The 57,671-nt window shown below is 40.5% G+C and carries 47 protein-coding genes and 1 pseudogene (2 of these 48 cut by a window edge); 29 read left to right on the top strand and 19 right to left on the bottom strand.

Annotated elements, in window-relative coordinates:
* Positions 1–328: the end of an exodeoxyribonuclease VII large subunit gene (gene xseA / locus ACPEH5_RS17755; RefSeq protein ID WP_048607330.1), read on the top strand. The gene continues 1,040 nt to the left of window position 1, outside the view; the window shows 328 of its 1,368 coding nt (coding positions 1,041–1,368); the start codon falls outside the window, past its left edge; its stop codon occupies positions 326–328.
* Positions 329–390: 62 nt separating this feature from the next.
* Here xseA and ACPEH5_RS17750 read toward each other — a convergent pair whose 3' ends face one another.
* The 5 genes from ACPEH5_RS17750 to maeB all read right to left on the bottom strand — a co-directional run bounded on the left by ACPEH5_RS17750 (position 391) and on the right by maeB (position 9,167).
* On the bottom strand, positions 391–2,649 hold the full coding sequence (locus ACPEH5_RS17750; RefSeq protein ID WP_166687280.1) for a TonB-dependent receptor domain-containing protein: 2,259 nt from the start codon (positions 2,647–2,649) through the stop codon (positions 391–393).
* A 141-nt stretch (positions 2,650–2,790) separates the two neighbouring features.
* The gene (locus tag ACPEH5_RS17745; protein WP_129465977.1) at positions 2,791–4,950 is read right to left on the bottom strand and encodes a S9 family peptidase; all 2,160 of its coding nucleotides are present in this window, start codon (positions 4,948–4,950) and stop codon (positions 2,791–2,793) included.
* Between the two features lie 12 nt (positions 4,951–4,962).
* Positions 4,963–5,757, bottom strand: coding sequence for an energy transducer TonB (locus ACPEH5_RS17740; protein WP_129466348.1), 795 nt, complete (start codon positions 5,755–5,757; stop codon positions 4,963–4,965).
* A gap of 129 nt (positions 5,758–5,886) precedes the next feature.
* The gene (locus ACPEH5_RS17735; protein ID WP_129465978.1) at positions 5,887–6,759 is read right to left on the bottom strand and encodes a ChaN family lipoprotein; all 873 of its coding nucleotides are present in this window, start codon (positions 6,757–6,759) and stop codon (positions 5,887–5,889) included.
* Between the two features lie 128 nt (positions 6,760–6,887).
* The gene (maeB, locus tag ACPEH5_RS17730; protein ID WP_042843562.1) at positions 6,888–9,167 is read right to left on the bottom strand and encodes an NADP-dependent oxaloacetate-decarboxylating malate dehydrogenase; all 2,280 of its coding nucleotides are present in this window, start codon (positions 9,165–9,167) and stop codon (positions 6,888–6,890) included.
* A 615-nt stretch (positions 9,168–9,782) separates the two neighbouring features.
* Between maeB and ACPEH5_RS17725 the strand changes: the two genes are divergently transcribed.
* The 4 genes from ACPEH5_RS17725 to ACPEH5_RS17710 all read left to right on the top strand — a co-directional run bounded on the left by ACPEH5_RS17725 (position 9,783) and on the right by ACPEH5_RS17710 (position 12,770).
* Positions 9,783–10,403 (top strand): LuxR C-terminal-related transcriptional regulator, encoded by a 621-nt coding sequence (locus tag ACPEH5_RS17725; RefSeq protein ID WP_042843561.1) that lies wholly within the window; start codon positions 9,783–9,785, stop codon positions 10,401–10,403.
* A 168-nt stretch (positions 10,404–10,571) separates the two neighbouring features.
* Positions 10,572–10,946, top strand: a complete 375-nt coding sequence (locus tag ACPEH5_RS17720; protein WP_042843560.1) for an ArsC family reductase — start codon at positions 10,572–10,574, stop codon at positions 10,944–10,946.
* 13 nt (positions 10,947–10,959) lie between these two features.
* Entirely contained in the window at positions 10,960–12,090 is a 1,131-nt protein-coding gene (gene dapE / locus ACPEH5_RS17715) for a succinyl-diaminopimelate desuccinylase (protein ID WP_042844316.1), read from the top strand.
* Positions 12,091–12,101: 11 nt separating this feature from the next.
* Positions 12,102–12,770: a M15 family metallopeptidase gene (locus ACPEH5_RS17710; protein ID WP_042844315.1), complete on the top strand. Its 669-nt coding sequence runs from the start codon at positions 12,102–12,104 to the stop codon at positions 12,768–12,770.
* A gap of 57 nt (positions 12,771–12,827) precedes the next feature.
* Here the strand turns inward: ACPEH5_RS17710 and ACPEH5_RS17705 are convergent, their stop codons facing one another.
* Positions 12,828–13,220: a DUF454 family protein gene (locus tag ACPEH5_RS17705; protein ID WP_094301207.1), complete on the bottom strand. Its 393-nt coding sequence runs from the start codon at positions 13,218–13,220 to the stop codon at positions 12,828–12,830.
* Positions 13,221–13,691: 471 nt separating this feature from the next.
* Between ACPEH5_RS17705 and ACPEH5_RS17700 the strand changes: the two genes are divergently transcribed.
* Complete coding sequence (locus ACPEH5_RS17700; protein WP_042843559.1) at positions 13,692–13,883, top strand: YpfN family protein; 192 nt, start codon at positions 13,692–13,694, stop codon at positions 13,881–13,883.
* Here ACPEH5_RS17700 and ACPEH5_RS17695 read toward each other — a convergent pair.
* Complete coding sequence (locus tag ACPEH5_RS17695; RefSeq protein ID WP_042843557.1) at positions 13,864–15,885, bottom strand: tRNA(Met) cytidine acetyltransferase TmcA; 2,022 nt, start codon at positions 15,883–15,885, stop codon at positions 13,864–13,866. The genes ACPEH5_RS17700 and ACPEH5_RS17695 overlap by 20 nt on opposite strands.
* A gap of 7 nt (positions 15,886–15,892) precedes the next feature.
* The gene (locus tag ACPEH5_RS17690; protein ID WP_281111196.1) at positions 15,893–16,345 is read right to left on the bottom strand and encodes a DUF441 domain-containing protein; all 453 of its coding nucleotides are present in this window, start codon (positions 16,343–16,345) and stop codon (positions 15,893–15,895) included.
* A 716-nt stretch (positions 16,346–17,061) separates the two neighbouring features.
* Here ACPEH5_RS17690 and ACPEH5_RS17685 point away from each other — a divergent pair.
* The 5 genes from ACPEH5_RS17685 to ACPEH5_RS17665 are packed head-to-tail and all read left to right on the top strand — an operon-like array spanning position 17,062 to position 20,542.
* Positions 17,062–17,487 carry a PPC domain-containing DNA-binding protein gene (locus ACPEH5_RS17685; RefSeq protein WP_166686886.1) on the top strand — a complete coding sequence of 142 codons (426 nt, stop codon included), beginning with the start codon at positions 17,062–17,064 and terminating at the stop codon, positions 17,485–17,487.
* Between the two features lie 34 nt (positions 17,488–17,521).
* Positions 17,522–18,103: a membrane protein gene (locus tag ACPEH5_RS17680; RefSeq protein WP_042843553.1), complete on the top strand. Its 582-nt coding sequence runs from the start codon at positions 17,522–17,524 to the stop codon at positions 18,101–18,103.
* Positions 18,104–18,808, top strand: coding sequence for an energy-coupling factor transporter transmembrane component T (locus ACPEH5_RS17675; protein ID WP_129465979.1), 705 nt, complete (start codon positions 18,104–18,106; stop codon positions 18,806–18,808). It begins immediately after the preceding gene.
* A gap of 11 nt (positions 18,809–18,819) precedes the next feature.
* Positions 18,820–19,665, top strand: a complete 846-nt coding sequence (locus ACPEH5_RS17670; RefSeq protein ID WP_208292469.1) for an energy-coupling factor ABC transporter ATP-binding protein — start codon at positions 18,820–18,822, stop codon at positions 19,663–19,665.
* The gene (locus ACPEH5_RS17665) at positions 19,649–20,542 is read left to right on the top strand and encodes an energy-coupling factor ABC transporter ATP-binding protein (protein WP_423727103.1); all 894 of its coding nucleotides are present in this window, start codon (positions 19,649–19,651) and stop codon (positions 20,540–20,542) included. The genes ACPEH5_RS17670 and ACPEH5_RS17665 overlap by 17 nt, the downstream gene beginning before the upstream one ends.
* Positions 20,543–20,608: 66 nt before the next feature.
* Here ACPEH5_RS17665 and purC read toward each other — a convergent pair whose 3' ends face one another.
* The 3 genes from purC to dapA form a co-directional block, all read right to left on the bottom strand.
* Positions 20,609–21,322 carry a phosphoribosylaminoimidazolesuccinocarboxamide synthase gene (purC, locus tag ACPEH5_RS17660; protein WP_042843549.1) on the bottom strand — a complete coding sequence of 238 codons (714 nt, stop codon included), beginning with the start codon at positions 21,320–21,322 and terminating at the stop codon, positions 20,609–20,611.
* A gap of 476 nt (positions 21,323–21,798) precedes the next feature.
* Positions 21,799–22,851 carry an outer membrane protein assembly factor BamC gene (gene bamC / locus ACPEH5_RS17655; protein WP_042843547.1) on the bottom strand — a complete coding sequence of 351 codons (1,053 nt, stop codon included), beginning with the start codon at positions 22,849–22,851 and terminating at the stop codon, positions 21,799–21,801.
* 16 nt (positions 22,852–22,867) lie between these two features.
* The gene (gene dapA / locus ACPEH5_RS17650; RefSeq protein ID WP_042844313.1) at positions 22,868–23,740 is read right to left on the bottom strand and encodes a 4-hydroxy-tetrahydrodipicolinate synthase; all 873 of its coding nucleotides are present in this window, start codon (positions 23,738–23,740) and stop codon (positions 22,868–22,870) included.
* A 324-nt stretch (positions 23,741–24,064) separates the two neighbouring features.
* Between dapA and ACPEH5_RS17645 the strand changes: the two genes are divergently transcribed.
* Both ACPEH5_RS17645 and bcp read left to right on the top strand, forming a co-directional pair.
* On the top strand, positions 24,065–24,622 hold the full coding sequence (locus tag ACPEH5_RS17645; protein ID WP_042843546.1) for a glycine cleavage system transcriptional repressor: 558 nt from the start codon (positions 24,065–24,067) through the stop codon (positions 24,620–24,622).
* A gap of 14 nt (positions 24,623–24,636) precedes the next feature.
* Entirely contained in the window at positions 24,637–25,107 is a 471-nt protein-coding gene (gene bcp / locus ACPEH5_RS17640) for a thioredoxin-dependent thiol peroxidase (RefSeq protein WP_042843545.1), read from the top strand.
* Between the two features lie 52 nt (positions 25,108–25,159).
* Here the strand turns inward: bcp and ACPEH5_RS17635 are convergent, their stop codons facing one another.
* Positions 25,160–26,224 (bottom strand): AI-2E family transporter, encoded by a 1,065-nt coding sequence (locus ACPEH5_RS17635; RefSeq protein ID WP_042843543.1) that lies wholly within the window; start codon positions 26,222–26,224, stop codon positions 25,160–25,162.
* A 197-nt stretch (positions 26,225–26,421) separates the two neighbouring features.
* Here ACPEH5_RS17635 and ACPEH5_RS17630 point away from each other — a divergent pair, with 197 nt between their 5' ends.
* Positions 26,422–27,885, top strand: coding sequence for a tetratricopeptide repeat protein (locus ACPEH5_RS17630; RefSeq protein WP_042843542.1), 1,464 nt, complete (start codon positions 26,422–26,424; stop codon positions 27,883–27,885).
* A gap of 12 nt (positions 27,886–27,897) precedes the next feature.
* Positions 27,898–28,254, top strand: a complete 357-nt coding sequence (gene arsC, locus ACPEH5_RS17625; RefSeq protein WP_048607347.1) for an arsenate reductase (glutaredoxin) — start codon at positions 27,898–27,900, stop codon at positions 28,252–28,254.
* A gap of 144 nt (positions 28,255–28,398) precedes the next feature.
* Here arsC and hda read toward each other — a convergent pair whose 3' ends face one another.
* From hda to upp, 3 genes are all read right to left on the bottom strand, one after another.
* A complete protein-coding gene (gene hda, locus ACPEH5_RS17620; protein WP_042843540.1) occupies positions 28,399–29,100 on the bottom strand; it encodes a DnaA inactivator Hda in 702 nt (233 codons plus the stop codon).
* 126 nt (positions 29,101–29,226) lie between these two features.
* On the bottom strand, positions 29,227–30,522 hold the full coding sequence (uraA, locus tag ACPEH5_RS17615) for a uracil permease (protein ID WP_042843539.1): 1,296 nt from the start codon (positions 30,520–30,522) through the stop codon (positions 29,227–29,229).
* 110 nt (positions 30,523–30,632) lie between these two features.
* Complete coding sequence (upp, locus tag ACPEH5_RS17610; protein ID WP_042843538.1) at positions 30,633–31,259, bottom strand: uracil phosphoribosyltransferase; 627 nt, start codon at positions 31,257–31,259, stop codon at positions 30,633–30,635.
* A 354-nt stretch (positions 31,260–31,613) separates the two neighbouring features.
* Between upp and purM the strand changes: the two genes are divergently transcribed.
* The 7 genes and pseudogenes from purM to ACPEH5_RS17575 all read left to right on the top strand — a co-directional run bounded on the left by purM (position 31,614) and on the right by ACPEH5_RS17575 (position 41,339).
* Positions 31,614–32,654, top strand: a complete 1,041-nt coding sequence (purM, locus tag ACPEH5_RS17605; RefSeq protein ID WP_042843537.1) for a phosphoribosylformylglycinamidine cyclo-ligase — start codon at positions 31,614–31,616, stop codon at positions 32,652–32,654.
* Positions 32,654–33,304, top strand: coding sequence for a phosphoribosylglycinamide formyltransferase (purN, locus tag ACPEH5_RS17600; protein WP_042843536.1), 651 nt, complete (start codon positions 32,654–32,656; stop codon positions 33,302–33,304). The genes purM and purN overlap by 1 nt, the downstream gene beginning before the upstream one ends.
* 204 nt (positions 33,305–33,508) lie before the next feature.
* Positions 33,509–34,096, top strand: a complete 588-nt coding sequence (gene speG / locus ACPEH5_RS17595; protein ID WP_042843535.1) for a spermidine N1-acetyltransferase — start codon at positions 33,509–33,511, stop codon at positions 34,094–34,096.
* A 56-nt stretch (positions 34,097–34,152) separates the two neighbouring features.
* On the top strand, positions 34,153–36,222 hold the full coding sequence (gene ppk1, locus ACPEH5_RS17590; RefSeq protein ID WP_042843534.1) for a polyphosphate kinase 1: 2,070 nt from the start codon (positions 34,153–34,155) through the stop codon (positions 36,220–36,222).
* A 4-nt stretch (positions 36,223–36,226) separates the two neighbouring features.
* Positions 36,227–37,756 carry an exopolyphosphatase gene (gene ppx / locus ACPEH5_RS17585; RefSeq protein WP_042843533.1) on the top strand — a complete coding sequence of 510 codons (1,530 nt, stop codon included), beginning with the start codon at positions 36,227–36,229 and terminating at the stop codon, positions 37,754–37,756.
* 363 nt (positions 37,757–38,119) lie between these two features.
* Positions 38,120–39,400: pseudogene (gene mgtE / locus ACPEH5_RS17580) on the top strand (magnesium transporter); the annotation flags it as partial.
* Positions 39,401–39,983: 583 nt separating this feature from the next.
* Positions 39,984–41,339, top strand: a complete 1,356-nt coding sequence (locus ACPEH5_RS17575) for an MFS transporter (RefSeq protein WP_166686890.1) — start codon at positions 39,984–39,986, stop codon at positions 41,337–41,339.
* A 72-nt stretch (positions 41,340–41,411) separates the two neighbouring features.
* Here ACPEH5_RS17575 and ACPEH5_RS17570 read toward each other — a convergent pair whose 3' ends face one another.
* Both ACPEH5_RS17570 and ACPEH5_RS17565 read right to left on the bottom strand, forming a co-directional pair.
* Positions 41,412–42,596 (bottom strand): hypothetical protein, encoded by a 1,185-nt coding sequence (locus ACPEH5_RS17570; protein ID WP_166685075.1) that lies wholly within the window; start codon positions 42,594–42,596, stop codon positions 41,412–41,414.
* A gap of 81 nt (positions 42,597–42,677) precedes the next feature.
* Entirely contained in the window at positions 42,678–43,091 is a 414-nt protein-coding gene (locus ACPEH5_RS17565; RefSeq protein WP_166686893.1) for a hypothetical protein, read from the bottom strand.
* Positions 43,092–43,491: 400 nt separating this feature from the next.
* Here ACPEH5_RS17565 and ACPEH5_RS17560 point away from each other — a divergent pair, with 400 nt between their 5' ends.
* From ACPEH5_RS17560 to yegS, 7 genes are all read left to right on the top strand, one after another.
* Entirely contained in the window at positions 43,492–44,742 is a 1,251-nt protein-coding gene (locus tag ACPEH5_RS17560) for an MdtA/MuxA family multidrug efflux RND transporter periplasmic adaptor subunit (RefSeq protein WP_281111194.1), read from the top strand.
* Positions 44,742–47,864 (top strand): MdtB/MuxB family multidrug efflux RND transporter permease subunit, encoded by a 3,123-nt coding sequence (locus ACPEH5_RS17555; protein WP_129465989.1) that lies wholly within the window; start codon positions 44,742–44,744, stop codon positions 47,862–47,864. Before ACPEH5_RS17560 ends, ACPEH5_RS17555 begins: the two co-directional genes overlap by 1 nt.
* Positions 47,864–50,953 (top strand): multidrug efflux RND transporter permease subunit MdtC, encoded by a 3,090-nt coding sequence (gene mdtC, locus ACPEH5_RS17550; RefSeq protein ID WP_048607365.1) that lies wholly within the window; start codon positions 47,864–47,866, stop codon positions 50,951–50,953. The genes ACPEH5_RS17555 and mdtC overlap by 1 nt, the downstream gene beginning before the upstream one ends.
* Before the next feature lie 2 nt (positions 50,954–50,955).
* Positions 50,956–52,359, top strand: coding sequence for a two-component system sensor histidine kinase BaeS (baeS, locus tag ACPEH5_RS17545; protein WP_042843523.1), 1,404 nt, complete (start codon positions 50,956–50,958; stop codon positions 52,357–52,359).
* The gene (baeR, locus tag ACPEH5_RS17540) at positions 52,346–53,035 is read left to right on the top strand and encodes a two-component system response regulator BaeR (protein ID WP_042843521.1); all 690 of its coding nucleotides are present in this window, start codon (positions 52,346–52,348) and stop codon (positions 53,033–53,035) included. The genes baeS and baeR overlap by 14 nt, the downstream gene beginning before the upstream one ends.
* A 124-nt stretch (positions 53,036–53,159) precedes the next feature.
* Positions 53,160–54,545: a tRNA 5-hydroxyuridine modification protein YegQ gene (gene yegQ, locus ACPEH5_RS17535; RefSeq protein ID WP_042843520.1), complete on the top strand. Its 1,386-nt coding sequence runs from the start codon at positions 53,160–53,162 to the stop codon at positions 54,543–54,545.
* A 437-nt stretch (positions 54,546–54,982) separates the two neighbouring features.
* On the top strand, positions 54,983–55,882 hold the full coding sequence (gene yegS / locus ACPEH5_RS17530; protein WP_210814382.1) for a lipid kinase YegS: 900 nt from the start codon (positions 54,983–54,985) through the stop codon (positions 55,880–55,882).
* 35 nt (positions 55,883–55,917) lie between these two features.
* Here yegS and thiD read toward each other — a convergent pair whose 3' ends face one another.
* Together thiD and ACPEH5_RS17520 are read right to left on the bottom strand one after the other, a co-directional pair.
* Positions 55,918–56,715 carry a bifunctional hydroxymethylpyrimidine kinase/phosphomethylpyrimidine kinase gene (gene thiD, locus ACPEH5_RS17525; RefSeq protein WP_071548152.1) on the bottom strand — a complete coding sequence of 266 codons (798 nt, stop codon included), beginning with the start codon at positions 56,713–56,715 and terminating at the stop codon, positions 55,918–55,920.
* 218 nt (positions 56,716–56,933) lie between these two features.
* On the bottom strand, positions 56,934–57,671 hold the 3' portion of the coding sequence (locus tag ACPEH5_RS17520) for a YjjW family glycine radical enzyme activase (protein WP_210814381.1). It continues 129 nt past the right edge of the window; 738 of the gene's 867 nt are visible here — the last part of the coding sequence; its start codon lies beyond the right edge, outside the window; its stop codon occupies positions 56,934–56,936.

Below are 57,671 nucleotides of genomic sequence, written 5' to 3'. Positions count from 1 at the left end.
TTTACTGCAAAATGATTTGCGCCCTCAATTGCAAAAACAGCAGCGACAGTTGCAGCAGACACAGTATCATTTGCAGAATATGGTCACGAGTTTGGTTAATAGTTACCGCCAACGTTTCGCAGTAGCTTGTTCAAAAATGGAAGCGGTTAGCCCATTAGCTACCTTAGCTCGCGGGTTTAGTATCAGTGAAACCGCTAAAGGTACAGTGTTGAAAAAAACCAGCCAAGTGAAAATCGGCCAACCACTGAAAACTCGCCTTAATGATGGCTGGGTTGAAAGCCAAGTTACCCATATTGAAAAGGTTAAAGCCAAAAGAGTATCGAAATGATTATTATAACCACTTATCTCGATAAAAATAACGGGATAAGTGGTTTTAAATTTATACGTTGATTAAAAACGCACCTGCCCGCCAATCATATAAGTACGCCCTCTAGCTGTTGCATTGTTTTTACCGCGTTCTTCCATAATAGCGGTAGAATTTGCACGATTTAGTGCATCCGAATAATTTTTATTGGTTACATTATTAACCGTCATCATCAATTTAACGTTTTTATTAACTTCATAGTCTGCATATAAATCAATAATTGTAGGTTGTTTTTCATAGTTATCTTTTAGCGCATTTCCATCATGATCAACGATAGACTGTACACCAATTCGTTTTGAGGGGCCTGTCCATGTAATGGTTGTACCTACGGTTAATTTCTCATCCAATAAACGTACACCAGAATCTAACGTCAAATAATAATCGGGAAGCTCTGTGAAGTCCCCCGCACTGAAATCAGCAACTTTAGCTATAGAGTTAGGTTGATCCCCAGTTTCTTTGGTATAGGATAATGTTGAATAAACTATACCTGCATCATAATTAGCCTGTAATTCATAGCCACGTAGATTAACATCATGAGGCTCATTGACATACATATAGCTTTTACGCATAAAATCTGGGAGTTCTTTGTCCCATACATCACCATTCATTAAGCACCAAGCCAGCTCAGCATTTGAACTAGGACGACAGAGCAAGTAGGGTTTACTTGTAATATAGTCTTTAATTTTTGTATGGAACCATAATGCCTTCATATTAAATTGGTCACCTTCAAAAATTAAATCAGGTTTAAAGCTATTAAAACCAACTTGCCATGTTTGCGATTTCTCTTCTTTTAAAAATGGGTTCATTGAATTACCACCTTCTTGAGAATAAAAAACCTCTTGCGTATTCGGTGCTCTCATTGAATGCGCATAACTAACAAATGGCTGGAATTCAGGAATAATTTCTGCTGATAATAAAACTCCGGGGTTAAAACCATTACCCCGTAAATTTAAAGTCGCGGCTTCTTGTGGAAAACAAAAATCTTGATCACCACATTCAGGTTTGAAACCTTTTAAGTGGTAATTCATATAGTTCAAATCAAAAATTGCTGTATAGATACCATACTTTGCTTCTAGTTGTGTATAGGCGCTCGCAAGATCTAACGACCCACTTGGCGAGAATGGGTTATAGTTCAACGTATCTTGGTCAATAACAGAACTAACCTCGCGCTCATATTTCGTTTTAGATAACTTAGAACCTACTTTCCATTGAAAATCAACATCACCATATGAAAACCGACTTGTATTAGAAAGATTAAGTCCATCGCCAATATTTTTAGACTTACCTTGCCTTAATGCCCAACCTAATGAGTCACCTTCAAATTGTTGGTCGTTTTTACCATGGCTAGCTAAAACCTCAACATCAATTAACTCATTCAGCGGCGTATATTTATATTTAATATAATAATCTTCACTATTAATCTTTCTTCTCGTGAGCTTATTTTGTAAGAAACGACCACTGAATTCTAATTCATGGCTGTCATTAGGTTTATATTTCAATTTGGCTAATTGCGATTGGGGCTTTTGTTTGAAAGTGGAATCAGTGGCAAAGTCGTCACTATCAAACCCATCACCATTTTTATAACTACCAGGAATATTATGGCCACTAACCGCAATTAATCCGCCAAAATAACCATCATCTTGTAATAATGTTTTCCCTGCAACCGCCACCATTCCATTATAACCGAGACCATTATCTCCCCAACTAGCTTTACTACGGAGCCCATATAAATTATCTTTAAAAATCACATCATCAATACCGATAGTGCGGAAATTTGCGCTCCCTACTAAAGCGTTAACACTATTTCCTCCATTTAATTGCCCTTTTTCTACTTCAATTTCAACAATAAAATTTGGATCAATTAAAGCGCCAAAATCATTATTTGGTTGTTGTCCATGTGTATATTGACTCGGGGAAATTCCATAATAACTCTGCGTGATACCATCAACCATCATATTCACGCGCCCAAAACCACTCAGACCACGGAGATTAACATTCACTGTTCCTTGGCTGCCATCCATTTGGGTATAAGTACCGGGCATCGTGCGGATAATTTTGTCCATCGACTGTAATTTATTTTCCGTACCAACCGCATTGTAAGCACCGGGTTTTTCTAATGCTTTGACGAGCGGGGTTTGTTTCTGCGCACCCGAAACTTTTAACTGGCTAAAATTAACCACATTATTTTTCTGTTTATTTTTCTGCTGCGTATTTTCAGCTAAAGCAACCCCTTGGTAGCTAGTGGCAATAATACCAACTACCATAATTATTGTTTTATTATTCATTAAACCATTCCTGTAAACGTACTGAGTGTCATACGCTCACATTGCTAACACAGAACAAAATAGTGCCTGTGAAAAGGCCCAGCAACAATGCCATTAATATTGTTGCTGCCCTAAGAACACCTAATTTTTATAGGTTAATTATTATTTTAAATATGGAAAATATTTGGGTTTATCTTCAAGCATTAAGATAAAGCTATATTCACGAGCTATGTCGTCTAGCGCATTAAAACGCCCTGACTTACCACCATGCCCCGCACTCATATTGGTTTCTAATAATAATAATGAATCACCTTGTTTAATATCTCGCAATTTAGCTACCCATTTAGCAGGCTCCCAGTATTGAACTTGAGAGTCATGTAACCCTGTCGTCACTAGAATATGTGGGTAATGTTGTGCTTTGATATTGTCATATGGACTATAAGCTTTTATTCTCCAGTAATCCTCTTCGTTTTCTGGATTCCCCCACTCATCATATTCCCCTGTCGTCAGAGGAATTGACGGGTCTAACATGGTAGTCACCACATCAACAAATGGGACAGCGGAAACCACACCCTCATATAAATTAGGCGCCATGTTCACAACCGCCCCCATCAACAAGCCACCAGCACTTCCCCCCATGGCATAAACATGCCCTGCTTTACCGTAACCTTCTGATAATAACCCTTTGGTTGCATCAATAAAGTCAGTAAAGGTATTCATCTTGTGGATTGTTTTACCTTGTATGTACCAATTTTTACCTAAGTCACCACCACCACGAATGTGAGCAATCGCGTAAACAAAGCCACGATCAAGCAAAGACAAGCGGGATGAACTAAATGATGGATCAATTCCGTAACCATAAGCGCCATAACCATAGACTAACAATGGGTTTTGCCCCTGTTTGAAAAGATCTTTACGGTAAACCAAGGAAACAGGGACTTTTACACCATCTCGTGCAGTAACCCAAATACGCTTACTTTGGTAATTTTGTTTATTAAAATCTTTAACTTCTTCTTGTTTTAGAAGCTGCTTTTCTTGAGTCAGCATATTAATTTCATATACTGAAGATGGCGTGGTCATTGATGAATAACCGTAGCGTAGTGTATCCGTATCAGGCTCAGGGTTATTCCCGATCCACGCCATGTAAGTTGGGTCATCAAAGCTTACTTGGTTTTCTTTATGTGTTAACCAACTGATTTGGCGGATATTCACCAAACCATTTTGACGTTCTTCCACAACTAACCAATTATTAAATAAAGCAAAATCTTCCAGATCTACCCCATCACGAGGGGCTATAAAGCTTAACCACGGCGCTGAAATATTGTCTGCAATGTATAAACCAAATAATGGGTGTTGGTGATTAGAGCGAATATAGAATTTACCGTTGAAATGATCAGGATAATACTCAACCCCTGTTTGACGTGGTTGTAGAATTTTAACTTCATTTTGTGGCTGGTTAGCATCAATTAACCGGTATTCAGACGTTTCAGTACTCGTGATACCAATTAAAATGAAATCTTTTGACGTCGATTTCGCTAAGCTAACGTAAAAAGTGTCATCCTTTTCTTCATACACCAGTTTATCTTGGGTTTGTTGTGTACCATATTGGTGTTTAACCACTTGGTAAGGCAACAATGTTTGCTTGTCCTTATTCACATAAAATAGTGTTTGGTTATCATTGGCCCAAACAATATTACCTGATGTATTGGTTAATATATTTTCTTGCCATTCGCCCCCCTTAATTTTGCGAAATGACACAGCAAATTCATTACGCCCTTGGCGATCTTCAGCAATAGCTAGCGTGGTGTTATCCGGCGAGATGGCTAATGCCCCCATGCGATAATATTCGGTGCCCTTAGCGCGTTCATTACCATCAACTAAGACAACCCATTCACCATCACTATTAATAGGGCGTCTTTCATATATCGGATAGTTTTTACCCGCAACGACTCGTGAACGGTATGTATAACCATTATAATTATAGGGAACTGACTCATCATCTTGTTTTACTCGAGAAAACAACTCATCATAAATTTCTTTTTTTAACGAACTTCCAGATTGAAGTTGTTGCTGTGTATAGTTGTTTTCTTGTGTTAAGTATTCAATAACTTCTGGTGACTTTCTTGCATCATCCCGCAGCCAATAGTAATCATCGATACGCGTATCACCATGAATAGTCATCGTATGAGGCTGTTTTTGTGCCTTTGGTGCAATCATTCTTTCCTCCGCAAAACTTGCGTTTGTCTGTAGTCCCAATAATATAATGAGACAAAATTTAACGGCTTGAGAGAAGCCTGACAATAGATTTAAATGTGTTAGCATTTCTTACCCTGATTAATCATTGATGATATTAAAATCAATAGGTAACTTCACCGTTACCTTTCCATTAACTAACATATCAATTGGTGGTGGTGGCAATGGTTCAGCTCTCAAAAGGACACGTTGTGCTTCTCTATCTAATGATTGCGTCCCGGAGTTTTTAATTAATACACTGTCTAATACATAACCTTGTGCATCAACCTCAAATTTTATGATAGGACGCCCTATTCTATTACGCCTTTTCGCATCATCAGGGTAGCGCTTAAACTTGTTCAACTGCCCCAGTACCATTGCTTCCCATTGACGTTTGCTATCATCAGCTTGAGAACTGCTATCAACTTGTGCAGCAACGCGCTGTGTTTGTTGTTTAGCCACCGCCTCACTAGTCACCGGTGCAGAACTCGCTTTTGAATTATCGCTTTCAATTTCACTTATTCGTTTGTTACTAATTTCCTTATGTGCTTTTTTGACCTCTGGTTGTGTTTTCTTTTTTTTAATTTTCGCCACTAATAATTCAGCATCTTCATTAACTGGGACAACCGGTTCAAGAAACTCATCGTCAGGAGTTAGCTTTGCTTCGCTTGCTATCGAGAGTTCTTGTGTTTTCCCAATATTAGTTTCAGTTAATTGTTTTGCTTCTGACTCAAAAGAGAGTTCCATTACCACTGAAGGTGATGGTAAGTAATCATCCCATGTATCTTCTATAGTACGAATAAAGAAACCAATAACCATTATGTGTAAAAGAACCGCTAATACAACAGAGCTACTGGTTTTTGTTGCTTGTTCATAACCTAAAGTCATCGCCACCATTTTCATCTTTCTTATCATAAAAAAAAGCATGCAAATGATAATCAATAACAAATGCAAATGAAAAGCATTTATTGCCTTTAATGTTAAATCATTCGCATAATTAATGAATATTACTTATCTTATGCGAAATTAATTATTCTTTGGCGTATACCAAACATAATCAGCATGTAAGTTTTCAATTTGATTACCCTCTTCGGAGATAATCAAAACTTTAAATTCTATTTCAGGAGCTAAATCTTGTAAGTGTAAAGGAACCCCGATTGCACGGGTTGCGTGGTACCCACCGGCATACAGCAACGCAGGTTTTGGCGCATTGATTAACGCTTGTGCCATTGCCCGATCACGCATCTGCTGAATAACAGTCATTTTTTCTACTTGTTCAACGGTAAGTTCCCCACCATGTGAGCTTTTAATCGTTTTCCGAATTGTATCTTGTACTACTGACTGCGTTGAATACTGGCCTTTTAGTACAGGTGGATTAGCATAAGCCTCTGTAATAACCTGTTTATCTAAATTAGCGCTCAACAAAGGATATGGCTGACTAAGTAAATGCCTTACCAGATTACCGTATAAGCCCCAAGGCCAGCCAGTATTCCACTTAATAGCCGCCTGTAGCTTTTCATCACGTATATAAAGGTTACTTTGCATCTGAGCTTGCACCTTGGTGATATTGTTTTGCTGTGAAGGCGTAATCATTTCAAGTAACACAGAGCCTTGAGGGCGAACCTGTTGCATTTCCTGAGCAACCCACTGCTCTATTTGGTGATGATACAGATTGTCATGCTTTTCCCCCACAATCACATGAGTGGATTGTGCGAGTCGCTGGATAAGTTGTTGAGGCGTAATTGGTTTTCCTGTAGACAAATCAACCAATTGATTTGGCCCAGTAAGCTGATTATCTAGTTGTACTATGGACGGTGTAACTTTTTGCACACAACCGCTAATAATGAATAACCCGACGATAAAAATGGATACTTTTGATATTAATCTAATTGAAATCATTATACTTTCCGTATGCTGTAGTCTACACTACAAAATACAGATAATGAGAATCATTTTCAATTAAAAAAGACTTCTATTTTATAAAAACAGAAGTCTTTACAGATAATGTTAAGTTATTAACACAAAACCTATAGCGGGTTAGTTTGTGCTTCTACAACGGCTAATGCCACCATATTCACAATGCGACGTACTGAAGCAATTGGCGTTAAAATATGCACAGGCTTCGCTACTCCCATCAATACTGGCCCTACAGTAACACCATCAGAGCTAGTCACTCGCAGTAAATTATAACTAATACGAGCTGCTTCCATATTAGGCATAATCAATAAGTTAGCTGAACCTTTTAATGGGCTATCAGGCATCACATCTTTGCGAATTGATTCGATTAAGGCCGCATCGGCATGCATTTCACCGTCAATTTCAAGGTGCGGATCACGTGCTTTAACCATCGCAAGTGTATCGCGCATTTTTTGTGCTGATGCGCAATCCGAAGAACCAAAACTAGAACGAGAAAGCAGAGCAACTTTTGGTTCAATACCAAAGCGACGTACGGTATCTGCCGCCATTAAAGTAATTTCTGTTAGCTCTTCAGGTGTAGGGTCTTCATTAACGTAAGTATCGGCGATAAACGTGTTACCGGTTGGTAGTAGCAAGGCATTCATCGCACCTGCGGTATGAACACCTTCACGGAAACCAAATAGTTCTTTGACGACTTCGTAATGTTCACCATAACTTCCGACAGTACCGCAAATCATCCCATCTGCTTCGCCACGCAATACCATGATCCCACCAATTAAGGTTGGGTTATTGATTACAGCACGACGTGCCATTTCTTGTGAGACGCCTCGGCGTTTCATAATCTGGTAGTATTCTTGCCAGTACTCTTTATACCGTGGGTCATTTTCATTGTTTACTACTTCAAAATCTTTACCTAGTTCAATATGTAGGCCAAGCTTTTGAATGCGCATTTCAATCACACTAGGACGCCCAACTAAAACAGGGAACGCTAAACCTAATGAAACTAATTCTTGAGTCGCATGCAATACGCGCTCTTCTTCCCCTTCCGCCAAAACAATGCGTTTTTTCTCTGTTTTCGCTTGAGAGAAAATAGGCTTCATAAACAAGTTTGTTTTATAGACAAACTGATTTAATTTTTCGATATACACATCAAAGTCTTCGATTGGTCGTGTTGCAACGCCTGAATCCATAGCGGCTTTTGCAACAGCAGGAGCAATCTTAACAATTAAGCGTGGGTCAAATGGTTTAGGAATAATATATTCAGGGCCAAAAAATAAGTCCTGATTACCATACGCAGAGGCCACTTCTTCACTTTGTTCTGCCAAAGCCAAATCTGCAATGGCATACACACAAGCTAGTTTCATTTCTTCGTTAATGGTTGTCGCACCCACATCCAGTGCACCACGGAAAATGAATGGGAAGCATAAAACGTTATTAACTTGGTTAGGATAATCAGAACGACCTGTACAGATAATGGCGTCAGGACGAACCTCTTTGGCTAACGGTGGAAGAATTTCAGGCTCTGGGTTGGCAAGCGCCAATATGAGTGGGTCTTTTGCCATGGTTTTCACCATTTCAGGCGTTAAAAGACGAGGACCAGAACAACCTAGGAAAATATCGGCATTTGGTATCGCATCAGCTAAAGTACGCTGGCCGTTATCTTCAATCGCATAGGCCGCTTTAGTGACATCCATTTTTTCGTCACGACCCTTATAAATAACACCTTTTGAGTCACAAACTGTGATATTTTCACGTTTTAAGCCTAATGCGACTAATAAATTCATACAAGCGATTGATGCGGCTCCCGCGCCTGAAACCACTAGACGGACGTCACCAATCTCTTTTTTTACAATGCGTAATCCATTGATAACCGCAGCAGTACAGATAATCGCTGTCCCGTGTTGGTCATCGTGGAATACGGGTATTTTCATGCGTTCACGCAGTTTTTGTTCAATATAAAAGCATTCTGGCGCTTTGATATCTTCCAAATTAATACCACCAAAAGTTGGCTCAAGCGAAGCAATGATATCAACCAGTTTGTCTGGGTCTGTTTCATCAACTTCAATATCAAAGACATCAACGCCAGAAAACTTTTTAAATAGTACGCCTTTCCCTTCCATGACAGGTTTACCTGCCAAAGCACCAATATTACCTAACCCAAGAACTGCCGTACCGTTGGACACAACGCCAACAAGGTTACCTTTAGCAGTATAACGATAAGCTTTAAGTGGGTTTTCAGCAATTTCAAGGCATGGAACAGCAACGCCGGGGGAATAAGCTAATGCAAGATCGCGCTGGGTTGTTAATGGTTTAGTTGGAGTAACAGTAATTTTCCCAGGATGTGGAAACTCATGAAAATCAAGAGCACTTTGTTTTAATTTATCATCCATCGTCAAGTCCTTTCAAAATTGGTAAGGTAAGAGCGCTAACAGTATAAACACATCTCACTAGCAAATCATGATCATGCTGGCAATTTCCAGAAAAATCTTTCGGTTACGATGATATTATCAGCAATATGTCTGCAGATACCTTACCTGCGCTATCGTTTTATCCATTCAAAGTCCCCCTGCCTCTACCAATAATAAAAGTGATAACAGCAACACGTTTAAGATATTAATCTATTTCTCACAGACTAAGATATTTATTAATTTTATATAAATCATATATCATTATGTACTCCTTCAATTTAAAAAACATGCAAATTAAATTGTGAAAATATTATTTTTACTTTCATGATTATTTTTTTATCATTATCATATTAAAATATTAGATATTATTTACACCAATTTAATGTATTATCAAAATTTGTGATTATTATTTTTATGTCGTGTTCTCATAACATATTTCAGTAACTTATTTCAGCAATGCAGGCAATATATAACAACCTAATACATAGTGACAAAACACTATTATATATATTAATTATATATTAAATAAATTATTTAACAGCCCACTCTCTATATGGAAAATATGATATTCCTTAAGACATGACAAAGGAACCGACTATGTCTAATTATTCAGTAATGATTATTGATGAACACCCGATCATACACTTCGGATTACGTCAACTTATAAATACCGATGATTACTTTACTATAATTGCTGAATGTTGCTGCTGTAACGACGCTTTGAATGTCGCAACACAGTTACACCCTAACCTAATAATAATTGATACTAATATTCGAGGGAATAAAACGTTTGAGACCATACGCTCACTTCGTAAGCATTGTATAAATAGTTATATATTAGTGTTATCTGCATCTACTATTAAGACTGATGTGTATAATGCTATCGATTCCGGTGCTCAAGGTTATTTATTAAAAAACAGTGATCTAGATATGCTATTTTATAGTATGAAAAAAGCATCAGAAGGCCAGCATGTGTTTAGTGAAAAAATATATCAACTGCTTATTACACGGCATCAATCTACTGACCCTTTATCAACACTAACTCGACGCGAATGTGAAATCATTCACAAAATGGCACTAGGCTTAAAAAATAGGGAAATAGCTAAATTGTTTTTTATTTCAGAGGAAACGGTGAAAGTTCACATACGCAATATTCTTAAGAAGCTACGTGTCCGCTCACGACTTGAAGCAAGCTTAATATATATGCGCTCAAAATAAATCTATATAATTTAATATTAACGCTCAGTTTAATTCATTTAATATTTATGAAATAAACTATATGCAAGCAAATAATAACCTTGATATCTATTTACCATTTTGGGGTAGATCCTCAATGCATTTTCCCGCATTATATAAGGTATATCGCTATTTTTTGAGGACCATTGTATGTCGAACACCCCTGCTGCTTCTCCTTATATTATGTACGGAATTAAAAATTGTGACACCATAAAAAAAGCTCGCCGATACTTAGAGGATAATGGGGTTGATTATCAGTTCCATGATTATCGGGTTGATGGAATTAGTGATGCATTACTTTCTACACTGATGGATAACATTGACTGGGAAATCCTCGTTAATAAGCGTGGTACTACATGGCGTAAATTGACTGATGATGAAAAAAATGCCGTTATCGACGCTAATAGCGCTAAAAAGGTATTACTTGCAGAGCCTGCGATGATCAAACGCCCTGTACTTGTTTCCGCTGATAACCGTTATCTAGTTGGGTTTAATGCGGATGAGTACCAAAACTTCATTAAATAATCAGGTGATTAAAATGGATTGTCCGGTTATTCAACTTGCCAAAGAACTTATTGCTCGCCCTTCAATCAGCCCTGATGACCAAGGCTGCCAAGCCTTACTTATTGAACGCCTAGACAAAATTGGCTTCATTATTGAGCCCATGCCCTTTGGGAATACATTAAATTTTTGGGCATTTCGTGGCGCAAAAGGCCCTACTTTAGCCTTCGCAGGTCACACTGATGTTGTCCCTGCGGGTAATAGTGCTCAGTGGCAAACACCACCATTTACACCTACGATTATAAATCAGCATCTTTATGGCCGTGGTGCTGCCGACATGAAGGGTTCAGTCGCAGCAATGGTCGTCGCTGCAGAGCGATTTGTTGAAAAACACCCCAACCATCAGGGTCGTTTAGCCTTTTTAATCACCTCAGATGAAGAGGCAGATGCGTTAGACGGTACTGTTAAAGTCGTTGAAACTTTAATGCAGCGCCAAGAACGCGTCGACTACTGTTTAGTCGGTGAGCCTTCTAGTCAAGCTCAATTAGGTGACATTGTTAAAAATGGCCGCAGAGGTTCAATCACAGCTAACCTCACTATCATCGGCGTACAAGGCCATGTCGCCTACCCACATTTAGCAACTAACCCAGTTCACCGCGCAAGTGCGTTTTTGCATGAGCTTACGACCACCACATGGGATACTGGTAATGATTTTTTCCCAGCAACGACGATGCAAATTGCTAACATCCATGCAGGGACAGGGGCAAGTAATGTGATCCCTGGAGAATTATCTGTCCAATTTAATTTCCGTTTTAGTACTGAGTTGACTGACACACAAATACGTGACAGGGTCACTGAAATGTTATCACGACATGGACTCGAATATAAAATTGAATGGGTACTATCGGGGCAACCTTTTTTGACAGAAAAACGCGAATTAGTTACCGCTACATTACAAGCAATTCATGAATTAACGGGTCAAAACGCTGAACTTTCAACCAGTGGTGGTACGTCGGATGGCCGTTTTATCGCTCAAATGGGCACTCAAGTGATTGAACTAGGCCCATTAAATGCAACAATTCATAAAGTTGATGAATGCGTAAAAGTGGATGACCTACAACAATTAGCTTTAATCTATGAGAGGATCATGGAGTTGTTAATACTATGACCACCAATAATATGCTCACTATTGAAATGCTAACTGGCCGCTCAACAGACCATTTAGTTACGCTTGGCGGGTCACATCGCTTGCAATTTAATGCAACAAAAGCGTTTCTTGCAATGCAACAAACCGCGACTAAAGCGGGCTTTAAATTACAGTCAGCAAGCGCTTTTCGTGATTTTTCACGTCAACAACTTATTTGGAATGAAAAATTTACCGGCCTGCGCCCTGTTCTTGATACTCATAGTCAACCATTAGATATCAGCCAACTTTCTGAAGGGGAACTATGTGAAGCTATTCTGCATTGGTCCGCATTACCCGGAGCCAGTCGCCATCACTGGGGCACAGAGATTGATGTTTATGACCCTTTGCGTATCCCTACAGGGCAAACATTGCAGTTAGAACCATGGGAATATGAGGCTGGGGGCTACCTTGCAGAGCTAAATGATTGGCTTACTGAAAATATGTCAACATTCGATTTTTATCGCCCGTTCACAGCAATTGATGCTGGTGTCGCATACGAACCGTGGCATATTAGTTATTGGCCTTTAGCGCATGAAGCTGAGCAATTATTAACACCTGAAGTGATTAAACAAGTGTTACAGCAAGAAGAGATCTATGGTAAAAATTGGCTAATCAACAACTTAAATTATGTATTTGAGCGTTATATTCGCCTAGATGTATAAGACTAGCTAAGACATTTCCCCCTATTATATTGCGTTTCATAGATTGGAATTCCCCGTCTATGAAACCTTCTTATTTTTCCCTGAAATTTGTTCATCAACCACTGGAAGCCTATACATAAACATTAACAACCAACATAACAGTACCAATAAGCTTATTTTTAACCAAAGGTAACTAACAACCCAAATAGAAAATGAAAATGTTAATAAGATTAAAATAATAGCCTTAGGTTTAGCCCCCTTTGGTAACCCTTTATGTTTTTGCCAATGACGAATATAACTACCGAACCACGAACGATATAGCAACCAGTGATGGAAACGCGGTGATGAGCGAGAGAAGCACCAAGCAGCTAATAATAAAAAAGGGGTTGTTGGCAAAACGGGAAGCACCACACCAGCAAAAGCCAGTACAACAGCTAACCATCCAATGGTAATGAGGAACAATTTTTTCAAAACTCCTCCTCCTTTATAAAGAATAAGAAATAAGCAGATACTAAGGTAAAATACCTTACAAAATCTGTGGTAACTCATAGTAATATCAATGATATACTGTAATGGTAAATAGGCGTAATGAAAAGTCGATTTTGCCGATTGAAATGATTATGATTACCTTTATTTTAGCGTGCTGAAGGTATTGTCCGATTTTAACGGGTATAGCTATATTTTTATCATGCCGTTTAATTTCTAATAAAGGTGATAGGAAACTCGCCTAGTCACATACCCCCGTATGTAACTAGGGTGACTGAGCGAAATCAACGCACAGACAGCTCAAAGAATGACTGTTCCATACCCATTCTAAATTATTTGAGTTGTATGAAGGCGATAAGAGAAGGCATCCCTAGGAGCATACACCCGTATGTGACTAGGGTAACTGAGCGAAATCAACGCACAGACAGCTCAAAGAATGACGAATGGAAGGTGAATATGCAATGGCTAGCTGACTACTGGTGGATAATTTTACTCTTACTAGTCGGTATTATTTGGAACTCAGTAAAAGAAATGCTGAGACTTGACCCCAAAAAATACCTAGATGATAAACCTGAACTCCCTCCTCATAAAGATAATAACCACTTATGGGACGATGAGGATGACTGGCCTAATGACAAAAAGAAATAATCTTTTGTTTTATTTTGCTAAGCAAATCGGGTTGGTATTTTTTTACTTGTGTACCAACCTCTTTTCTCGCTAATTGTAGCCATTGTTTTTTCCCTGTTAATGCCATATCAGCGCAAATTTGAGTTATCGGCTCTAATGATTGCAAATGCCTACTTAACAAAGGTAGTTCATTTGAAGTTACAGTTAACAAACGCATAATGGCACTTTTACTTGCTGCTAGAGGGCGTTTAAACTCACTAAAACCGACTAGTTCTAACCAATCTTCATCCATTAACTGCTGTTGGTCACTTACTAGTAAATTAAACGCTGATAAATCCTCACGCCAGGCTACATCCCGCTGTAACAACAATTCACCTTGCTCACAAAATTGAGATGCGCGGCTCGAAATCGGTAATATTGCCATCGCAGTAAAACACCCGCTACTCGCTTCTTTATGGTCCCCTATGCGAATTAACCGAAAACCTGCTTTTTGCCAAAATGCGAGTAAATCAGGGGTTAACCCAAAACTGACTGATAAAAAATCCAAACCCTGTTGTTTCGCAATAACCTGTTGCTTTTCTAATAATGTTAAACCAACTTGTTTTCTTCGATAATGGCTCTCAACGGCAATACGCATTACCCTACGTGATTTCCATTGAGCAACATTTGGAAAATAACTGTGTGCGGCTAATGACTGTACAACTAAATTCCCTCTAGGCCGGCGTAAACCAGCCCAAATTTGCCAGCCTAGCGCTTCAGTTAATTGCCCCTCATCTACCATCCATACAGCACCAATGAAAGTGCTTTCATGGCCGACAGCTTTTGCCGCCATAAAATGTTGTTGCTTTGCGTCCAATAAACGCCTTAAATCTAAAGGAGATGTTCGATAATGCGCACTCATCAATAAGCCATAAAAAGCGCTAAGTTGGGTATAGTTAGCCGCCAATTCCATTTGAGTTATCCCTAAATACTCAATGGCATCAACCTTATTTTTCTGACATTCTGGTTCTTGTAACAGGAGTGCTTGGTTAAGCCATAGCTCTAAAGGGTCATTTCGAGCAAAACGCATCGGCTCATCAAGCTGAAGTGCTGTGAAATTTTGCAAACTAGCACAAAATTTCAACATAAAACCACGCCCAGTTCCCTCATAACCATCAACGGTCGTCGTCAATAAAACTCGAGGAAAGTATTCTACTAATTCACGCAAAATATAGCTTGGGATGGCTGAAGCTTCATCAATAATTAACCAATCTGCAGTAATGTTTTTTTTCTGGCGACAAAACGACAAAAGATTATCTGGGGACCAAAACGTAATTGGCTTACCTGCCCGTTGTGTTAACACTTCTGTCGCCACTTTCGCTGGAGCACAACACCAGCACTCCCCAGGCCATTGTTGTATTAGCATCCCCGCAAGGGTCGATTTCCCCCGCCCTCTAGGTGCTATTACCCCCCAAATACCACCTTGAGCATGTAATAATTGGCTAATAATTTTTTGTTGTTGTTTGGTTGGTTGACCTGTTGCTGGCAACCATTTGGTTTTATTTTCCAACAATGAAAAACTGGGGGTATTCCCCTGCTGGTAAAATAATACGGTATCCGATAAGTGAATTGTGTGTTGTAAGTGCGATACAAAATTAGGAGTGGGAATAATACCGTGTTGCTCATTCCAGCGTAGGCTATCCACATCTTCACTGGCTGCCCATCTCGACGGCTCTTTGGTACATAAAACCAACAGACTGCCAGCCTTCAATGCCCCAGATAATATTGCCAATGCTTCACTATGTAGGCCTTTACGCGCGTCAAAAATACCGTGTAAAAACTCCCGACCTAACAACAAGTGTGCATTTTCAGGTAGAACCGCCCTCGGTAAGCTAGAGGATAGCGTTAACCAATCCCCCTTTAGTGTTTCTTGTAAGTTTATCAGTTGTTGCTCGACCCAAGCATCGTCTCCAGAAAGGAGCAAAAGACGCCGCATGCCCAGAAAACGAAGCTGTTCTACAATGGGAGATAATAGTTCAACCATAGTAATGTTATGATTTCCCAATTAATAACGACAAGATCCCAGCCGCAATTAACGGCCCTACAGGAACGCCGCGGAACAAAGCGACACCAATAACTGTCCCGACTAATAACCCTGCGACTGTAGAAGGTTGATGTGACATTAAAGTCACCCCACGGCTACCTAGCCAAGAGACGGCAATGCCAATCACGATGGCAAGGATTGATTTCCAATTTAAAAATGAGCTCAGGACTTCGTTCGCTGTTATTTTGCCACTTGCGATAGGAGCCATCACCCCAATAGTGAGAATAAGAATGCCGATTGTTAACCCATATTTTTCAATCCATGGGAAATAATTATTCAATGGCGTTATCCTAACCACCAATAAAAATAACATCGCAAGAGTGACCGTCATATTATGACTTATGCTCCCTAACCCAGCTAATACCAGTAGGATGATTAATGTTGGATCAACATGACTCATAGATTTATCCCTGTAGAACGCGTAATTATTATTTTACGAACAGCTAAAATGATTGGTTTCAAAACATGTTATTGGCTCATCATCAAAGAAGCAAATATATACATGCTCTATTTTGTTTTTGCTAACCTATTATTATAATGAATAATAAAACTGACTGTCTCCTTCCATCATATTAACTTAGTAATTACACTTGTATTACTTATTAATATCAATTGATGCTGTTTAATATTTTTAGCTTTATTCTAACTAAAGGCATGTATGAATACGAATATTGCCCATCTAGCATACTGAACAATCCCAAAGCTATACCATCCGAGGATGGTTTAAACGGGAATAGTAGACATTTCCCTTAGCAATTTACCCATATTAAAGAAAACACTCGCTAGCATAAACCATGGTTATCCGTTTATCGTGCTCAGAAAAACACCGTTAAGTTTAAATCCACCTGTAAGCAATAAAACTTAAGCTAAATATTCGGGATATTCATAACTCTTTATTTTTTTATTTCTTCATTTTTCCCATATTCATCACCATAAACACCAACTTACAGTGCGTTTTACTAAAGATGCACTCAAACACCTTTGTTCCCAGACAATTGGTAATTATTGAGTATAATATCCATCAGTTATTAATATAAAAAGTCATAAACCAAGATAATTGATAATTTACTAAATTGTGTGGCACTTATTACTAGCACAATAATTAGGATTAATGATATGACCCACCCTTTACCCCTTTATTCCAACGCTCGTTTTATTGCTATCCGCTTAGTACCCGATGAAGATGTGATTTTATCCTTACGCCAACAAATTGCACATCATCGTCTGCAAGCTGCGTTTATTGCTGGGAGTGTTGGCAGCTTAACCAATGTTGCTCTACGTTTCGCTGGGCAGGATATAACGCATCATACAACAGGTAAATTTGAGATTGTCTCTTTAATCGGTACTTTGGATGCCCAAGGTGAACACCTTCATCTGGCGATTGCTGACGAAACTGGCAAAGTGCTTGGTGGCCATATGATGCCCGGTTGCACAGTGAGAACCACATTAGAACTGGTGATTGGTGAACTTGAAAAAACCAATTTCACACGTGAACCGTGCCCTCTTTCAGGTTACGAAGAACTTATTATCACCTCTCGTTAATTTATTATTCCATCATAGCAAGGAATACGTTGTCATGAGCAAAACGTCGATTATTTCTAGTCGCACACTGACTTTAATTGTTTTTTCGATCGCAATTAATATGATTATTGGGCAATTAAGCTCTATGTTAAAACTGCCTATTTTTCTCGATTCTATTGGAACGCTAATTTGTGCGTTATTAGCAGGCCCTTGGGTCGCCTTGTTTAGTGGCTTATTAACCAATTTATTGTGGGGATTACTCAGCGGGCCTATCGCCGCAGCATTTGCCCCCGTAGCCATGATGATCGGCCTCAGTGCTGGGTTGTTAGCCCGTGCCGGCTGTTTTCGCACCTTACCTAGAGTTATTTTATCCGGGGTCATTATTACCTTTGCATTAATGCTCGTTGCTGTCCCTATTCGCACTTACTTATTTGCAGGGACGACGGGTAGTGGAGCTGATTTTTTCGTTGCCTATTTCCATGCCGTTGGAGATAACTTACTTGAATCAGTCGCGATTACCGTTCTAGGTGCCAACATCGCAGATAAAGTTATTTCCGCTATTGTTGCTTGGCTGCTGGTTCGCCAATTGCCGGAGCGAGTGCAACGCAATTACCCCAATATGGCTAAGGTAAGTTAAATGCACCCGTTTACCTCGCTGACGCTTTGGCTCTGGCTGAGTGCGAGTTCACTATTTTTGCCTTTGGGGTGGCCTTTAGCTCTGCTAGGTTGTAGTACTTTTATGGTATTACTATTATGGCAACCCGCTCGTCATCGTTGGCGTGTTGTCGCGTGGATTATGATACCCATGGCGGCAGGTCTCTGGCTTATCCATAGTGGTTGGTTAGCCCAGATACTCACAGGGGATACGTTGAAAAATAGCCGCCCAGATTTTGCCATGGCATTATGGTTTAGGTTATTAACTATTATTAGTGGCTCCCAACTTTGGTTGCAATTTGTCCCGACGGAGCGGTTTATTCGAGCCCTATTTGCTAGCAGGTTGCCCGCAAGCTTTGCCTATTTATTGGCAGGTCCACTATTACTCGTTGAACAACTACGCCAACAGTTGATAACTATCCGTGAAGCTCAAATTGCTCGCGGAGTTCCCTTAAATGGCGGGATTTGGCAGCGCATCACATCATTGCCGGCCTTATTATTTCCACTAGCCAGTAATACACTCAATGAGTTGAGTATCCGCAGTGCCGCGCTGGATATGCGTGGCTTTCGATACAGCTCTAACCGTACGACCCTTAACCCTCCCGCTGACAGTTTATGGCAAATATCCTTACGCTACGGGTTAGTCATATTTATTTTTATTGAAGGTGGTTTAGCTCTGTGGTGGTGAATTTGCAACAAATGTGCTTTATTCCACAAGGAACAGAGCAAATTTTATTAGGGCCGATAGATTTACATCTCGATCCAGGCCAGTGGCTATGTGTATACGGGGGCAATGGCAGTGGTAAAAGTACATTAGCCCAACTACTTGCGGGCTGGCATGATGATTTAATCCGTGGGAAAATTGAAGGTGTCGCCAATGTTTTACAGGGAACATTGACAACAGACTCATTAATTCAAGCTTCAACTAGCCGGCAACTCATTCAACAATCCCCACATTTACAGCTATCAGGCTGTGCTTTTACCGTCGAGCAAGAAATAGCCTTTGGGCCTGAAAATTTAGGGTTAGCACCAGAAGAGATAGATAGGCGGGTTGAACAAGCAATCCGTTTAACCTTCTGTGAGCCGTTACGTACTCGGCACCCTTCAACCTTATCGGGTGGTGAAGCTCAGCGTGTCGTCTTAGCCAGCGCTTTAGCAATGCAACCGAAATTACTGCTACTCGATGAGGCATTTAGTCGGTTAACGCCTAGTGCGACACAGCATATTTTAATTCAACTCAAGCAATACACCGAACAAACTGGTTGTAGCTTAATGTTATTTGAGCGCAATTTATTACCCGCAACCCATTTTTGCAGTACTTTTTTGCTATTAAGTTCTGGTAAAGCATTTTTAGAAGCAGGAAAAATGCAAGCCGTCGGCAGCTTGAATGATATTTTTCTTGCTGCACTTGAAACTATTAATATGCCAGACGCATGGCGAGCCGTGGGAGAGCTAGTCAAACAAGGTCTTTGGGTTGGTAATATCCCCCATAATGAAAGCCAACTGGTGCAAGCATTTAAGGAGCGGTATGCTGCAACTCGATAAGCTAACTTACCGTTGGCCAAGTTCTAGTCATGATAATATTAAGAGCTTATCTGTCTCCATATACTCTGGAGAATGGGTAGCTTTAGTGGGGGATAATGGCGCGGGGAAATCAACATTATTGCGACTTTTAGCGGGTTTATTGCAACCCACCAGCGGTCATATACACCTCGACAATCAAAAGCTCAGTGCCATTACTGCACCCCATAGAGCAAACCAGATCGGTATTTTATTTCAAGAAGCTGAAAAACAAATTTTTCATAGTCGAGTCAAAGACGAAATCGCCTTTGGTTTAAAGCGGCAAAAATACGCTAAAGCTGAAATTCAAACGCGTACATTACATGCGCTAAAGACTTGCGGCCTCACTGATGTTGCAGATAAACACCCTTTAGATTTGCATGCAGGCCAACGAAGAATGGTTGCTGTTGCCTGTTTAGAGGCTATCTCTCCTAAATTATTATTACTCGATGAGCCTAGCCGTGATTTCGATGCATGTTGGATGCGCCGATTCGAGCATTGGCTAACATTGCAACGTGAAAAAGGGGTTACGGTGGTCACCATTAGCCATGACCTTGACTTTGTAGCACGCCATTTCCAGCGGACCTTACATTTATCAAATGGGGAGCTCATCGCTGATGGGCCGCCATTATCTATATTATGCCATCCTAAACTGCAAGTTGAGTCGTCTCTTCCGGCCCCAACACTGATTTCACTTAGCCAACAGTTACAACTGGAACAACTGGAACAACTGGAACAACTGGAACAACTGGAACAACTGGAACAACTGGAACAACTGGAACAACTGGAACAACTGGAACAACCTTATATCACCCCATCGTCTTGGGTAACCAATTTTCTGAACCAATCGTCCCTTAAGTAACATAACTCTTCGTCAAAATCAGCCTGAATAGCAGGCTGATCCATACCTAAAATAATGGAAAATTGATTAATCTAGCGGTACACCAATACGACGAGCAACTTCTTCATAAGCCTCAATCAAGCCGCCAAGGCTTTGACGGAAACGGTCTTTATCCATTTTATTAAGGGTTGCTTTATCCCATAAACGGCTACCATCTGGAGAGAATTCATCCCCTAGTACCACTTGGCCTTTATATAAACCAAACTCTAGTTTGAAATCGACTAAAATGAGCCCAGCATCGGCAAAAATTTTGCTCAGAACCTCATTTGCTTTGTAGCTCAGTTCACGCATTGTTGCCAGATTGTCTTTGCTAACCCAACCAAAGGTTTCACAATAAGACTCATTGACCATTGGGTCATGCTTCGCATCATCTTTTAAGAATAAGTCAAATAAAGGTGGGTTCAATACCATACCTTCTTCAACACCTAAGCGCTTAACAAGTGAACCCGCTGCGCGGTTACGAATAACACATTCAACTGGAACCATATCTAGTTTTTTGACTAGTGCTTCAGTGTCAGAAAGCAGTGCCTCCATTTGTGTTGGAATACCCGCCTCTTCTAATTTGCTCATAATAAAATGGTTAAATTTATTATTAACCATGCCTTTACGATCAAATTGTTCGATACGCTCACCATCGAGTGCTGATGTATCATTACGGAATTCCAGAACCAGCAGATCAGGATCCTCTGTGGTATAGACAGTTTTTGCCTTACCACGATACAACTCAGCTTTCTTTTGCATCTTACACACTCCAGAGATGTGATTAATCTATATAAAAAATGATATGGGAATTCTGTCATCATTCTGTCTTTACAGAAAAGATAATTAACAGAAGAAAAACCATTTAAAAATACGGTTCACTGTTAATTTTCTACTCTGTTTCAGCTAGTTATATGCCAATGTAAAAGCTTATGCTAACCCACTGATATACAATATTTTATATTTTAGCGCTAATTATGATAATAAAATTCTCAGGCGGACGCAAACGATTACTTCAGCATAAACACTGATTTTTTGTCCATTCGTTTTATGGCATCTCATATTGGCAAGATAGCAATAATATTTTAAATGATTATCTATCTATAAACTTATGATGAGCTAACTCATCCCTTTGCCCCAATTTGAACACACCCAATTTGCCTAAAATTCCCCATAAAAAAACCGCGACTTGTATTGCAAGCCACGGTTTTTATTTGTTTTACCAAAATGAAATATAATTATTTATTCGTTGGAACTTTACTAAACGCCGCTTTTAATGCCGCGACCATTTCATCATTTTGTTTCTGTGTTAATGCGACACCTTTAGTGGTGATAAATTGCAGCGTACTACGGTTGTTTAAGTCACCAACCTGCAATTTATAATCCGCTTCAGGGATAGATGGGTCATCAACCCCCAGAGCTTGCCATTCTGAGCTACTTAAGCCTTTGTAAGTTACCGTGACAGAGCCACTAGAGCGAGAACGGTCGCCAACTTTCATGCCTACACTTTCTAGTGCATGAGGTAACCTTTCCCAAACCGCATCAAATGGCGCACGGACAACGACTAAAGGAAGGCCTGTATCGTCACTACCTGTTTGAACATCTATGATCCCATAGGCACTTTGGATACTGTTTTTATTTGAAGTATCACGCAACGTATATAAATTATCAGTTAATTCGTTTAACAATAATTTGTTATAACGTTGAACTTCAATAGTATCAGTAATAGTTTCATCACCTTGGCGTAACCCTAAACTGGTGACTGTTAATGCCATCATGCCGTTTTCAGGTTTAACCGTAATTTTATGGCGGCTTTCAATAGGCACGTTTTCGTCAGCACGATCCCACTTGACCCAATTGGTTTCAATTGAGCGAGAGCCATCATCTTTCGATGAAACTGGGATGCCTCTTTGTTCTAGGATCATGGTGACTTGTGACCAAAGAGCACTATTTTCAGGTGTATTTTCTAGCAACAAACGACTTGCTTGCGCGCTATCTTCCGTGCGTGAACCCGCTAATTGCGAAATTGTCAGTACAGGGGGACGAATATCTAAAGCTTTCCCTACTGCGCCTGTTGATGTGGCTTTAGGGATATCATACTCACCATTTGCTTCTGGTAATGTAAGCCCTTGTGGCACATTTAACACTTTCAATGGCGCAGCATTGAGGTATTCCTCATCACCGCTGACCTGACGTTTATAGCGCTGATCGCTGGAGCAGGCTGCCAGTAACACGACAAGTGACAGGCCAGCAACCTTCATAACCTTCGATTTTTGCAATAATGTTGCCATTAAAATTCCCTAAATTTTACAGTAACCCAGCGAGTTTCAAGGCTTCTTCCACTTTTTGCTGGCCTGAGCTGGTTAGCGGTGTCATAGGTAACCGCAATGTACCATCTGTAATCAAGCCTAAGCGATGACAGCCCCATTTCGCTGGAATTGGATTTGGTTCAACAAACAACTGAAGATGTAACCCCATCAGTTTTTTGTTTAATTCGCGCGCTTCAGTATATTTGCCTGCAAGCGCTAAGTCACACATTTTTACCATCTGCGGTGCAGCAACGTTAGAAGTTACTGAAATAACGCCCTTTCCACCGAGTTGCATGAAATCGAGTGCTGTCGCGTCATCACCGGTTAACAGTACAAAATCATCATCAACCAGTTCTTTGATTTGATGAACCCTAGCTAAGTTCCCTGTCGCTTCTTTAATTGCGACAATATTCGCCAATTTCGCTAAACGCCCTACGGTTTCAGGTAACATATCGCAGCCTGTCCGTGATGGTACATTATAAAGAATCTGTGGCAAGCTAGTGTTCTCTGAAATTGCTTTAAAATGTTGATATAGCCCTTCCTGAGAAGGCCTATTATAATAAGGTGTTACCGTCAGGCAAGCAACTACCCCACTATTTTCAAATTCATTGGTTAAAGAGATAGCTTCCGCTGTCGCATTTGCACCTGCACCAGCAATAATTGGGATACGCCCATCAGCAAGCTCTAAGGTGGCTTTCACTACATCCACATGTTCTTTGTGAGTTAAGGTTGCTGATTCGCCTGTTGTACCAACAGAAACAATGGCAGATGTTCCGCTTTCAACATGGTAATCCACCAGTTTTTTCAGACTGGCTTTATCTAAACGCCCCGCTGAGTCCATCGGTGTTATAACTGCAACAATGCTTCCCATTAAAAAATCTTTATAATTTGCGTTTCCATTAGCCATGACGATACCCCCTTAATAATTGAACCCCCATGTTACTTTTTCATTTCCAAGAAGAAAACCACCCAACAGCAAGATTTTAATGAATTTTGTTAATGCCAGAGACATTAACTTAAATAGAAGTAATAATTCGCTGATATTTCTCGCAAGAGTGTGTGCTTTCTCTTGGCAGATGCCATTTTTTATGGTTTCCTTACCTGCATCTGGCGTCAGTTTTATGACAACTGTATTTACTGCTATATTCTAATTAAGTGTTTAACTGACATAATCAAAAACATTAAGGGACAGACTTTGCCTAAGACTGAACAGCAATTTCTTGTGATTACTGCGCTGGGAACAGATCGTCCGGGCATTGTGAACACGATTACTCGCCTCGTTAGTGAGTGTGACTGTAATATTGAAGATAGTCGTTTAGCGATGTTTGGCAAGGAGTTTACGTTTATTATGATGTTATCCGGCAGTTGGAATGCCATCACTCTATTAGAGGCGACATTGCCTCCTAAAGGGGCGGAACTTGACTTGCTGATTGTCATGAAAAGAACTCAAAGTGTTCAAACAACCTATTACCCATCGACAGTAACGGTGAACGTGGTTGTCGACGATGCACCACGGATTGTCGAGCAATTCACAAATTTATTCACAACTTCGCAATGTAATATTGCAGAGCTTGTTTCTAAGACTCAACCAGCCAATAATGATATGCCCGCTCAACTGGAAATTCAGATTACTGCACACGACCCGTTGGACGATAACGGCATAATTATAAAAAACAAATTTCAACAACTATGTACAATGCTAAATGCTAAAGGCAACATAAGCATTATCAACAACCCCAATATGCAGAGTTAACGGAGATATATGTAATGAACCCATTGAAAGCCGGTGATAAGGCGCCTCAATTTAGCCTTCCTGACCAAGATGGTGAGATCATCAATCTTTCTGATTATCAGGGTCAGCGCGTATTAGTTTACTTTTATCCTAAAGCGATGACTCCAGGTTGTACCGTTCAAGCGTGTGGTTTGCGTGATGAAATGGACACACTAAAAGCGAAAGGTGTCGAGGTTTTAGGGATTAGCACAGACAAACCAGAGAAACTTTCTCGTTTCGTTGAAAAAGAAATGTTGAACTTCACTTTATTATCAGACGAAGAGCACCAAGTATGTGAGCAATTTGGGGTTTGGGGTGAAAAACAATTTATGGGGAAAACCTATGATGGCATTCATCGTATCAGTTTCCTCATTGACCCAACAGGGAAAATAGAACACGTATTTGACAATTTCAAAACCAGCAATCACCACGAAATCGTCCTCGAATACATTACCGCGAACGCTTAATTTTTAGTCTTTATATAGTGCTGTATGGGCCATACAGCACTATTTTCTAAACTTATTTTACTAATTCGTTGGTGTCTTCAGGCCACACATGAATAACCGCTTTAATAAGCGTTGCCAATGGGATTGCAAAAAATACCCCCCACACTCCCCATAAACCACCAAAAACGACAACAGATAAAATAATCACTAGTGGATGTAGATTGACGGCTTCTGAAAACAACAAAGGCACCACAACATTGCTATCCAGCCCTTGGATCACTAAATAAGCCAGCATCAAGTACCAAAACTCACTACCAATACCAAATTGAAATAACCCAACAATAACGACAGGAATTGTTGCTGCTACCGCACCAATATACGGGATCAAAACAGCAACCCCTACCAACACTGATAATAATACTGAGTACCGCAGGTCAAAATACGCAAAACATAAATAAGTGACGACACCCACAATCACCATTTCTGTTACCTTGCCACGTAGATAGTTGGTAATTTGCTCATTCATTTCTACCCAGACTTTACCTACTAATAAACGGTTTTTAGGTAATAGCTTTAAAAAACTTTGGCTAATACGTTCTTTATCTTTTAATAGGAAAAATGTCATCAGTGGAACTAAAACCAAATAAACAGCTAAAGTAAAAATGCCAATCAGTGATGCCACAGACGCTTTTACGACAGAGTCTGCAATACCTGACATGCGACTGCGTAAATTATCAGCCATCATATCAATAATGCCAACATCAACCAATGCAGGGTATTGCTCAGGGAGTTTCTGTGCAAATTCATTGAAACGGTTAACCATATTCGGTAGATCGGCCATCAAATTAATACCTTGCTGCCAAGCTGTCGGCGCAATAATTAAAATCACCATGGCACTTATTCCCGCAAATAGGGTCAAAATGATACTCACAGCAAAAGAGCGTGATAACCCCGCACGTTGTAGTAAATGCGTCGGCCACTCGAGTAAATAAGCTAAAGCAATTGCTGCCAATAACGGAGCTAGTATACTGCTGAAAAAGAAAATGATCACAAAACCAGAAACCAGTAGTGTAAAAAGTGCAACGGCTTGTGGGTCAGCAAAACGCCGACGATACCACTGTAAAAACAATTCCAGCATTTGTAGCTCCTGGGGAAATAACACAAAGGACAGTTCTTAAATTATCGAAAATTATACCGAAGAACAGATTTAACGATAGCTTTTGCTATCATATGTTTTAAACTTTTCGAGTTATTTGCTGCCTTACCCTATATACACTCGAAATAAAGTCGGTACTTACCCTAAATTTTAAATGTTGTATGGGATACTCACGTTTCATGAAGAAAAAATTCAAACACCCATTATTGGCTTTCATGATCGCCGCACTGATGAACGGTGCAGTTTTACCTGCTTATAGTGCCATAGAAGACACCTTACCTGATATTGGCACCACTGCTGGGGGCACACTGAGCATCAACCAAGAAATTATTATGGGTGATGCTATTACACGCCAAATCCGTGCTAGTACACCACTCATTTACGACCCATTGTTGACTCAATATGTTAACAAACTTGGTATGCGGTTAGTAAAGAATGCCGATTCAGTTAAAACACCGTTTAAGTTTTATCTCGTTAATAACCCTAATATTAATGCTTACGCCTATTTTGGCGGTAATGTCGTATTACACTCCGCGCTATTTCGTTACAGCCAAAATGAGAGCCAACTCGCTTCGGTGATGGCCCACGAAATTTCACACGTCACCCAACGGCATCTTGCCAGGATGATGGAGGATCAAAAAAGTACCACCCCTCTTGCGATTGCGGGGACGATTGGTTCTTTATTATTAGTGATGGCAAATCCGCAAGCAGGTTTTGCCGCACTGACAAGCACGATGGCCGGTGTGCAACAAGGCATGATCAGCTTTACACAAGCGAATGAACAAGAAGCTGACCGTATTGGTTTACAAACACTAAGGCGTTCTGGTTTTGACCCCCATGCAATGGCTGATTTTATGCAAACGATGTCAGACCAAACACGCTATATGTCTAAACCCCCTGAAATTTTGCTAACGCACCCCTTACCAGATAGCCGCTTAGCGGATGCTCGAAACCGTTCAAATCAATACGCTAAAGTCAGCGTGCCATCTTCACTGGATTTTATGTTAGCCAGAGTCCGTATATTGGCAATGTATAGTTCAGACCAAAAACATGCATTAGACCAGATTATTGAAAATTATGGGAAAGGCTCTGCACAAGAACAAATAGCCGCACAGTATGGTAAAGCCTTGATTCTGTCGCAAGATAAAAAATACGCAGATGCAGGTAAAATCATGGCTGAATTATTAGCTAAACAGCCTGATAACCCTTGGTTTATCGATACCATGACGGATATTGATATTGAGCAAAAGCGTGTATCAAAAGCCGTTACGCGCTTGCAAAATGCCTTGAAGAAATCCCCTCAAAATACGGTGTTTATTGTTAATCTTGCGAATGCATTAATTAATGACCATCAATATAAAGAAGCCAGAACATTGCTGAATAAATACACTTTCGATTATCCAGATGACCCCATCGGTTGGGATCTACTGGCAGAGGCGTCTGCTAAACAAGGTAACCGTACTGAAGAGTTAGCAGCTTATGCTGAAGGTATGGCACTGCGCGGAAATTATGATACTGCGATTAATTATCTCACTGATGCTAGCCGTAAGAGCAAATTAGGCAGTTATGAACAACAGCGCTATGATGCGCGAATCGATGCACTGATAAAACTGCAATTACGTGATAAAAATGCAAAACCGTAAGGAGTTAATATAATGACGGATTCGATTAAGATTTACCACAACCCTCGTTGCTCTAAAAGCCGTGAAACCTTAGCCCTGTTAGAGCAAAAAGGCATTGTTCCCACTGTGGTTGAATACTTAAAAACACCCCCAACAACGGGTGAAATCAAAAAACTGCTCAAGATGTTAGGGTTTAAAGATGCTCGTCAGTTAATGCGCACCAAAGAAGATTTATATAAAGAATTGAATTTAAGTGATGACGGCTTAACACAGGATCAACTAATTAAAGCGATGCATGAAAACCCGAAGCTGATTGAGCGCCCTATTGTGGTTAACGGCGATAAAGCACGTTTAGGCCGGCCACCTGAGCAGGTACTTGAAATTTTATAAAAACTGTTTGGTGATAAAAGTCGTACTCAATATATTATTGAGTTTGACTTAAGTTACTTCTTCTCTTCCAAACATTGTTTAAAAGGCGATATGCATGAGTCTATCGCCTTTAGTTTTATATATTGATTTAATCAATAATATTGACTAGAGCTTTAAGATATCTTTGACAAATGGAATGGTGAGTTTTCGCTGTGCAACAATCGAGGCATGGTCAAGTTTATTGAGAATATCGAACAATGTCCCCATTTTTCTATCAAGACGTTTTAACACAAACCGGCAGACGTCTTCAGGAAGCTCAAAACCACGGATACGTGCACGTAATTGAAGAGCCCATATTTTATCTTCATCGCTAAGTGGATGCAGCTTGTAGATTTGCCCCCAATCAAGGCGAGAGGCCAAATCCGGTAATTTCAACTCAATCTGCCGTGGGGGTCTATCACCCGTAATTAACAGGCAAGTACGGCCAATTTCTAAAATACGGTTATATAAATTGAAAATAGCCATTTCCCATTCTTCATCACCCGCTATACATTGGATGTTATCGATACAAACCAATGATAAATGTTCCATGCCATCTAATACTTCAGGAACAAAATATGCACGTTTATCGAGTGGTACATAGCCTACAGCAACACCCTGTTCAGAAAGCTCAGCACATGCAGCATGCAATAAATGGCTTTTCCCACCACCTTCACGCGACCAATAATAGATATAGCTACCATGTGGTTGAATAATTGCAGACTGAATAGCAGACAACAACGCCCCATTCTCCCCGGCATAGAAGCTAGCAAAGGTTTCATCATCTGGAAGATATAGTGGTAATGAAAGCTGTGATGGTGTGTTCAGAAGCGCCTCTGGCTGTACAAATCAATTTTCATCTCCCAGTTTACCATAAAAAACGAGGAGAGATGAATAAGAACGGTTTCCAATTGCCGCCCAATATTTTGAGCGGCGTATTGAAAACAATGTGAATTATTTTTTATGACTATTAAGCTCTTGCACTTCTGATGTCACAAACTGTTTCTCAGGCCGGACAAAGGTAATAAAGCGGAATAACAATGCCATACAAATACCAACAATCGTAGCCAGTGCCATACCTTTAAGTTCTGCTTGACCAATATGGATCACCGCCCCACTGACACCAATAATTAAAATCACTGACGTCAAAATCAAGTTTTGCGGTTTGTTGTAATCCACTTTCGAATCAATTAGAACACGGATACCCGATGCACCAATTACCCCGTATAATAAGAGTGATACCCCACCCATCACCGGTACCGGCACTAATTGGATCGCCGCAGCTAACTTACCAATGCAAGAAAGTAATATCGCTATTACCGCTGCACCACCAATAACCCAAGTACTGTATACCTTAGTAATGGCCATAACACCGATATTTTCGCCATATGTCGTATTCGGCGTGGAACCAAAAAAACCAGAAATTACAGTAGAAAAACCGTTTGCAAACATAGAACGATGTAAGCCCGGTGTTTTCATCAAATCCCGTTCAACAATATTTGCAGTCACAACTAGGTGGCCAACATGTTCTGCAATTACCACTAATGCAGCAGGCAAAATGGTTAAGATAGCAAACCATTCAAAGCGTGGCGTATAAAAAGTTGGAATTGCAAACCAAGGTGCTTCGATTACGGGTGTAAAATCGACAATACCCATAAAGTAAGAAAGTGCATAACCAACTAAAAAACCAATTAGAATCGGAATGATAGATAAAAAACCACGAAAAACAACCGCACAAAGGATAGTTACAGATAATGTCGTCAGGGAAATGATTAGTGTATTGCTATCGACTGTGGCGCCATCTTTAGGCAATAAACCAGCCATACTTGCTGCTGTTTGAGCTAATTCTAAACCGATAACGGCAACAATCGCCCCCATAGCCGCGGGTGGGAACATCACGTTAATCCACCCCCTTCCCGCAACTTTAACAATCAATGCAACAAGACAAAACAATACACCACAAATAATAAAGCCACCCAGTGCCAATTCATAACCGAGTGGCAATAAAATCAATACCGGCGAAATAAAAGCAAAACTAGACCCTAAATAAGCAGGAATTTGCCCTTTACAGATAAATAAATACAACAGGGTGCCTATCCCGTTAAACAATAATATTGTTGCTGGGTTTACGCCAAACAGAATCGGTACGACAACGGTTGCGCCAAACATAGCAAATAAATGCTGGAAGCTCAGTGGTATGGTTTGGAGTAATGGCGGTCTTTCTTCAACACTGATGGTGCGACGTGTCATTTTATTTTATCCCCTTTTAGCAATTTTTTACTGAATTGGCTTATCACTTTAAATACAGTGGTTCTCTACGAATAAATCAAAAAAAAGCCGACTTCTCAGTCGGCTTATCATTATTTTGTACCAAATATCTTATCACCCGCGTCACCCAGACCCGGAACGATATAACCATCTTCATTAAGACGCTCATCTATGGAAGCGGTATATAATTCAACATCAGGATGTACAGCTTCTAAAGCTTTAATACCTTCAGGAGCAGCCACAAGCACAAGTATCTTAATTGACGTACAACCTGCATTTTTTAACAAGTCGATAGTCGCAATCATTGAACCACCCGTTGCTAGCATTGGGTCAACAACGAGTGCCATACGCTCTTCAATGTTGGAGGCGAGTTTTTGAAAATAGGGAACTGGTTGTAGTGTTTCTTCATCACGATAAACACCAACCACACTGATACGTGCACTTGGAATACTGTCTAACACACCATTCATCATACCAATACCTGCACGGAGAATTGGTACTACAGTGATTTTCTTACCTTTAATTTGTTCTATTTCTACAGGACCACACCAACCATCGATAGTCACTTTTTCAGTTTCAAGGTCAGCGGTTGCTTCATAAGTCAGTAGGCTACCAACCTCTGAGGCCAGTTCACGAAAGCGTTTAGTGCTTATATCATGATCTCGCATCAGGCCGAGTTTATGTTTAACGAGAGGGTGGTTTACCTCAACGATCTTCATGGTTTTCTCCTACTATTTAAGACGTCGGCGGACAAAAAAATCGCCGGATTATACCTCTTTTAGCTACGATTGCCACTAGATTACCCTTGACTTTGGTCAAAACAACAACAATTAGACCCATTTTTTTCATATTATAGCTTATCTCAGCTAAGTTGATATTTGATAAACAGCAATCACCATCTCCGTGACCTCATTTCTTTTGGCTGATGTTTATTTACTGAATATTGTCATTTCTTTTCCCCTGACAATGACAAAAATTTTCATTGATAAAGCTATCGCAAACGTTTGCCTAGCCTGTTAGAATAATGCTAATGAAGTTAATTTTCTCAAAATGTAATTGCCTTGGGGGCCGTAGTGACTGATAAAACCTCTCTTAGCTATAAAGATGCCGGTGTCGATATTGATGCAGGTAACGCCTTGGTTGAACGTATTAAAGGTGTGGTAAAGGAAACTCGCCGTCCAGAAGTCATGGGCGGGCTTGGGGGGTTCGGCGCATTATGTTCCCTGCCTCAAAAATATCGTGAACCTGTACTCGTATCAGGTACTGACGGTGTAGGCACAAAATTACGTCTAGCAATGGATTTAAAACGCCATAATACTATTGGTATTGACTTGGTTGCGATGTGTGTCAATGACCTAATCGTTCAAGGTGCTGAGCCACTGTTTTTCCTCGATTATTATGCAACCGGTAAACTTGATGTCGACACTGCGGCAAGCGTTATCACTGGTATCGCAGAAGGCTGTAAACAATCAGGCTGTGCATTAGTTGGCGGCGAAACAGCAGAAATGCCCGGCATGTACCATGGGGAAGATTACGACGTTGCAGGTTTCTGTGTCGGTGTCGTCGAACGCTCCGAGATCATCGATGGCAGCAAAGTCAGTGCAGGGGATGCATTAATTGCCTTAGCCTCAAGTGGTCCTCATTCAAATGGTTATTCTTTGGTACGTAAAATTTTAGACGTTAGCCAAACTAATCCGGAAACCACACAATTAGACGGTAAACCTTTAGCTGACCATTTATTAGAACCAACCCGTATTTATGTTAAAAACGTATTAGAACTGATTGCTAACCGTGATATTCATGCAATCGCACATATCACAGGGGGTGGTTTCTGGGAAAATATTCCTCGTGTATTACCTGATAACACCCAAGCAATTATTGATGGAAATAGCTGGCAATGGCCTGCTGTCTTTGACTGGCTACAACAAGCTGGTGATGTCAGTACCCACGAAATGTACCGCACTTTTAACTGCGGTGTGGGCATCATCGTCGCCTTACCACCAAGTGAAGTTGAAGCTGCTTTAGCATTATTAACCCAACTTGGTGAAAAAGCTTGGCAAATTGGTACTATTGGTGAGCTTCCTGTGGGGGAAGAGCAGGTTGTGATCCGCTAATGAAGAAAATTGTTGTTCTCATTTCAGGCAGTGGTAGTAATTTGCAGTCATTAATTGATAGCTGCCATTCAGGGGAAATTGATGCTCAAATTGCCGCGGTTGTGAGCAACCAAGGCAACGCTTATGGTCTTGTCCGTGCACAGAAGGCTGGGATACCCGCCTTCTACCTTGATGCGACACAATATACCGACCGCCAAGCTTATGACACCGCCCTGTTAGAATATATTGAACAATACCAGCCAGATTTAATTGTTCTAGCTGGTTTTATGCGGGTTTTAACTGCACCTTTCGTTAATCACTTTACGGGGAAATTGCTCAATATCCACCCTTCTTTATTGCCCAAATACCCTGGGTTACACACTCATCGGAAGGCGCTGGAAAATGGCGATAAAGAACATGGTACATCCGTACATTTTGTTACAGAACAGCTTGACGGTGGGCCTGTAATTTTACAAGCCAAAGTACCTATTTTCACTGGTGATACCGAAGAACTTCTTATTGAGCGCGTAAAAACGCAAGAACATACCATTTACCCAATCGTTGTTGAATGGTTTATTAGTGGCCGTTTGTCGATGCACGATGGTAACGCGTTATTAGACAACCAAATTTTACCACCGAATGGTTATTCTATTGCATCATCAACGCTATAATTTATATTGTTAGCTAAGGGCGGAGTTTCCGCCCTTTTCTCTTTTATTTTTAGCGGTTAATCAAATCCCTCTGCATAAAGTGAACTATTCTTCAACAAGGAGTAGATCTGTCTGTGCTGTGTCATTATTTTATCGAAAAACCATGTTATCCTAGACGCAACGTTTTTATAAATAACATTTTACTCACTAACTTAGAGGTGTTTTATGACTACCGGGCAAGTTCATCCGTTTAGGTTGCGCCCACTTGAACGTGAAGATTTAGCATTTATTCATCAACTTGATAATAATGCCAGTGTTATGCGTTACTGGTTTGAAGAGCCTTATGAGGCCTTTGTTGAGCTAAGCGATCTTTACGATAAACATATTCATGACCAATCCGAACGGCGCTTTATTGTTGAGAATGATAGCGAAAAAGTGGGTTTAGTTGAGCTTGTTGAAATTGACTATATTCACCGTCGCTCTGAATTCCAAATTATTATTGCACCAAGCCATCAAGGTCGTGGCCACGCAAGTCGTGCAGCAAAGCTTGCAATGGACTATGCTTTCTCTGTATTAAATTTATATAAACTTTACCTAATTGTTGATAAAGAAAATATCAAAGCTATCCATATTTATAATAAACTAGGCTTTCATACTGAAGGTGAGTTGATTGACGAATTTTTCGTAAATGGGCGCTACCACACGGCTATCCGCATGTGTATTTTCCAGCATCAATATTTTGCGATGAAACAACAGTCTGCTAACCCAGAAAGTGTTGTTGCTCAAGATAAAGCGATTAAACAACATATTTAGTTAGCTGGCTGAAATCAAAGCCTTAAAAAGTAACAAGCGTCTAATACGGAGTTATAATGTCCCAAGAACGTCTCTATCATGAAAAAGAGTTAAGCTGGCTATCTTTTAACGAGCGCGTTTTACAAGAAGCAGCCGATAAGCGTAACCCTCTTATTGAGCGTATGCGTTTTTTGGGCATTTACTCCAATAACTTAGATGAGTTTTATAAAGTTCGTTTTGCTGATGTGAAACGCCGGATTTTAATCAATGAAGAACGCGGCTCAGCAAGTGGTGCCCGTCACTTATTAAAGCGCATCCAATCTAAAGTTGCCAAACAGGAACAAGAGTTTGACGTTCTGTATAATGATTTGTTACTTGAGATGGCTCGTAACCAAATATTTTTAATCAATGAACGGCAAATTTCCCCACGTCAGCAGATTTGGTTACGTCAGTATTTCCGGCAAAATCTACGCCAGCACATCACCCCCATTTTAATCAATCCAGATACTGATTTAGTCGAGTTTCTGAAAGACGATTACACCTATCTTGCGATAGAAATCATTAATGGTAACCACATTCAATACGCCTTATTAGAAATTCCATCTGATAAAGTTCCAAGGTTTGTTAACTTACCACCAGAAAAGCCGAAAAGACGTAAATCAATGATATTAATTGATAATATCTTACGTTATACCCTCGATGAAATTTTTAAAGGTTTTTTCGATTATGATGAGCTCAACGCCTATTCGATGAAAATGACCCGTGATGCCGAATATGACATCGCCTCAGAAATGGAATCGAGCTTGCTTGAGATTATGTCTTCAACGTTAAAGCAACGTTTAACCGCAGAGCCAGTTCGTTTTGTGTATCAACGTGATATGCCTGATGAAATGGTTGCTTTGTTACGTGAAAAATTGGGGTTATCTAATGACGACTCGGTCATTGCAGGTGGGCGCTATCATAACTTTAAAGACTTTATTAACTTCCCTAATGAAGGGAATAAAAACTTATTAAACAAACCTCTACCAAGGTTACGTCACCGCTGGTTTGATAATTTCCGCAATGGCTTTGATGCTATTCGAGAACGTGATGTACTGCTGTATTACCCTTATTATACCTTTGAGCATACTTTAGAATTACTGCGTCAGGCTTCCTTTGACCCTAATGTATTGTCGATAAAAATCAATATTTACCGTGTTGCGAAAGACTCTCGCATCATTGATTCCGTGATCCACGCCGCCCATAACGGTAAAAAGGTCACCGTAGTCGTTGAACTGCAAGCACGTTTCGATGAAGCCGCTAATATACATTGGGCTAAAAGACTAACCGAAGCGGGTGTCCATGTTATTTTCTCTGCCCCTGGCCTGAAAATTCATGCGAAATTATTTATCATTTCACGTATGGAAGAAGGCCAAATTATCCGCTATGCCCATATTGGGACAGGTAATTTTAATGAAAAAACCGCTCGGTTATATACCGACTATTCATTACTCACCGCTAACGAACAAATCACTAATGAAGTGCGCCGAGTATTTAGTTTTATTGAAAACCCGTACCGCCCAGTCACCTTTGACAACTTAATGGTCTCACCACAAAATACTCGCATTAAATTAATGGCTTTAATTGACCAAGAAATAGCCAATGCACTTTCGGGGCTTCCAAGCGGCATTACATTAAAAATTAATAATTTAGTTGATAAAGAACTCACTGATAAACTGTATGATGCCTCTAATGCAGGGGTTAAAATTCGTTTATTAGTCCGTGGCATGTGTTCTTTAGTGGCAGGTCAATCGGGGTACAGCGAAAATATTCAAGTCACCAGCATCGTTGACCGCTTTCTTGAACATGACCGCGTCTATGTTTTCACTAATGCAGGGGACGAAAAAGTGTTTATTTCATCAGCGGATTGGATGACTCGTAACATAGACTATCGTATTGAAGTTGCAGTGAGTTTAGTTGATCCTCATTTAAAACAACGTGTTTTAGATATTCTTGAATTGCAATTTAGCGATACAGTAAAAGCCCGTTATGTTGACAAAGATTTGAGTAATCATTATGTTCCTCGCGGAAATAAGCGAAAAATACGTTCTCAACTTGCTGTTTATGAATATTTAAAATCACTTGAAACACCAGATACCAGAGCTTGATACTATGCCAATAACTTCAACATCATCACCAAGGCCACAAGAAATTGCGGCAATAGATTTAGGCTCAAACAGTTTTCATATGGTCATCGCACGTGTTGTCAATGGGGCATTACAAGTGCTCACCCGCCTTAAAAAGCGTGTCCACCTTGCTGATGGGCTGAGTGATACCAACGAACTCAGTGAAGAAGCAATGGAACGAGGGCTTTCTTGTTTAGCTTTATTTGCAGAGCGTTTGCAGGGTTTTTCGCCTGATAATGTTTGTATTGTTGGCACCCACTCATTACGCGTTGCAACCAATGTGAAGCAGTTTTTGCAACGCGCCAAAGAAATTATCCCCTATCCCATTGAAATTATTTCAGGCCAAGAAGAAGCAAGGCTAATTTTTATGGGAGTTGAGCACACCCAGCCGGAGAAAGGTCGCAAGCTTGTTCTTGATATCGGGGGCGGCTCTACGGAAATCGTTATCGGTGAAAAATTTGAGCCACTACTCATTGAAAGCCGCAGAATGGGTTGCGTCAGTTTTGCTCGCACTTACTTTCCAAACGAAACCATTTCCCCTGATTTTTTTAATCGTGCTTATCTTTGCGCCTGTTTAAAATTAGAAAGTACGGCTATTTTATTTAAAAAATACACATGGGATGTTGCAATGGGGGCTTCTGGCACAATTAAAGCAACACATAGTGTATTACAAGAACTTGGCTATAAAGACGGTATTATTACTCGAGAACGACTGGCTGAAATTAAACAAATGGCGTTGAAATATAAGTCATTTAGCGCATTGAACATTCCCGGCTTGTCCAACGAGCGCAAGCAGGTTTTCGTTCCAGGACTGGCTATTTTATTGGCTGTATTTGATTCATTAGATATTAAAGAATTACGGTTATCCGATGGTGCTTTACGTGAAGGGGTTCTGTATGAAATGGAAGGCCGTTTTCGCCACCAAGATATCCGTCAACGCACTGCATTAAGCCTTGCCGAGCACTATAATATTGATAGAGAACAAGCAAAGCGCGTTCTAAAAACCATGGAAGAGCTGTATTACCAGTGGGGTCAGCAAAACCCCAAACAGCTTAATCCTCAATTAGAATCTATTTTGATTTGGGCAGTTATGCTGCATGAAGTCGGGTTAAGTATTAATCATAGTGGCATGCACCGCCATTCTGCCTATATTTTACAAAACACTAACCTACCCGGTTTTAATCAAGAGCAGCAATTATTATTAGCCACGCTAGTCCGTAATCACCGTCGAGCCATAAAATATGACGATATTCCCAAATTTAATCTGTTTAAAAGAAAACAATTTATGCCGCTAATTCAAATCTTGCGGCTTGCCATATTATTAAATAACCAACGCCAATCAACAACAACCCCGACTTCATTACGAATAGAAACAGATGAAGGCCACTGGGCACTCTATTTACCAGAGGAATATCTCGTGCAGAATGCCTTGATGGCCCTGGATTTAGAAAAAGAAAGTGATTATTGGGAGGATGTTCCTGGTTGGTCATTACGTATTAGTGCGGAAACCAAGTAACTTACGCCATTATTGTAGTGATTTCTTCTGATTTTATTGGTTGATTACTGTGAAATCACTGCCTATTTAATTCAACTGTTTGAAATATTATTTAAATGGGCGACAATAATGATAATAAATTTCGTCCCCTCGTAGGCGAATTAATATAAAGCGCTGTGCGCTGTTATTGCTTTAAGGATTAAAATGTCACAACCTGCTTTCTCAATCGATGCGGTACCAACAGTAAACCCGCACTCACAAAAACTGGCGCATATCCGCCAGCAAATTCTGACGTTATTTTTAGACGACGAAGAGTTCGTCCATGCACTTGTTGAAAATGATCAACACGTCAGTATTGATGACAAAGCAATTAGTGAAAAAATCAATACTGTAAAAGAGTTACTTCTTGACCTGCACACCGCTGATATCGCGGATATTTTAGAGATGCTCCCATACGATGAGCGTCTCGCACTATGGCGCCTTGTTGATAATAACGAACGCGGTGAAGTGCTAGTTGAAGCCTCTGTTTCTGTCTGGGACAGTCTAATCAAGGATATGTCAGATAGAGAACTTCTGCGCGCAGTTGCTAACCTGCATGTTGATGAGCAAGCTTATATCGCGGAACACTTACCCCGCGATACGATGCGTAGATTGCTAACCTATTTAGAACCCAGCTTACGTAGCCGCATCCGAGAAGTCTTGCAATACGCAAAAGATAGCGTTGGGCAAATGATGGACTTTGAGTTCGTCACCGTCCGTCCAAATGTCGCATTAAAAACGGTTCAACGTTATCTACGGCAACGAGGCAAAATCCCAGAAGCAACGGATAAAATTTTCGTTGTAGATAACAATAATTATCTACAAGGTGAATTACCATTAACCACGATTTTAACACAATCACCCGATAAAATCGTTGCTGAGGTCATGCGAACAGACACCGTCACCTTCTTACCCGATGAAAAAGGCGAAGATGCAGCAAGCGCGTTCGAACGCTATGACTTAATTTCCGCCGCTGTCGTAGACAGCAATGGCTTGTTAATGGGCCGTCTCACCGTTGAAGATATCGTTGATAACATCAGCGAAGAAAATGATAACAGTATTCGTCGTATGGGGGGGTTAAGTCCTGAAGAAGATGTCTTTGCTCCCGTAGGCCAAGCAGTCAAAACCCGTTGGACATGGCTTGCTATCAATTTATGTACCGCCTTTGTCGCTTCCCGAGTTATCGGGGTGTTCGAAGATACGATTTCCCAATTAGTTGCCCTCGCCACTTTAATGCCTATCGTCGCTGGTATTGGCGGTAATACAGGTAACCAAACTATCACTATGATTGTCCGTGCTATAGCGCTTCACCAGATTCAAAGCGGTAGTTTCTCTTTCTTAATGCTCAGGGAGCTTGGCGTTGCCTTTATTAATGGTATTGTTTGGGGAGGTATAATGGGTGTCGTTACCTACTTCCTCTATGGCGATATTGCGATGGGAGCAGTCATGACACTGGCTATGGTTCTAAACTTATTAATGGCCGCGATTATGGGTGTGCTTATCCCGCTAATCATGATAAAACTAGGTAAAGACCCTGCTATTGGCTCCAGTGTGATGATCACTGCAATTACAGATACAGGCGGTTTCTTTATTTTCCTAGGCTTAGCCACCCTTTTCTTAGTTTAGCTGTCTCTATGCATGTCCAGTTACCTTTCTGGGCATGCGTCTTTATCACTAGTAATCCCTTTCTTTAATACATTTCAAATTGTTAACTTTTAGTCACTGTCGGCTCTTTAGTCATGTTCATTTTTGCTAAAGATGTTTAGTTAGAATAATGACTATTTAGGATCACAGTATTTCCCTAGCAACTCTTATAATATTTTTTGTTATTCAAAAACGTAAGAAATTATTAAATTAATATTAATTAGCTAAATAAAACCCTGTTTTCGATATACGATATTCTGCAAATTTCATAATATTAACATCATATAAGGCTATTCACTGCCAGAGTGGGCGCTTAATTTAACTAATAGCAACTAACCAGAATATGATTCTTGTTTTTAGTGCCGAGGTTTACAAAATATAGAATTTCCTGCTATAAATAGCATATGCAAAAAGATACTGTGTATTAAACTAAGTTATACCCATCCAACGTTTATGCCTCTTATCTGCACCCAATAAATATGATTAACTCATTATTTTGAGCAACTGCTTGTTATCTTGAATTTATCCTATACTGATATTTCAAGTATTTTAGAAGGAAAGTGTTATGACATCGCAACCAGCCAGCCAACCCTCGGCGCGGCCCTTGGGTAAAGAAGATTATAAAACATTAGGTTTATCCTCTTTAGGGGGTACGCTTGAGTTTTATGATTTTGTTATTTTCGTTTTTTACGCAAAAATTATTTCTCAGCTATTTTTTCCTGGGGATAACGAATTCCTTGCGTTAATGGCTACTTTAGGGTTGTTTGCTGCTGGTTACCTAGCTCGCCCACTTGGTGGGATTATTATGGCCCATTTTGGGGATAAAATTGGTCGTAAGAAAATGTTCACCTTAAGTATTTTCTTAATGGCATTCCCTACCTTTGTAATCGGTTTCCTGCCAACCTTTGAAACAATTGGTGCAGCAGCACCGTTATTACTATTATTGATGCGTATTATGCAAGGTGCTGCCATTGGTGGGGAAATGCCTGGGGCTTGGGTGTTTATTGCCGAACATACCCCTAAACAACGTTATGGCTTAGGGGTTGGGACATTAACGTCAGGTATTACAGGTGGTATTTTACTTGGTTCTATCGTGGCCATTATTATTGAGCGTTCTTATACCACTACTGAAGTCCACGACTTTGCATGGCGTATACCGTTTATTCTCGGGGGTATTTTTGGCTTTATCTCCGTGTATTTGCGCCGTTTTTTACAAGAAACCCCTATATTTAAAGAGCTAGCCGCGAAAAAAGCATTATCTCAAGAGTTACCCGTCAAAACGGTCATTAAATCACACAAACAAGCTTGTATGATTACCGCCGCGCTAACTTGGTCCTTATCAACAGCGATTGTTGTCACTATTTTGATGACCCCAGATGTCGTTTTAAAAGGGATCTACAATATTGACCGCAATATTGCATTGCAAGCCAACTGTGCTGCGACATTGACCTTAACTTTAGGCTGTATTTTCTGGGGATGGTTAGGCGATAAAACAGGGACTCGGACATCCATGACATTGTCTTGGGGTGGTTTAGCTGTTACCGCGATTTATTTCTATTCATCGTTATCTTCAGATATTTCAGCAACTAGCTTAATTTTTAACTATGGCTTAATGGGCTTCTTTGTAGGTGCGATTGCAACAACGCCTATTATCAGCACGCGTGCATTCCCACCTGAAATCCGTTATTCAGGGCTGTCATTTGCTTACAATGTTGCTTATGCAATTTTTGGTGGTTTGACCCCAATTCTGACGGGGGCATGGTTACAACAGTCCCATATGGCACCTGCATACTATGTTGCTGGTGTATCGCTATTAGCTGTAGCGGTCGCATTTTTACCTCTTTCATGGAAAGGCTGGACGGCAAACAACCAAGATAATGAAAGCCATTCAACAGTTTTAAATACGAGTACGACACCGTAATTAAATCGTTAACTTTCAAACGGTCTGATGTACGTATCTTGGCGTCAGACCGTTTCTATTTATTGCATCTTACTATATATCTAGACCAATAGTTTGATCTAGTTTAACACCCTGTATCAAACCTGCATTAACGCTACTCGATTCTAAATGATTACTACTTGATGAACCATCTTCCTTAAAAGCGCTTATATATGAAGCCATGATTTGTTCGCATTCTTTAGATTCTTCAGCTGTCATTGCCCCTATCTCGGGATAGTTAAATTTATTTCTTACAATCAACTCTTTAATATTTTTTTCTGTTTTTGCTATTTGTTGTTTAAGGTCTCTTTTTTTTCCAGATAACGATAGGATTTTATCCATTAGCTCATCATTCTTAGCTCCACTCGATATATATTTTAATATTACCATTTTCACTATTATATCTATCTCTACTTTTTTAAAATCATCATTCAACATTTTATATTTGAAAAGCTCATCCCCGAAGTAGTCAACACCGCTATAGCTGCCCTCCTCCTCAAGTTTTACAATATCCTTTTTTTCTGCTAGTAACGTGTTAATTAGCCAAACTTCTTTATCATTAAGATTCTGTTCAGTATTTAATATTTCCAATGTTAAAGATTTAATTTCTGGGAATTGCACTGCTGCCTTACTATGATATTCACTCATATTTTTCACCCTATCATCATAATATTTTTGGGTGTCAACTTTAAAATCAAAGGGGTTTGATACTATTTCATTTGGGAAGTGATGGTCACTATCACTGCAGCAGAGTTGCTTTTGGGTTATCATAATAACATCATTTATATAATGCTTTATATTATAGGTGTTCTCTACGAATTGTACTTTATTTTTATAGCTATACTTAATATCTTCCAAATAGCTTGCCATTCTTGGAGCGTATATATCCTTCTTTGTAGGTATATTAGCGAAATTTTTTATAGTTTCGTTTATATATTCCTCAAAGTGCATAGGTGTTTTTGATATGATTTTTATAAAACCGTTCATATTCTCCTTATTAGACTGAGGCATTTTTTGTATAACATCTGTAATTTTTTCTATATAGCCATTGTATGTTTTGATATATTCTTCTATTAATGCTTCACTTTTTTTCTCTAGCTTTAGTTGAAGAGCATCTAGTTTAGATTTTATATCAATTCGTCTATTTATCTTTCTACGTAACAGTTCAAGATCAATTGTTTTTTCATACTGGTTCACTGTTTTTTTTAACTGTTCTGTTCTAATTTTAACTAAATTCATATATTCTCCCTATAGATAAATAATTAAATGGCCCCTAATTTAATTTGATATTAATTTTAGGGACCATTTTGTTAATACTAACTACAGCGTTGCAATAGGTAATTCAAGTGCATAATGAATATATTTAAATCCACTATCTTGATTTACAGAGATGACTTCATCCTGCAAAAGGCTATTTGATGCAGAAACCAAAGCATCGCTTTGTACAGAGGTTTCAATATCTAATAAATTAACCTTACCAAGCATAGCCAATATTTCTTGTGCTTCAGAACCTATTATTTCCACTTCAGGAGTATTAATTTTATAATTCTCGGTATGGTTAGACTCCACATTTTTATTTACTTGTGTTGATACATTTAAATTTTGAACCTGAGAGAATATTCCTTTCACTTCTGAAGTAAGCATTTCTACCTCTTCTGTGCCGGAAACTTGTGCTGCAAAAGTTTTAGTGTCATAAATGATATCTGATAAAATTGAATTATTGTATAAAACCATTGATTAATTCCTTTTAATATATACAGTTATTAAATTTCTAGACTCTTTTCAAAGAGTGAGCAAACGTTATTATTTTTATATTAATTAAACTAATTTTTAATTAATATAAAAATAATTAATTCATTTACAGATCAAACTTGTAAGTTTTATTAGATTGATTTTTAATGTTTTTTTGGGGTTTTGTTGTTTTTGGAGAATGTCCTAAAATTGTTCTATGCTTAACAATTAATCACTATATGCAGCAAAGCAAACATAAATTGACACTTATTCATATTTCCTCCATTTTTCTTTGTACCTATCACGTTAAACTATTAATATGCCTAACTAACTCTTTTCAGTTAGTTTTTTTGCTCTAAAAACTCACTGAGCTTCCTTTTTTGTATTGAGCGACCAACCCAAAATGAATAAACAAAATTGCCGTAAAACATTGACTCGTTCTACTATTTTCGTTGCTATCCTTGTTGCAGCCGGAGCCTCTTGGTATTTTTATCAACAATCACAACAATCTGAAGCGCCTAATGCCAGTAACGTGGCAAAACCTAATTCACAACGCAGCGCCATGGGACGTCCACCTAGGGTACTCGCCCCTGTCCAATTTGCACTGGCAGAGCAAAAAGAGGTACCACGTTTTCTATCGGGGCTCGGTACAGTTCAAGCCGCTAATGTTGTCACCGTCACTAGCCGCGTTGAAGGCCAACTGATGCAGCTTTATTTTACTGAAGGTCAACATGTCAATGCCGGTGATTTACTGGCTCAAATAGACCCTCGTCCATTTGAAGTTCAGCTTTCACAGGCGCAAGGACAACTTGCTAAAGACAAAGCAACGTTAGCCAATGCACAGCTAGATTTGACTCGCTATCAAAAACTTGCTGGCAGTAACGTTATTTCACAACAAGAATTAGACAACCAAAAAGCGGCCGTTTTGCAAGCTCAAGGGAGTATTAAAGTCGATCAAGCCGCGGTGGATAATGCAAAATTACAATTAGCTTACAGTAAAATCACAGCGCCAATTTCTGGACGAGTTGGCCTAAAACTTGTTGATGTCGGTAATTTTATTCCCTCAGGAACTTCAACTCCGATTGTTGTGATCACTCAAACGCAACCCGCTGATGTGCTATTCGCTTTACCAGAAGGGGATATTCCTGCTATCCAACAAGCTCAATCTTCAGGTCAAAAAGTTTTAATCGAAGCTTGGGATAGAAATAATATTGCCCTGATCGCTAGTGGTGAATTATTAAGTACCGATAACCAAATTGATGCCGCCACCGGAACATTAAAAATTAAAGCCCGCTTCACGAATGAAGATGAAACATTATTTCCTAATCAATTTGTTAATATAAAAATGCAAGTCGAAACCTTGCAAGATGCCGTGGTCATCCCAACTGCCGCACTACAAATGGGTAACGATGGCCATTATGTCTGGGTTTTAAGTGACGATAATAAAGTCAGTAAACACGCTGTCACTGTTGGGATGCAAGATAGCCAGCAAGTGGTTATCGAAAGTGGGCTAGCCGCAAATACCAAAGTGATTACGGATGGTGTTGATAAACTGACTGATGGCACCACCGTAGAAGTCGTTAACCCTGAGAACATTGCAAAAAAATCCCAAACGCCTCGTAAAGATAAACCAAATAGCGCGGAGAAAGCGTAATGCAGCCTGAAATGCCAAAAGGCGGTGGTCCTTCTCGCTTATTTATTTTACGCCCTGTCGCCACGACATTATTCATGGTGGCTATTTTACTCGCAGGGATCATTGGCTATCGTTTTTTACCTGTTTCGGCGCTTCCAGAAGTCGATTACCCAACAATTCAAGTCGTTACACTCTACCCAGGCGCCAGCCCAGACGTGATGACCTCTGCGGTCACCGCCCCTCTGGAAACTCAGTTTGGCCAGATGTCAGGCTTAAAACAGATGTCATCGCAAAGTTCAGGCGGTGCATCGGTAATCACGTTAATGTTCCAACTCACCTTACCTTTAGAGGTTGCGGAGCAAGAAGTTCAAGCCGCGATAAACTCAGCGAGTAGCCTATTACCTTCTGATCTGCCTTATCCACCAATTTATAATAAGGTTAACCCAGCTGATCCACCGGTTTTAACCTTAGCGGTTACCTCTGATGCGATGCCGTTAACACAAGTTCAAGATATTATCGAAACACGTATTGCACAGAAAATTTCCCAAGTTAATGGTGTAGGTTTAGTGACACTAGCCGGTGGTCAACGCCCTGCGGTACGGGTAAATTTAAACCCACAAGCCATGGCAGCAAAAGGCTTAGATAGCGAAACTATTCGCCTAGCAATTAATAACGCGAATGTTAACTCTGCAAAAGGGAGTTTTGATGGCCCGACCCGTGCAGTCACTTTGTCTGCTAATGACCAAATGAAATCCCTTGATGATTACCGCAAACTTATTGTGGCTTTTCAAAATGGTGCTCCTGTCCGACTTGGTGATATTGCGACCATAGTACAAGGTGCTGAAAATGCCTATTTAGGTGCTTGGGCTAACAATCAACAAGCTATTGTTATTAATGTACAGCGCCAACCCGGTGCTAACGTTATTGAAACGACAGATACTATCCGTGCCTTATTGCCTGAGTTAATTGAAAGTTTACCTAAATCAGTGAATGTCGATATTCTAACGGATAGAACCAGTACTATCCGTGCCTCGGTCAGTGATGTTCAGTTTGAGTTAATGTTGGCAATCGCCCTTGTTGTAATGGTAATTTACCTGTTTTTGCGCAATGGGATAGCCACATTGATCCCAGGAATTGCGGTGCCACTTTCCTTAGTTGGTACTTTCGCAGTGATGTATTTCTGCGGTTTCTCTGTCAATAACCTCACGCTGATGGCCCTGACTATTGCGACAGGGTTTGTCGTCGATGATGCAATTGTGGTAATCGAAAATATTTCCCGTTACCTTGAACAAGGAGATAAACCCTTAGTGGCGGCATTAAAAGGCGCAGGGGAAATCGGTTTTACCATTATCTCCCTCACCTTTTCATTAGTGGCTGTGTTAATTCCATTATTATTTATGGGGGATATTGTTGGTCGACTATTCCGCGAATTTGCCATTACCCTTGCCGTCGCAATTTTAATTTCTGCGGTGGTTTCTCTGACTTTAACACCGATGATGTGTGCTCGCTTATTAAAACCTGAATCGCAACATAAACATAACCGTTTTGAATTAGCCTGTGAGCGTTTTTTTGACCGTATGGTGGCCGGTTATGCGATTTGGCTAAAACGTATTCTAAATCACCAATGGTTAACCCTGTCAGTTGCTGTGGGCACCATGGTATTGACCGTATTGCTTTATATGTGGATACCGAAAGGTTTTTTCCCATTGCAAGACAGTGGAATTATCCAAGGTTCAATTGAAAGCCGCCAATCTATCTCGTTTGCGGCAATGGCACAAAAACAACAAGAGGTCGTCTCTAAACTATTAGCCGACCCTGCCGTTGATAATGTCACCACCTATGTCGGCGTCGATGGCACCAATGCAACGCTTAATAATGCACGTATTCAGATTACGTTAAAACCACTAGATGACCGAGCAGATCGTGTCGTGGCAATTATTGACCGATTGCAACAATCAGCAGACAAAATTTCTGGCATCAATTTATATTTACAACCCATGCAAGACTTGACCATTGATACACAAGTGGCACGTACTCAATATCAATTTACCTTGCAAGCCGGTTCTTTAGATGAATTAGCAACTTGGGTGCCTCAGTTATTAACCGCGTTAGAGCAACAACCTGAGTTAGCCGATGTCAGTAGCGATTGGCAAAATAAAGGGTTAGTCGCTTATGTTAATGTTAATCGCGATACTGCCAGCCGTTTTGGTATCACTATGTCTGCAATTGACAATGCCTTATATAATGCATTTGGCCAACGCATGATCTCGACCATTTATACCCAATCTAATCAATATCGCGTCATTTTAGAGCATGATACCCAAACCCGTCAGGGGATGGATGCACTAAACGATGTTCGGTTAAAAGGGACTGATGGCGCGATGGTCCCATTAAGCACACTAGTCAATATTCAAGAAGGTACTGGCCCATTAGCGATTAATCACCTAGACCAGTTCCCTGCGGTTACCTTCTCATTTAACGTTGCCGAGGGTGCATCCCTTGAAGCCGCTGTTAATGCTGTCAAATACGCCGAATCGCAGATTGCCATGCCTAAATCCATTACCACACAATTCCAAGGCGCTACATTGGCTTTTGAAGCTGCATTAAGTAGTACTATTTGGTTAATTGCCGCAGCTATTATTGCGATGTATATCGTGTTAGGGATTTTGTATGAAAGCTTTATTCACCCTATTACCATTTTATCTACACTACCAACCGCTGGTGTTGGTGCACTACTCGCACTGATGATGGCGGGAAAAGACCTCGATGTCATTGCCGTTATTGGTATTATCTTATTGATTGGTATTGTTAAAAAGAATGCCATCATGATGATTGACTTTGCCCTTGCGGCAGAACGTGAAAAAGGGATGTCCCCTTATGATGCGATTTACCAAGCTTGTTTACTGCGTTTTCGCCCAATATTAATGACCACAATGGCTGCCTTGTTAGGTGCACTGCCATTAATGCTGAGCACGGGTGTCGGAGCGGAATTACGTCAGCCTTTAGGGATCAGTATGGTTGGTGGGCTTATCATGAGCCAAATTTTAACCCTATTTACTACCCCTGTGATTTATTTATTGTTTGACCGTCTTTCTCATTATTTTAAGCGACGCCGTCAAACCAATAAGGCGCAGGTGTCATAATGAAGCGCTTTTTTGCCCTGTTTGTCAGTCGCCCTGTCGCGACCACACTTATCAGCGTCGCCATAACCTTATGTGGCGCTTTAAGTTTTCTATTTTTACCTGTTTCCCCGTTACCCCAAGTAGATTATCCTGTGATAAACGTGACAGCGTCACTTCCCGGGGCTTCACCAGAAACAATGGCATCCTCCGTGGCTACTCCCCTTGAACGCTCTTTGGGGAGTATTGCAGGGATCAGCGAAATGACATCCAGTAGTGCTCTAGGGCGAACAACAATCACCCTTGAGTTCAACCTAGATAAAGATATCAATAATGCAGCGCGTGAAGTACAAGCTGCTATTAATGCTGCACAAACACTACTGCCCAGCGGTATGCCAAGTCGCCCACGCTATTATAAATCCAACCCATCTGATGCTCCGATTATGATCCTAACGATGACATCAGAAACGATGAGCACTGGTGAAATTTATGATATTGCTTCAACACGCCTCGCTCAGCGTATCGCACAAATCGAAGGAGTCAGTGAAGTGTCCGTTGGGGGCGGTTCACTCCCTGCTGTTCGTGTTGAATTAAACCCAACCGCCTTATTTAACCAAGGCGTCTCTTTAGATGCCGTCCGGTCTGCGATTAGCAGCGCCAATGTTCGTCAACCTCAAGGGTATATTAATGATGATGAAAAACGCTATCAGGTACAGACGAACGATGAACTAAAAAAAGCGGCAGACTATCGCCCTATTATTGTTCACTACCGTGATGGTAATGCCGTCCAATTGAGTGATGTTGCTAACGTTAAAGATTCTATTGAAAACATTCGTGCGGCGGGTATGGCTGATGGCAAACCCGCTATTTTAATTGTTATACGCCGTGAAGCGGGTGCCAATATTATTGAGACAGTTAACCGCATACGCGCTGAATTGCCTGAATTCAATGACATGATCCCCGCCGCTATTGACTTAAAAGTCGCACAAGATAGAACGCCGACTATCCGTGCATCTTTAGCAGAAGTCGAACGCGCTTTATTGATTGCCGTTGCCTTAGTTATTTTAGTTGTTCTGCTGTTCTTACGCTCAGGTAGAGCGACTTTGATCCCTGCGATTGCCGTGCCCGTTTCGCTGATCGGGACTTTCACTGCTATGTATTTATGCGGGTTTAGCCTTAACAACTTATCATTAATGGCACTGACAGTGGCAACTGGTTTTGTGGTTGATGATGCCATTGTGGTGTTAGAAAATATCTCTCGCCATATTGAAAATGGAACTAAACCCTTTATCGCCGCAATACGAGGCGTCCACGAAGTTGGATTTACCGTTGTCTCTATGAGTATTTCTCTGGTAGCTGTTTTTATTCCGCTACTGTTAATGGACGGCTTGGTCGGCCGCTTATTCCGCGAGTTTGCAATTACACTTGCCACCGCAATTGGGATTTCACTGGTTATCTCTTTAACACTGACGCCAATGATGTGCGCTTATTTGCTGAAGAAACGCGGTAGTAATATCAAAGCAAAGCATCGGGGATTTGGTCGAGTATTACTACGCCTACAAGAAAGTTACGCAGTGGCTTTAAACTGGGTATTAAATCATCGTCGTAGTGTTCTAGCAGTATTATTCGCGACTATTGGGCTCAATGTTTACTTATATATTACCGTGCCAAAAACCTTTTTCCCTGAACAAGATACTGGCCGCATTATGGGCTTTGTCCGCGCTGACCAAAGTATTTCTTTCCAATCCATGAAAGAAAAAATGACCCGCTTCATGCAACAAGTGAAAGATGACCCCGCTACCGATAATGTCACTGGTTTTACGGGTGGCAGCCGTGTGAACAGTGGTTTTATGTATATTTCATTAAAACCCCTTAGCGAACGCACTGAAAGCTCGGCTCAAGTAATCAACCGGTTAAGATTGAAACTCGCCAATGAGCCTGGGGCTAATTTATTTATGATGCCCGTTCAAGATATCCGTGTCGGTGGTCGACAAGCCAATGCCAGTTACCAATTTACCCTTCTTGCCGATGAGCTATCTGCTTTACGCGATTGGGAGCCTGCTATCCGTAAGGCATTAGGCGATTTGCCCCAATTAACCGATGTTAACTCAGACAAAGAAGACAAAGGCGCTGAAATGGCCATTACCTATGATAGGGATTTAATGGCGCAGTTAGGTATTGATGTTCGTGAGGCCAATAGTTTACTGAATAATGCCTTTGGCCAACGTCAAATCTCTACCATTTATGAAGCAATGAACCAATATAAAGTCGTGATGGAGGTCGCTCCTGAATACACCCAAGATGTCAGTTCCCTCGACAAAATGTTTGTGATTAATAATCAGGGACAAGCGATCCCCCTTTCCTACTTTGCGCGTTGGCAACCCGCCAATGCTCCATTAAGTGTTAACCACCAAGGGCTATCCGCTTCATCGACCATTGCATTTAACGTAGCCGATGGTTATACCTTGGATGACGCAATGGTCGAAATTGAAAAAACAATGACCGCCCTTGGCGTTCCTTCAACAGTCAGGGGGAGTTTTGCGGGTACCGCACAAATATTCCAAGAAACGCTAAAATCACAATTATTCCTCATTTTAGCCGCAATTGTTACGGTGTATTTAGTCCTGGGAATTTTGTATGAGAGTTATATTCACCCACTGACCATTTTATCAACACTGCCATCAGCAGGTGTAGGTGCATTATTAGCCCTAGAATTATTTGACACCCCATTTAGTTTAATCGCCTTAATTGGCATTATGTTGTTAATCGGTATTGTGAAGAAAAATGCCATCATCATGGTCGACTTTGCTATTCAAGCACAAAGAACCGCGGGACTTACCGCTCGTGAAGCCATATTCCGTGCTAGTTTGTTACGTTTTCGCCCAATACTCATGACAACATTAGCCGCAATTTTCGGTGCACTTCCACTGATGTTAGGTAGCGGTGACGGTGCTGAATTGCGCCAACCCCTTGGTATCACAATCGTCGGAGGGCTCATTATGAGTCAGCTACTGACTTTATTTACCACCCCCGTTGTATACCTAAGTTTTGATAGTTTAAGACAATATTGGCAACGTAAAAGAACAATTCCAACGGCAGTTAGTGGAGAGTAATCATGAAAATCAGGCTTAATAGTGTAAGTACCCGACTTTTTGTGGCTATTTTTGCTACCTGCCTGTTGTTAGTGGTGATCATGCACCAAGGTGTGCGTATGAGTTTCCAACATGGCTTTATTGATTATATTAAAGAAAACGATCAACAACGCCTCGAACTCGTCTCTGCGGCACTCGCTGATCAGTATGAAGAAACGGGTAACTGGCGCTTTCTCCTTAGTGATGAAAGGACATTCTTTCGCATTTTGAGATCGGTTGAGCATCAACAGCATCGTGGACCCATGCGCCAACGTTGGCGCACCATATTTTGGGTCTATGACACGCAAGATACTCTGATCTTTGGTCGGGACACCCCCTTACCGAACAAGGTACTCCGTGAGCCTATCATCATTAATAACGGTAATACTGTTGGCTGGTTAGTGGCGAGTTATGAAGATGGCATTAGCAGTGCACTGGACCGACGGTTTGATAGTAAACAAATGTATACTAGTTGGGTTATCGCTGGCTTATCACTATTTGTCGCACTGATAGCCACTATCTTTCTTGCCCGCAGCTTTTTAAAGCCTATCAAGCGCTTGTTAGAAGGTACCAACCAACTTGCCAATGGGGATTTTACCACTCGAGTACCTGATACAGGCCGTGATGAACTCGGCCAATTAGCAAAAGATTTTAACCATCTCGCTTCGACTCTTGAAAAAAACGAGCAAATGCGCCGTGATTATATGGCGGATATTTCCCATGAATTGCGCACACCGTTATCGGTGCTTCGTGGGGAACTTGAGGCCGTACAAGATGGCGTACGCCAAGCGACACCTGAAACCATTAATTCATTACTAAATGAAACTCAAACTTTAATTAAGTTAGTCAATGACCTGCACCAACTTTCCCTATCGGACAGGGGTTCGTTAGTTTACCGCAAGCAATCAACCGATATTATCCCATTGATTGAAATGGCTATTGGGCAAGCTCGTTGGCGCTTAGAAACAAGGCAATTAACCGTTGAAAAGCAATTAAGCGAACAAGCAATTATGTTTGCAGATCCAGACCGCATAACCCAATTGTTTTATAATTTAATGGAAAATAGCCTGCGTTATACCGACCCTCAAGGAAAAATAGTCATTAAGGTGACACAAGGCCCACATCAACTTTGTATTGTTTGGCAAGATAGTGCCCCCGGCTTAACCACTGAACAATGCCAGCACTTGTTTGAGCGTTTTTATCGTGCAGAAGGCTCACGAAATCGCGCAAGTGGTGGCTCCGGTTTAGGGCTTGCCATTTGCTATAATATTGTTGAAGCCCATAATGGGGAAATTACTGCCACCCCTTCTTCATTAGGCGGTGTAAAAATAACCATTAATTTACCTATTCAATCAAAGGATAAAGGCCGTGACCATGGTGGAAAATAGCAATTTGACCGTATTGATAGTGGAAGATGAACCTAAACTTGGGCAACTCCTTTATGATTACTTACAAGCTGCTAATTACCAGCCCGCGTTACTTTCGCGTGGTGATGAAGTGCTCCCTTACGTACAACAACATCAGCCCGCGCTCATTTTATTAGACCTGATGCTACCTGGCTTAGATGGTATTTCAATTTGCCGCGAATTACGTAAATTCAGTGATATCCCTATTATTATGGTCACCGCCAAAACAGAAGAAATAGACCGTTTATTAGGGCTAGAAATTGGCGCTGACGACTATATTTGTAAACCATTTAGCCCACGCGAAGTCGTTGCTCGTGTTAAAACGATTTTACGTCGCTGCCAACCTAACATTGTTCCGCCACAACACCAAACCAAACTGATTATTGATGAAAATGCATTTCAAGTTCGTTATGGCTCCCAGTTACTTGAGTTAACTCCTGCTGAATTTAGGTTACTGAAATTTATGTCTGATAATGCGGGAACGGTTTTTTCGCGCGACCAATTACTTGATATTTTGTATGACGATCACCGTGTTGTTACTGACCGTACTATCGATAGCCATGTAAAAAACTTACGCCGCAAATTAGAATCTCTTGATAGCGAAAAAACTTTTATACGTTCAATCTATGGTCTTGGTTATCGGTGGGATGAATACTAACCAATAGACATACTATTTTTGTGGGATATTTGGATTTTGACTGAAATAGAGTTAAAATCGCCATCCCTTAAAAACACTATCTCTCCCGAGTTAGTGCTGACTTGACATCAGATAGAGAATAACCATGTTTACACCAGAGCTTTTATCCCCTGCCGGTTCATTGAAGAACATGCGCTATGCCTTTGCTTATGGCGCAGATGCAGTATATGCAGGACAACCTCGTTATAGCTTACGCGTACGTAACAACGAGTTTAATCACGAAAACTTAGCCAAAGGTATCCAAGAAGCTCATGACCTTGGTAAGAAGTTTTATGTGGTCGTTAATATCGCCCCACATAATGCTAAATTAAAAACCTTTATTCGTGATTTAACCCCAGTCATTGAAATGGGCCCCGATGCGTTAATTATGTCAGACCCGGGTCTTATCATGATGGTACGCGAAGCCTTCCCTGCAATGGATATTCATTTATCCGTACAGGCCAATGCGGTTAACTGGGCATCGGTGAAATTTTGGCAACAAATGGGCTTAACACGCGTTATTTTATCCCGTGAATTATCACTCGAAGAAATTGCAGAAATCCGCCAGCAAGTCCCTGAAATCGAGCTTGAGGTTTTTGTCCACGGTGCATTATGCATGGCTTATTCTGGTCGTTGTTTGTTGTCTGGTTATATTAATAAGCGTGACCCAAATCAAGGCACATGCACTAATGCTTGCCGCTGGGAATATAAAGTTCAAGAAGGCAAAGAAGACGATGTCGGTAACATTGTTCATATCCATGAGCCGATCCCTGTCCAGAATGTCGCACCAACGCTGGGTGCTGGCGCACCAACCGATAAAGTCTTCATGATTGAAGAAGCTAAGCGCCCTGGGGAGTACATGACTGCCTTTGAGGATGAGCATGGTACTTATATCATGAACTCTAAAGACTTACGGGCGATTGAGCATGTTGAAAACCTCACTAAAATGGGTGTTCACTCGCTTAAAATTGAAGGTAGGACTAAGTCATTCTATTATTGTGCTCGAACAGCACAAGTTTATCGCCGTGCGATAGATGATGCTGTTGCCGGTAAACCTTTTGACCCGACTTTGCTCTCCACTTTAGAAGGGTTAGCACATCGCGGTTACACCGAAGGGTTCTTACGTCGCCATACTCATGACGCCTATCAAACCTACGAATATGGCTATTCCGTCTCCGACACCCAACAGTTTGTGGGTGAATTTACCGGTAAACGTGTTAATGGGTTAGCAGAAGTCGACGTTAAAAATAAATTTAGTGTCGGTGATAGCCTAGAAATAATGACACCTGCTGGCAATATTGTCTTTACCTTAGAAGCACTAACAAACCGCAAAGGTGACGCTGTTGAAGTCGCTCCGGGTAATGGTCATATTGTTTATCTACCAATTCCTGAAGATATCGACGTCAATTTTGGTTTATTGATCCGCAACCTTGCTGGTGCGACAACGCGAGACCCACATCAAACTCAGTCAGAAAACCACCTTGCGGGTTAGTTAGATAAAGATAGGTTTACTAAAGTATCCTATAATATACAAGCTAAGAATTTGAAGGTTATTTATTCAAATTCTTAGCTTTTTTTGCTAATAATACCGTTGTTCATTTCACTTTACATGCTCTTCTCATTTGATAATCATTCTCGTCATTGACATTTTCATTAAAAAGTGCACCTAATATCCAATTTTATGCAACAGATCACATCAATTGGCTATTCAATATCGTATAGTCACTCTCGAAAACGAAGAACTAGAAAGTCATAAAATAAGACTAGGAACCACCTCCTTGGCTGGCTCAATCTCCCTTGAGCTAGCCATTTCTTTTTTGTTATTTTTTCTCTTTCTCCTATAATGCTCTTGCTTTCTCTTTTTCTGTAACAAAATAAGCAAAACTCTTTTATACTTATTTTAAATATTAGCCGCATGGATAAATATTTATGAGTAAATATCAATCAGCTATGCTTATTCTTAATGGTAAACAATCTAATAACCCCGAATTACGCAAAGCAGTTGCTCACCTACGCGAAGAAGGCCATCAAATACAAGTGCGTATTCCGTGGGAAAAAACTGACACTCGCCAGTTTATCGCCCAAGGGATAGAAAAGGGTGTTGACACCATTATCGCGGCTGGAGGTGATGGCACCATTAATGCGGTTGCAAGCACGTTGATGCAATTCCCCTCAGAGACACGCCCTACTTTGGGTATACTCCCCATGGGGACGGCAAATGACTTTGCCACCAGCGCAAATATTCCTTTAGATGTTGAGGCCGCATTAGCACTTGCGATAAAAGGCAGGTCGGTCGCCATTGATATCATACGGGTTAATGAAAAGTATTATTTTCTTAACATGGCAACAGGCGGTTTTGGTACGCGGATCACCACAGAAACTCCCGAAGCGCTAAAATCTGCATTAGGCGGTGCGGCTTATGTCATTAATGGCCTATTTCGCCCTGACACTCTAAAAACAGATATTTGCCATATTGAAGGCAACAACTTTAGCTGGGAAGGCGAAACTTTAGTTATCGCTATTGGTAATGGCAAACAAGCAGGTGGAGGGCAACAACTTACCCCTCAAGCATTAATTAACGATGGTGCCCTTAATTTATTGATTATCCCTGCCAGAGACGTGATCCCCGCATTTTTCACCAATTTATTTTCAACCGATAAGAATGAGCATCTTATTGAAAAGAAACTATCATGGATTAAAATTTCCTCTCCCCATGACATGATACTAAACTTAGACGGTGAACCCCTTTCAGGGGATACATTTACGTTTAAAGTACAAGCTGGTGCAATACAATGCCGATTACCGCCGCAATGTAACTTATTAGCTTAATACAATGAATTAGCCCTTGAAGAAGGGCTTAGCAATCACCACCATGCATGGAAATGGTGTACAGGGCCGATCCCTGTTCCAACTTCCAAACTATCCGCTTTTTCTAACGCGGCCTGCAAATAGGCCTTTGCTTCTGTGACAGTCGTCTGCCAATCTGCATAACGAGGTCGTAATGCAGCTAATGCGGCGGACAATGTACACCCAGTACCATGGGTATTTTTCGTGTTAACACGAACAGAAGTAAACCGCCACTCACCTTCTGGGGTAATCAACCAGTCAGGGCTTTCTGCATCGCTTAAATGCCCGCCTTTCATTAATACCGCTTGGCAACCTTTTTGAAGTAACTTATAACCTTGAGCTAGCATTTGGCTTTCATTTTGCGCTATTTTTTCATCGAGCAATACAGCCGCTTCTGGCAAATTTGGTGTGATGAGTGAAACTAACGGAATTAACTGTTGCCTCAGTGAGTCAACCGCATCAGGTAGCAGTAATGGATCGCCACTTTTGGCTACCATTACAGTATCCAAAACAACATATGGAATATTATACTGTTTCAGAGCCTCAGCCACTACGGTGATGTTACGTTGATTAAACAACATACCAATCTTAGCGCTATCGATCCGGACATCACTAAGTACAGACTCTAACTGCGCTGCAACAAACTCAGCAGGCAAATCCTGTACTGATTGGACGCCTTTCGTATTCTGAGCCACTAATGCCGTCATCACACTGGTACCGTAGGCCTCTAATGCTGAGAAGGTTTTTAAATCGGCTTGAATACCTGCCCCACCAGATGGGTCTGTCCCAGCGATAGTTAATGCGTTGATCCTCATGAGTGCCCTCCTTTTTATGTGAAAGCGTATGAATGCAACAATCACATTCACGCTAGAAATCTATTAGCCGTTATCAGTTACTGGAAATGAGCTTAAAACCAGACAATAAATTGCCATGATTGTCTCATATCATTTAACAAATACCAGCAATTAGTGTGTGAAATTGAATGACTTAGATTTAAAAAAGGTATATCTCACATAAAAAGGATTAATTCATCTTATAAATATACGTTAGGTAAATAAATATTCCTAACACCACGGCGCTGAAGTTGCTGGGCAAAATCGTCTACTTGCACTTTGGTTGCTGACGGCCAATTAGCCGCTTCATTTTTTACACCATGTTGCTGAAATGCATTAATTTTTACCCGTGTATCCGTAGGAAGCCTAGTTAAAAAATTCGCTAATTCATCAATATGATGTAAATAATCTGTTTGCTGCGGAATAAATAATAGGCGCAATTCATACAATTTATTCGCTTCAGCCAGCAATTGAATACTTTGAAATACCCGTTGGTTATCTCTACCCGTTAACCGCAATGCACATTCATCACTCCATGCTTTCAGGTCTATCATTACACCATCCGTATATTCGATGACTTTGCGCCAGCCTGTAGAAGCAAGATGCCCATTACTGTCAATAAAGCAGGTTAAATGATTCAGTTCAGGTGAGTTTTTAATGGTTTTAAACAAATCAATAATAAAAGGCAACTGAGTGGTCGCCTCCCCGCCACTGACCGTGACGCCATTGAGGAAGGCAACATTTCTCGATAGGCTATTTATAGCATTATGAACACTAAGAACCGTGGTCATTGGGCTCGCGTTTTTACTGCAAGTCTGCAAACACGTATCGCAAAGCTGGCAAGCTACGTTATCCCAAACGACTTGACCATCAATGAGTGATAAAGCACCGTGGGGGCAAGTTACAACGCAGTCCCCACAGTGATCACAAATAGCCAT

This window comes from Providencia sp. NPDC089933 (assembly GCF_049545585.1).
GTDB lineage: Bacteria > Pseudomonadota > Gammaproteobacteria > Enterobacterales > Enterobacteriaceae > Providencia > Providencia huashanensis.
Note: the sequence above shows the minus strand (reverse complement) of the source record. Positions and strands in the feature narration are given on the sequence as shown.

Bases quoted from the DNA above. Each gene is read 5' to 3' on its own strand.
- bamC (WP_042843547.1), bottom strand. From the start codon at position 22,851: ATGGCAACATTATTGCAAAAATCGAAGGTTATGAAGGTTGCTGGCCTG.
- ACPEH5_RS17575 (WP_166686890.1), top strand. From the start codon at position 39,984: ATGACATCGCAACCAGCCAGCCAACCCTCGGCGCGGCCCTTGGGTAAA.
- ACPEH5_RS17680 (WP_042843553.1), top strand. From the start codon at position 17,522: ATGAGCAAAACGTCGATTATTTCTAGTCGCACACTGACTTTAATTGTT.
- ACPEH5_RS17740 (WP_129466348.1), bottom strand. From the start codon at position 5,757: ATGGTGGCGATGACTTTAGGTTATGAACAAGCAACAAAAACCAGTAGC.
- ACPEH5_RS17565 (WP_166686893.1), bottom strand. From the start codon at position 43,091: ATGGTTTTATACAATAATTCAATTTTATCAGATATCATTTATGACACT.
- ACPEH5_RS17725 (WP_042843561.1), top strand. From the start codon at position 9,783: ATGTCTAATTATTCAGTAATGATTATTGATGAACACCCGATCATACAC.
- ACPEH5_RS17690 (WP_281111196.1), bottom strand. From the start codon at position 16,345: ATGAGTCATGTTGATCCAACATTAATCATCCTACTGGTATTAGCTGGG.
- maeB (WP_042843562.1), bottom strand. From the start codon at position 9,167: ATGGATGATAAATTAAAACAAAGTGCTCTTGATTTTCATGAGTTTCCA.
- dapE (WP_042844316.1), top strand. From the start codon at position 10,960: ATGGATTGTCCGGTTATTCAACTTGCCAAAGAACTTATTGCTCGCCCT.
- yegQ (WP_042843520.1), top strand. From the start codon at position 53,160: ATGTTTACACCAGAGCTTTTATCCCCTGCCGGTTCATTGAAGAACATG.
- ppx (WP_042843533.1), top strand. From the start codon at position 36,227: ATGCCAATAACTTCAACATCATCACCAAGGCCACAAGAAATTGCGGCA.
- ACPEH5_RS17745 (WP_129465977.1), bottom strand. From the start codon at position 4,950: ATGCTAACACATTTAAATCTATTGTCAGGCTTCTCTCAAGCCGTTAAA.
- yegS (WP_210814382.1), top strand. From the start codon at position 54,983: ATGAGTAAATATCAATCAGCTATGCTTATTCTTAATGGTAAACAATCT.
- dapA (WP_042844313.1), bottom strand. From the start codon at position 23,740: ATGGGAAGCATTGTTGCAGTTATAACACCGATGGACTCAGCGGGGCGT.
- ACPEH5_RS17695 (WP_042843557.1), bottom strand. From the start codon at position 15,885: ATGGTTGAACTATTATCTCCCATTGTAGAACAGCTTCGTTTTCTGGGC.
- mdtC (WP_048607365.1), top strand. From the start codon at position 47,864: ATGAAGCGCTTTTTTGCCCTGTTTGTCAGTCGCCCTGTCGCGACCACA.
- ACPEH5_RS17635 (WP_042843543.1), bottom strand. From the start codon at position 26,224: ATGCTGGAATTGTTTTTACAGTGGTATCGTCGGCGTTTTGCTGACCCA.
- ACPEH5_RS17555 (WP_129465989.1), top strand. From the start codon at position 44,742: ATGCAGCCTGAAATGCCAAAAGGCGGTGGTCCTTCTCGCTTATTTATT.
- ACPEH5_RS17750 (WP_166687280.1), bottom strand. From the start codon at position 2,649: ATGAATAATAAAACAATAATTATGGTAGTTGGTATTATTGCCACTAGC.
- thiD (WP_071548152.1), bottom strand. From the start codon at position 56,715: ATGAGGATCAACGCATTAACTATCGCTGGGACAGACCCATCTGGTGGG.
- ACPEH5_RS17710 (WP_042844315.1), top strand. From the start codon at position 12,102: ATGCTCACTATTGAAATGCTAACTGGCCGCTCAACAGACCATTTAGTT.
- upp (WP_042843538.1), bottom strand. From the start codon at position 31,259: ATGAAGATCGTTGAGGTAAACCACCCTCTCGTTAAACATAAACTCGGC.
- ACPEH5_RS17675 (WP_129465979.1), top strand. From the start codon at position 18,104: ATGCACCCGTTTACCTCGCTGACGCTTTGGCTCTGGCTGAGTGCGAGT.
- speG (WP_042843535.1), top strand. From the start codon at position 33,509: ATGACTACCGGGCAAGTTCATCCGTTTAGGTTGCGCCCACTTGAACGT.
- baeR (WP_042843521.1), top strand. From the start codon at position 52,346: ATGGTGGAAAATAGCAATTTGACCGTATTGATAGTGGAAGATGAACCT.
- ACPEH5_RS17630 (WP_042843542.1), top strand. From the start codon at position 26,422: ATGAAGAAAAAATTCAAACACCCATTATTGGCTTTCATGATCGCCGCA.
- ACPEH5_RS17560 (WP_281111194.1), top strand. From the start codon at position 43,492: ATGAATAAACAAAATTGCCGTAAAACATTGACTCGTTCTACTATTTTC.
- bcp (WP_042843545.1), top strand. From the start codon at position 24,637: ATGAACCCATTGAAAGCCGGTGATAAGGCGCCTCAATTTAGCCTTCCT.
- purC (WP_042843549.1), bottom strand. From the start codon at position 21,322: ATGCAAAAGAAAGCTGAGTTGTATCGTGGTAAGGCAAAAACTGTCTAT.
- arsC (WP_048607347.1), top strand. From the start codon at position 27,898: ATGACGGATTCGATTAAGATTTACCACAACCCTCGTTGCTCTAAAAGC.
- ACPEH5_RS17685 (WP_166686886.1), top strand. From the start codon at position 17,062: ATGACCCACCCTTTACCCCTTTATTCCAACGCTCGTTTTATTGCTATC.
- ACPEH5_RS17700 (WP_042843559.1), top strand. From the start codon at position 13,692: ATGCAATGGCTAGCTGACTACTGGTGGATAATTTTACTCTTACTAGTC.
- baeS (WP_042843523.1), top strand. From the start codon at position 50,956: ATGAAAATCAGGCTTAATAGTGTAAGTACCCGACTTTTTGTGGCTATT.
- ACPEH5_RS17570 (WP_166685075.1), bottom strand. From the start codon at position 42,596: ATGAATTTAGTTAAAATTAGAACAGAACAGTTAAAAAAAACAGTGAAC.
- uraA (WP_042843539.1), bottom strand. From the start codon at position 30,522: ATGACACGTCGCACCATCAGTGTTGAAGAAAGACCGCCATTACTCCAA.
- ACPEH5_RS17670 (WP_208292469.1), top strand. From the start codon at position 18,820: ATGTGCTTTATTCCACAAGGAACAGAGCAAATTTTATTAGGGCCGATA.
- ppk1 (WP_042843534.1), top strand. From the start codon at position 34,153: ATGTCCCAAGAACGTCTCTATCATGAAAAAGAGTTAAGCTGGCTATCT.
- purN (WP_042843536.1), top strand. From the start codon at position 32,654: ATGAAGAAAATTGTTGTTCTCATTTCAGGCAGTGGTAGTAATTTGCAG.
- ACPEH5_RS17665 (WP_423727103.1), top strand. From the start codon at position 19,649: ATGCTGCAACTCGATAAGCTAACTTACCGTTGGCCAAGTTCTAGTCAT.
- ACPEH5_RS17720 (WP_042843560.1), top strand. From the start codon at position 10,572: ATGTCGAACACCCCTGCTGCTTCTCCTTATATTATGTACGGAATTAAA.
- ACPEH5_RS17735 (WP_129465978.1), bottom strand. From the start codon at position 6,759: ATGATTTCAATTAGATTAATATCAAAAGTATCCATTTTTATCGTCGGG.